Origin of the sequence: Lysinibacillus sp. NPDC093688 (assembly GCF_050280145.1) — a bacterium.
Classification (GTDB): Bacteria; Bacillota; Bacilli; order Bacillales_A; family Planococcaceae; genus Lysinibacillus; species Lysinibacillus xylanilyticus_B.
Window position 1 is genome coordinate 1 of the sequence record NZ_JBNNUX010000037.1, and the last position, 43,658, is coordinate 43,658.

At 35.9% G+C, this 43,658-nt stretch carries 43 protein-coding genes; 12 read left to right on the plus strand and 31 right to left on the minus strand.

Annotated features, from left to right (window positions below; genetic code table 11):
* Positions 1 to 131: 131 nt before the first annotated feature.
* The 4 genes from ACQKN2_RS20735 to ACQKN2_RS20750 form a co-directional block, all read right to left on the minus strand.
* On the minus strand, positions 132 to 578 hold the full coding sequence (locus ACQKN2_RS20735; RefSeq protein WP_427416630.1) for a YfmQ family protein: 447 nt from the start codon (positions 576 to 578) through the stop codon (positions 132 to 134).
* Positions 579 to 1,101: 523 nt separating this feature from the next.
* Positions 1,102 to 2,532, minus strand: a complete 1,431-nt coding sequence (locus ACQKN2_RS20740) for a PLP-dependent aminotransferase family protein (RefSeq protein ID WP_427416631.1) — start codon at positions 2,530 to 2,532, stop codon at positions 1,102 to 1,104.
* 295 nt (positions 2,533 to 2,827) lie between these two features.
* Positions 2,828 to 3,271 (minus strand): hypothetical protein, encoded by a 444-nt coding sequence (locus ACQKN2_RS20745; RefSeq protein WP_427416632.1) that lies wholly within the window; start codon positions 3,269 to 3,271, stop codon positions 2,828 to 2,830.
* Between the two features lie 393 nt (positions 3,272 to 3,664).
* Positions 3,665 to 3,829 (minus strand): hypothetical protein, encoded by a 165-nt coding sequence (locus ACQKN2_RS20750; protein ID WP_323646905.1) that lies wholly within the window; start codon positions 3,827 to 3,829, stop codon positions 3,665 to 3,667.
* A 152-nt stretch (positions 3,830 to 3,981) separates the two neighbouring features.
* On the opposite strand from ACQKN2_RS20750, the gene ACQKN2_RS20755 reads away from it, so the two are divergent.
* Positions 3,982 to 4,326 carry a helix-turn-helix transcriptional regulator gene (locus ACQKN2_RS20755; protein WP_323646907.1) on the plus strand — a complete coding sequence of 115 codons (345 nt, stop codon included), beginning with the start codon at positions 3,982 to 3,984 and terminating at the stop codon, positions 4,324 to 4,326.
* 713 nt (positions 4,327 to 5,039) lie between these two features.
* Here ACQKN2_RS20755 and ACQKN2_RS20760 read toward each other — a convergent pair.
* From ACQKN2_RS20760 to ACQKN2_RS20780, 5 genes are all read right to left on the minus strand, one after another.
* Positions 5,040 to 7,436, minus strand: a complete 2,397-nt coding sequence (locus ACQKN2_RS20760; protein ID WP_427416633.1) for an EAL domain-containing protein — start codon at positions 7,434 to 7,436, stop codon at positions 5,040 to 5,042.
* Between the two features lie 12 nt (positions 7,437 to 7,448).
* Entirely contained in the window at positions 7,449 to 8,627 is a 1,179-nt protein-coding gene (locus ACQKN2_RS20765) for a beta-ketoacyl synthase N-terminal-like domain-containing protein (protein ID WP_427416634.1), read from the minus strand.
* Positions 8,628 to 9,180: 553 nt separating this feature from the next.
* On the minus strand, positions 9,181 to 9,972 hold the full coding sequence (locus ACQKN2_RS20770) for a putative hydro-lyase (protein ID WP_427416667.1): 792 nt from the start codon (positions 9,970 to 9,972) through the stop codon (positions 9,181 to 9,183).
* 65 nt (positions 9,973 to 10,037) lie between these two features.
* Complete coding sequence (locus tag ACQKN2_RS20775; RefSeq protein ID WP_427416668.1) at positions 10,038 to 11,255, minus strand: NRAMP family divalent metal transporter; 1,218 nt, start codon at positions 11,253 to 11,255, stop codon at positions 10,038 to 10,040.
* 40 nt (positions 11,256 to 11,295) lie between these two features.
* Complete coding sequence (locus ACQKN2_RS20780; RefSeq protein ID WP_427416635.1) at positions 11,296 to 12,060, minus strand: LamB/YcsF family protein; 765 nt, start codon at positions 12,058 to 12,060, stop codon at positions 11,296 to 11,298.
* A gap of 276 nt (positions 12,061 to 12,336) precedes the next feature.
* Between ACQKN2_RS20780 and pxpB the strand changes: the two genes are divergently transcribed.
* Both pxpB and ACQKN2_RS20790 read left to right on the plus strand, forming a co-directional pair.
* Entirely contained in the window at positions 12,337 to 13,077 is a 741-nt protein-coding gene (gene pxpB, locus ACQKN2_RS20785) for a 5-oxoprolinase subunit PxpB (protein WP_427416636.1), read from the plus strand.
* Positions 13,068 to 14,057 carry a biotin-dependent carboxyltransferase family protein gene (locus tag ACQKN2_RS20790; RefSeq protein ID WP_427416637.1) on the plus strand — a complete coding sequence of 330 codons (990 nt, stop codon included), beginning with the start codon at positions 13,068 to 13,070 and terminating at the stop codon, positions 14,055 to 14,057. Before pxpB ends, ACQKN2_RS20790 begins: the two co-directional genes overlap by 10 nt.
* A gap of 459 nt (positions 14,058 to 14,516) precedes the next feature.
* Here the strand turns inward: ACQKN2_RS20790 and ACQKN2_RS20795 are convergent, their stop codons facing one another.
* From ACQKN2_RS20795 to ACQKN2_RS20820, 6 genes are all read right to left on the minus strand, one after another.
* On the minus strand, positions 14,517 to 15,275 hold the full coding sequence (locus ACQKN2_RS20795) for an IclR family transcriptional regulator (RefSeq protein WP_427416638.1): 759 nt from the start codon (positions 15,273 to 15,275) through the stop codon (positions 14,517 to 14,519).
* Positions 15,276 to 15,512: 237 nt separating this feature from the next.
* Positions 15,513 to 16,766, minus strand: a complete 1,254-nt coding sequence (locus ACQKN2_RS20800) for an MFS transporter (protein ID WP_427416639.1) — start codon at positions 16,764 to 16,766, stop codon at positions 15,513 to 15,515.
* A 242-nt stretch (positions 16,767 to 17,008) separates the two neighbouring features.
* Positions 17,009 to 17,221 carry a His/Gly/Thr/Pro-type tRNA ligase C-terminal domain-containing protein gene (locus tag ACQKN2_RS20805; protein WP_427416640.1) on the minus strand — a complete coding sequence of 71 codons (213 nt, stop codon included), beginning with the start codon at positions 17,219 to 17,221 and terminating at the stop codon, positions 17,009 to 17,011.
* A gap of 108 nt (positions 17,222 to 17,329) precedes the next feature.
* Positions 17,330 to 17,479, minus strand: coding sequence for a hypothetical protein (locus ACQKN2_RS20810; RefSeq protein WP_427416641.1), 150 nt, complete (start codon positions 17,477 to 17,479; stop codon positions 17,330 to 17,332).
* A gap of 403 nt (positions 17,480 to 17,882) precedes the next feature.
* Positions 17,883 to 18,284, minus strand: coding sequence for an alpha/beta fold hydrolase (locus ACQKN2_RS20815; protein ID WP_427416642.1), 402 nt, complete (start codon positions 18,282 to 18,284; stop codon positions 17,883 to 17,885).
* A 238-nt stretch (positions 18,285 to 18,522) separates the two neighbouring features.
* Positions 18,523 to 18,840, minus strand: a complete 318-nt coding sequence (locus ACQKN2_RS20820) for an alpha/beta fold hydrolase (RefSeq protein WP_427416643.1) — start codon at positions 18,838 to 18,840, stop codon at positions 18,523 to 18,525.
* 218 nt (positions 18,841 to 19,058) lie between these two features.
* On the opposite strand from ACQKN2_RS20820, the gene ACQKN2_RS20825 reads away from it, so the two are divergent.
* Entirely contained in the window at positions 19,059 to 21,158 is a 2,100-nt protein-coding gene (locus tag ACQKN2_RS20825) for a hypothetical protein (protein WP_427416644.1), read from the plus strand.
* A gap of 140 nt (positions 21,159 to 21,298) precedes the next feature.
* On the opposite strand, the gene ACQKN2_RS20830 is transcribed toward ACQKN2_RS20825, so the two are convergent.
* Both ACQKN2_RS20830 and ACQKN2_RS20835 read right to left on the minus strand, forming a co-directional pair.
* Positions 21,299 to 22,534 carry a DNA polymerase IV gene (locus tag ACQKN2_RS20830; RefSeq protein WP_427416645.1) on the minus strand — a complete coding sequence of 412 codons (1,236 nt, stop codon included), beginning with the start codon at positions 22,532 to 22,534 and terminating at the stop codon, positions 21,299 to 21,301.
* Positions 22,535 to 22,625: 91 nt separating this feature from the next.
* Positions 22,626 to 24,023, minus strand: coding sequence for a PLP-dependent aminotransferase family protein (locus tag ACQKN2_RS20835; protein ID WP_427416646.1), 1,398 nt, complete (start codon positions 24,021 to 24,023; stop codon positions 22,626 to 22,628).
* A 133-nt stretch (positions 24,024 to 24,156) separates the two neighbouring features.
* On the opposite strand from ACQKN2_RS20835, the gene ACQKN2_RS20840 reads away from it, so the two are divergent.
* The gene (locus ACQKN2_RS20840) at positions 24,157 to 25,323 is read left to right on the plus strand and encodes a PLP-dependent aminotransferase family protein (RefSeq protein WP_427416647.1); all 1,167 of its coding nucleotides are present in this window, start codon (positions 24,157 to 24,159) and stop codon (positions 25,321 to 25,323) included.
* Between the two features lie 398 nt (positions 25,324 to 25,721).
* On the opposite strand, the gene ACQKN2_RS20845 is transcribed toward ACQKN2_RS20840, so the two are convergent.
* The gene (locus ACQKN2_RS20845; protein WP_427416648.1) at positions 25,722 to 26,276 is read right to left on the minus strand and encodes a helix-turn-helix domain-containing protein; all 555 of its coding nucleotides are present in this window, start codon (positions 26,274 to 26,276) and stop codon (positions 25,722 to 25,724) included.
* Positions 26,277 to 26,390: 114 nt separating this feature from the next.
* On the opposite strand from ACQKN2_RS20845, the gene ACQKN2_RS20850 reads away from it, so the two are divergent.
* Positions 26,391 to 26,978: a LysE family transporter gene (locus ACQKN2_RS20850; protein WP_427416649.1), complete on the plus strand. Its 588-nt coding sequence runs from the start codon at positions 26,391 to 26,393 to the stop codon at positions 26,976 to 26,978.
* A gap of 80 nt (positions 26,979 to 27,058) precedes the next feature.
* Here ACQKN2_RS20850 and ACQKN2_RS20855 read toward each other — a convergent pair whose 3' ends face one another.
* The 5 genes from ACQKN2_RS20855 to bioD form a co-directional block, all read right to left on the minus strand.
* Positions 27,059 to 27,181: a hypothetical protein gene (locus ACQKN2_RS20855; RefSeq protein ID WP_255350007.1), complete on the minus strand. Its 123-nt coding sequence runs from the start codon at positions 27,179 to 27,181 to the stop codon at positions 27,059 to 27,061.
* 358 nt (positions 27,182 to 27,539) lie between these two features.
* Positions 27,540 to 28,535, minus strand: a complete 996-nt coding sequence (gene bioB / locus ACQKN2_RS20860) for a biotin synthase BioB (RefSeq protein WP_323646949.1) — start codon at positions 28,533 to 28,535, stop codon at positions 27,540 to 27,542.
* The gene (locus ACQKN2_RS20865) at positions 28,536 to 29,126 is read right to left on the minus strand and encodes a biotin transporter BioY (RefSeq protein ID WP_427416650.1); all 591 of its coding nucleotides are present in this window, start codon (positions 29,124 to 29,126) and stop codon (positions 28,536 to 28,538) included.
* Positions 29,093 to 30,496, minus strand: a complete 1,404-nt coding sequence (gene bioA, locus ACQKN2_RS20870; RefSeq protein ID WP_427416651.1) for an adenosylmethionine--8-amino-7-oxononanoate transaminase — start codon at positions 30,494 to 30,496, stop codon at positions 29,093 to 29,095. The genes ACQKN2_RS20865 and bioA overlap by 34 nt, the downstream gene beginning before the upstream one ends.
* Entirely contained in the window at positions 30,477 to 31,181 is a 705-nt protein-coding gene (gene bioD, locus ACQKN2_RS20875) for a dethiobiotin synthase (RefSeq protein WP_427416652.1), read from the minus strand. The genes bioA and bioD overlap by 20 nt, the downstream gene beginning before the upstream one ends.
* Positions 31,182 to 31,850: 669 nt before the next feature.
* Between bioD and ACQKN2_RS20880 the strand changes: the two genes are divergently transcribed.
* The 4 genes from ACQKN2_RS20880 (at position 31,851) to ACQKN2_RS20895 (ending at position 34,564) form a co-directional block, all read left to right on the plus strand.
* Complete coding sequence (locus ACQKN2_RS20880; RefSeq protein WP_427416653.1) at positions 31,851 to 32,315, plus strand: hypothetical protein; 465 nt, start codon at positions 31,851 to 31,853, stop codon at positions 32,313 to 32,315.
* Positions 32,316 to 32,434: 119 nt separating this feature from the next.
* A complete protein-coding gene (locus ACQKN2_RS20885) occupies positions 32,435 to 33,133 on the plus strand; it encodes an ABC transporter ATP-binding protein (protein ID WP_427416654.1) in 699 nt (232 codons plus the stop codon).
* Positions 33,126 to 34,238, plus strand: coding sequence for an ABC transporter permease (locus ACQKN2_RS20890; protein ID WP_427416655.1), 1,113 nt, complete (start codon positions 33,126 to 33,128; stop codon positions 34,236 to 34,238). Before ACQKN2_RS20885 ends, ACQKN2_RS20890 begins: the two co-directional genes overlap by 8 nt.
* 152 nt (positions 34,239 to 34,390) lie before the next feature.
* Positions 34,391 to 34,564 carry a hypothetical protein gene (locus ACQKN2_RS20895; RefSeq protein WP_427416656.1) on the plus strand — a complete coding sequence of 58 codons (174 nt, stop codon included), beginning with the start codon at positions 34,391 to 34,393 and terminating at the stop codon, positions 34,562 to 34,564.
* A 493-nt stretch (positions 34,565 to 35,057) separates the two neighbouring features.
* Here ACQKN2_RS20895 and ACQKN2_RS20900 read toward each other — a convergent pair whose 3' ends face one another.
* The 6 genes from ACQKN2_RS20900 to ACQKN2_RS20925 form a co-directional block, all read right to left on the minus strand.
* Positions 35,058 to 35,735 carry a class I SAM-dependent methyltransferase gene (locus ACQKN2_RS20900; protein WP_427416657.1) on the minus strand — a complete coding sequence of 226 codons (678 nt, stop codon included), beginning with the start codon at positions 35,733 to 35,735 and terminating at the stop codon, positions 35,058 to 35,060.
* 343 nt (positions 35,736 to 36,078) lie between these two features.
* Positions 36,079 to 36,417, minus strand: coding sequence for an immunoglobulin-like domain-containing protein (locus ACQKN2_RS20905; RefSeq protein WP_427416658.1), 339 nt, complete (start codon positions 36,415 to 36,417; stop codon positions 36,079 to 36,081).
* 334 nt (positions 36,418 to 36,751) lie between these two features.
* Positions 36,752 to 37,792 (minus strand): beta-carotene 15,15'-monooxygenase, encoded by a 1,041-nt coding sequence (locus tag ACQKN2_RS20910; protein ID WP_427416659.1) that lies wholly within the window; start codon positions 37,790 to 37,792, stop codon positions 36,752 to 36,754.
* Between the two features lies 1 nt (position 37,793).
* Positions 37,794 to 38,276 (minus strand): MarR family winged helix-turn-helix transcriptional regulator, encoded by a 483-nt coding sequence (locus tag ACQKN2_RS20915; RefSeq protein WP_427416660.1) that lies wholly within the window; start codon positions 38,274 to 38,276, stop codon positions 37,794 to 37,796.
* A gap of 252 nt (positions 38,277 to 38,528) precedes the next feature.
* Positions 38,529 to 38,927 (minus strand): hypothetical protein, encoded by a 399-nt coding sequence (locus ACQKN2_RS20920; protein WP_427416661.1) that lies wholly within the window; start codon positions 38,925 to 38,927, stop codon positions 38,529 to 38,531.
* A gap of 128 nt (positions 38,928 to 39,055) precedes the next feature.
* Positions 39,056 to 39,943, minus strand: coding sequence for an AraC family transcriptional regulator (locus ACQKN2_RS20925; RefSeq protein ID WP_427416662.1), 888 nt, complete (start codon positions 39,941 to 39,943; stop codon positions 39,056 to 39,058).
* A 110-nt stretch (positions 39,944 to 40,053) separates the two neighbouring features.
* Here ACQKN2_RS20925 and ACQKN2_RS20930 point away from each other — a divergent pair, with 110 nt between their 5' ends.
* Positions 40,054 to 40,971: an EamA family transporter gene (locus tag ACQKN2_RS20930; RefSeq protein WP_427416663.1), complete on the plus strand. Its 918-nt coding sequence runs from the start codon at positions 40,054 to 40,056 to the stop codon at positions 40,969 to 40,971.
* A gap of 516 nt (positions 40,972 to 41,487) precedes the next feature.
* Here the strand turns inward: ACQKN2_RS20930 and ACQKN2_RS20935 are convergent.
* Together ACQKN2_RS20935 and ACQKN2_RS20940 are read right to left on the minus strand one after the other, a co-directional pair.
* Positions 41,488 to 42,246: an alpha/beta fold hydrolase gene (locus ACQKN2_RS20935; RefSeq protein WP_427416664.1), complete on the minus strand. Its 759-nt coding sequence runs from the start codon at positions 42,244 to 42,246 to the stop codon at positions 41,488 to 41,490.
* A gap of 147 nt (positions 42,247 to 42,393) precedes the next feature.
* A complete protein-coding gene (locus tag ACQKN2_RS20940) occupies positions 42,394 to 42,819 on the minus strand; it encodes a hypothetical protein (protein WP_427416665.1) in 426 nt (141 codons plus the stop codon).
* Positions 42,820 to 43,287: 468 nt separating this feature from the next.
* Between ACQKN2_RS20940 and ACQKN2_RS20945 the strand changes: the two genes are divergently transcribed.
* A partial coding sequence (locus tag ACQKN2_RS20945; protein WP_427416666.1) for a serine hydrolase domain-containing protein occupies positions 43,288 to 43,658 on the plus strand: 371 nt, incomplete at its 3' end.

The following is a 43,658-nucleotide window of genomic DNA, read 5'->3' on the forward strand; positions in this document are numbered from 1 at the left end:
ACTATTTACCACCGCTCGTTTTTTTCTTCATTATAAACAAAAATACCCTATAAGATGACCTTTTTGAAAGTGTCTATCTTATAGGGTACATTTTACAGTGACCGAATCCCTAATTTTTTGAAAACCTTTTTTCAATGGTTTGCATTTGTAGTTAAAATGGTGAAATTTTGTAGATATTCAGAGCTAATACTATATGAAACAACCTTCTCCTTGTATTTCTTAACTACATCAACGTGATTGTCGTAACTAAAAACAAAGAAATTAACATCTTTTTTGCCTCTTTTTACGTTGATGATAAATGGAGTAACATTAGTCTCTGGCTGTAAAAATAATTTTTCATTGCCTGGAAATATATAGTGTTTTTTTAAAAAGGAAGCTTTATTAAAATAGTCTGTAAATCTATTTTTTTCTTCCTCTTCTAAATTCTTTCCGTTAAATGTTACCGTAACATCCTTTGAATCAAGTTTTTTATGAAGTTCAAATTTACTTACTCCCCATGCCACAGCTATACTGGGAGGGCTCATTAACAATTTAATAATAGATCCAATCACTAGCGTAATAATCAAACCCGTTGTCATATCATACCAACTCTTTCAGAAATTTTATCATTTTAATAGCAATTACTATATTATTACCTTCATTGCACAGTGTTTCATAAAAAATAATTAGTAATTAGGCTATATCGATGTTTTATCATCTACCACTCAATGATAAGGGATTTATATTTTTTATAACCATCCAATTCGATGCTTTTTTGACCATCCATTTATTTTAGGGATAAAAATATCAGGTGTGTTGATTTGCCATTTTTATACACTCGAAGAGGCTGATTTCCGCTACGGGCTACTCGCTTTCCTGCGGGCGAGCGTCGAGCCGCTTCCTCCGCTGCTCTCCGTGCAGGGTCTCGTCTGTCTCGCTTTCCCGCTGGAGTCGAGTAGCCCTACACTACAATCAGTTAAAATGGAAATATATTAGCAAAATGGTAACAAAAAAACCCTTTTATCGCTCAATAATAAACCTATTTTTTCCAAATCAACACACCTTTAAATATATAAATATTTAAAACCATCCAATCTAACACATTTTTAGTCATCCAATTGTCTATAAACTATTAAGGGCTTCTGCAAACCTTTTGATTCCTTCATCGATTGAGTCTTCATCTTCCTTTGCGAAAGTAAAACGAACAAAACCATCTTTGGATCCCAGTGTAGAACCAGGAACATAAATGACGCCTCTTTTAATGGATTCTTCAAGCAATTGGGTTTCATTATAATTTTTAAGTATTTTACACCATATATGAATACCACCTTGAGGAATAGAATATTCCACCAGATCTTTTAAATAAGTATCGAGGCTTTTTATAATTTTATCTCTTCTTCTTTCTAATTCCTTAATCAAACTTTTTATATGAATATGAAAATTTTCTGATTCTAAAAAATCATTCGCTACCCATTGTGTATAGCTAGAATGACCGAAGTCGATTTGTTGTTTCGCATCGGATAATCTTTCAATCACCGATGTTGGGCCAATAATCCACCCTATTCTTAATCCTGAGGCAACAATTTTGGACAAAGAACTAATGTATAATACGTTGCCATTCCTATCCATTGATTTAAGGGTAGAGATTTTATCTCCTGAAAAAGCTGTTAAACTATAGGGATCATCTTCTACTACTGGAATTCCAAGCTTTGAGGATATGTCTAAAATCGCTTCTTTTTTCTTTTTGTTCAATAAGTAGCCCGTTGGATTTTGAAAATATGGATTTAAAAAAATCATTTTAATTCGGTGTTTTTTATATAATGACTCCAAATCTTCCGGGTTAATTCCATCCTTATCAACAGGTAGATAATGTATTTTTATACCTATCGATTTGAAAATTGGAAGATTATAATTGTAGGAAGGATCTTCTATTGCTATTGCATCTCCAGGCTTTAACAAACATTGCACAATTAAATGTAATGCTTGCTGCGCTCCTGATGTTATAAGTATTGAAGAAGGATTAGTGTCGATTCCCCGACTTTTTTTCACATGTTTTGTGATGGTATTTCTAAGGATTTCATTCCCCTGTGGATGATCGTATCCTAGGCTTCCAATAAAAGAACGTGTTGAAGTTATCTCGCTTAAAAAGCTTTTTGGAAAAAGTTCTTCTGACAATTCACCGGAAGCTAAATTTATTAATTTATGTTCAACAGCTTCTTTTCTTATTTTTTGCGTTACAGGTTGACTAGGTAAAAAAGAACCCGCCTCAATATACCTATTCCAGCTAGGAATCCGTTTTTTTGTTATACCCCATATATCTTTACTAATGGTAGTACCACTTCCTCTATTTCTTTCAATTAGTCCTATCGATTCTAATTCGTCATATGCATGAACGACAGTACTTCTGTTTAAATTTAGAGCACTAGCTAAATATCTCTCTGATGGCAATGGTTTATCAGGTGGAAATGTACCATCTGCAATTCCCTTTTCAATATATTCTGCGAGTTGTTTATAGATAGCTTTTTTCGCTTTTCTATCAGGTTTCCAATCCATATATACTCACCTCATTATTTCCTTCAAACTTGCTGAGCACCCGTTAGTATAATAGAAATGAGCTATATCCTTCATTTTAATTAAACTATTCGATCCTTTTTAAAATTTCATCTACAGTTTCTTGTTCTATGATTAAAATTTCATTATTTTCCTTTACTGTGTATATTAGTGTTCCGTCATCATAATAATTTGAGGTTAAATCTTCTTTTATTATCGTATCTGAAGGTGCTACCTTCTTAACCTTGCCATATACTTCATCTTTTGTATATTCATTATCATAAAGTGTGTGAGAGTACTAAATATAACCATCAATAATTTCGTATGGTACATAGGACTTTTCTTCACTTTGTTGTACAGTATTATCTTGTTTAGCTACAGAACAACCACTTAAAAGCAATGAAACTTGAATCTGGCGCAACATACTTTGCAATTTTTCACTTAATATATTTGTTGCGCCTATTAATTGACCAATTTCATCTTTCGATTGAACGGTTAACGCATCATCACTTAAATCACGCTCGGTAATTCGTCGAACCGGTCGAGAAATTGAAGTAGCACTATATAAAGCAATACCAATCGCAATTAAGCTCACTGTAATGATTGAAATGAAATTGACTGTGTTTAAGGTGTGGTTATCTGTAATTATGTTAAGTCCAGTTTGACGAACTGTTTCTTCTCGGTTGCTTGCAAGTCCTTCAAATCCTAACTGAATATTTCTCGCTTCATCAGCTACACTCATTAAATTTGCAATGGCTAAATCTTTACGATAATTACTAATAAAACATTAGTAAATCCAAATAAAATTTTTGCACGTCTCGTTTTAATTTGCACGAAACGTCTCTTTTCATATGTATTTTTTATAGTCAACATAGCATTTTAAATGCAAGGGACTTATATAAAACTATTATTAAACTAATACCCATAATTTCAAATATTTCTTAATTAATAGAGGGTTTTAAAATTATGCAGTAGTCAATATTATATATATCATCATCTAATACTTTGAGACTCTGTACCGTCCAAAAAGTTTCCATCTGAATTGTATATTTTTTCTGGAGAAAATAGTGGAAATAGCCCTTATTGGCAATCTAATAAATTGATATATAACTCGTAGTGGCATTACACTTATACATTATCTAGCACTCTTCTGGGTAGTTTGATCGAGATGTGCATGCTTTTTAATAGCATTTTCAGCTACAGCGGCCATTCTCACCAATGTAAGGAAATATTGCTGATTTTCTGTTGATAACTGTTTTATAATTCCAATTAGTTCATTAGTAATAGTTTCATTTTTCATAAATATCCCCTTATTATGTCTCATTTGTGATGTTTATAACCACATATTATCATAATCGAAATTATTGTCTACCGTTTTTTTCATTTGTGATAATTGAATATACAGTTTCTTTGTGATAAATTATAATTACATATAAATGAGGTGAATGTATTTTGTATAACCGAATAAAAGTAATCAGAAGTGCCTTAAAAATGAACCAAAAAGAATTTGCTCAGCACTTAGGATTAGGTCAATCAACTCTTGCTATGATTGAAGTAGGTAAACGTACATTTAGCGATAAACATATTAAAGTAATTTGTGTGACTTTTAACGTTAATGAAGAGTGGTTGCGAACAGGGGAAGGTGAAATGTTCAAATCTTCTCTCTATGAAAATGAACTAATTGAAATTTTTAATAACCTCAATCCCGAAACACAACAATATTTACTTGTTATGGCAAAAGAATTACTTTATACTCAACAAAAATTATTATCAAAGAATGAAGATGATAACTTATGAGCCAGCTTCAATTAGAAAGCTTTACAGAGATTGCTCCAATGTAAGAAAAAGAAACAGATATGTTATTCAAGGTGTGGCTTACTGACCCACCTTTTTTTCTATCCTTATTGAAGCTACACCTAATATGTTTAAACATGGCAAGAAAGAGATCTAGTTCGTATGGGTAAATAATGTTCTTGAGAATGTCCGTACAATGGTACGTCCGTCATAAGGCACGCTACTGAGCGCAAAGTCTTAAATTTGACCGAAAAAAATTATTAAAACTGAATCATCATATCGATACTTTTGGATTAATACTCTTAGGCGTATGGTTTAGTAAATTCCAAGAGCTACAAATCACTTACGACTTAAAAGAACAAAAGAACACTGTTATAATCATTTTCTATCCTTTTATAACTTATTCTTTTAAAAAGCAAAAGCGCTTCAAACCCTTGATAATAAAGGATTTGAAGCGCTTTTCAGTTGGTTCAAACTTGTTCTTTCTGAACCTTGATTCGTCCCAAGAGGGAATGAATCCCCCCTCTAAAACGTTGATACTAAAGGGTTTATCGAGGTTAATGTGTAGAATTGTGTAGAATAACTATAGTTATTTTGAAACATAATTGATTATTTAAACTCCTGGTCTAATTTAAGAGCCAATTCTCTTGAAAGCCCTAATGCCTTCAAAGTAATCATTGTAAAAAAATACTTGATTTTAGTTCATAGCAAGAGAATCAGTCACTAGCTGTAATGTATTTTTCTTTGAAATCAGTTACAGGGAGTGGACGACTTATAAAATATCCTTGAGCGTAATCACAGCCAATCTCAGACAAGAAATGATATTCTTCATCTCCTTCCACTCCTTCAGCTATAACTTTCAAGTCAAGTTGTTTTGCTATTGCTATAATAGTTTTTACAAGAGCTTTGTTTTCAACTTCTCGATTCATCCCAATGACAAAAGATTTATCAATTTTCAAAGAATCAAGAGGATATTTATTCAGGTAACTAAGCGATGAATATCCAGTTCCAAAATCGTCCATTGATAATCTTATACCAAGTTTCTTTAATTCATATAACTTTTCTATCATCGACTCCGCATACATCGCAATACTCTCAGTAATCTCTAATACAATGTGGGTCGCATCAATTGAAGTGTTCTCTATCGTGTTTTTCAAGCTTTCTACAAACGTTGGCTCGAATAACTGCCTCACAGATACATTAATACTAATTACTAATGGCTTGCACGCTTCTTTTTGGAAAAGGACATTTTGTTTAATTGCAGTATCCAATACCCACTGACCTATTGGAATAATCATTCCTGTCTCTTCCGCGATTGGTATAAATTCATCCGGTGTAACTTGTCCCAATATTTCGTTATTCCACCTAATCAGAGATTCCATCCCTATGATTTTATTTGTTTTCACATCCATAATGGGCTGATAATAAAGTTCAAATTCCTCATTATCTAGTGCGGATCGTAATTCTTTTTCAATCATCATCTTCCTATAGAAATGTTGCTGCATTTCTGATGTGAATAATTGATAGTTATTTTTCCCTCTTTCTTTTACATAATACATTGCAGTATCGGCATGTTTTATTAATGCGTTAACACAATACCCATCATTTGGAAATACACTGATTCCAATGCTTGGTGTAATAAAATGATCACAACCATCTACCAAAAAACCACTTTTAAATTGTTCCAATAATTCTTTTGCAAAAGCCTCACTATTTTCTGCATTATACTGTGGAAGTAAAATAGTGAATTCGTCACCACCAAGACGATAAATATTTGCGCATTTATGTTTTTGCTTTAGTAACATGTTAATACGTCTTGATACTTCTATTAATAAGAGATCCCCGACATCATGTCCGAGCGTATCATTTATGTATTTAAAGCGATCTAAGTCAAGAAACATAATTGCATTCTGACTTGACTCCATTTTTGCTTTTTCCAGAAGGTTCGTTAAATCCTCATTGAACATTCTTCTATTCGGCAATCCTGTTAAGGCATCATGGTTTGCTTGAAATTTGATTTCATCTTCATATTGCTTTCGCTCCGTAATATCTGTTGAAACAGCAAGTATGGCTGAGCTATCATTTATTTGAATTGGTACTTTGACAGTCTGTACCCATATCTCTTCTCCTGATGCGCCTGTAATAGATTCTTCTCTAATGAATACCTTTTGCGATAATTTGTTTATATCCGTAAGATGATCAACAGTTTGTTTCTCTACTAATGAATCTTTAAATACGTCATCATCAGCTTTCTCTAACTTATCTTGAATGTTCATGCCCATTAACTGAGCATATGATTGATTCATAAGTGTATAACGCCCATTTTCATCGTAAGCATAAATAAAGTTTGGGTTTAAATTAATGACTTGGAATAGAAACTTCTTTTGTTCAAATAGCTTTTTATTCATATTATTTACTATATCAAGATGCATTCTGCTCGAAAGAATTAATAAAGAAATAGCAAAGACCAAAATTGCAATCGAACTTGGGAACAATCCTGACGATGGAAACATATTAAAAAAGCCTATTGTATATCCAATTAACGTGAAAATAACAAAATATACTAGAAATGAACGTTCACTCTTGTTTTGTACATCTAAACTAATAAAAAAACAAATAATCATATTAACTACAAAAAAGAGAACATTGGAATTAAAAATCCACGATAGCTCTCCGTTAACAGGATAGTAAAATATATTAGAACCCATTTGTACAAGTTCTAATCCGTTTATCCCTCTATCACTCCATCCGATTATGTATACAAGTAGGGCCATTCCATATGATAGGAGAACAGTGGTACGATTAACAAGAAAACGCCACTTGTTTTTAAAATCATCTTGAAGTATTTCTTGAACAATTGCATACCCTATATAGAGAATTGTTGGTGTTACCATGATAGAGCCAAATCGAAAAATCCTGAAAAACAGCATAATTGTCTCTTCTTTAAACAGTTGCTGTGCATACAAAAATGAAACATCTATTTGCCAAAATGAGGCCATAAGAAGAAACAAAAAAATAATTTTTGATAATTTACTTTTTTTGAATAATACTAATATTGTAATTCCAACAGAAATTGGAATACATGCCAAGAGAATTAAAAATAAAAAAAACATAAAATGAGCCCCCTATGTACGTGTCAGTAATAGACAAGCATTATTTCCGCTACCTCCATGAGTAGTGATACATACAGACTCTACAGCTTGCTGCCTCGTTTCATAAACAATAGGGACGTCTTCAAATCCTTCCCCTGATGTTTTAATCGTAGGAGGGATAAAACCATATTCCATTGATAGCAGGGATGAAATGATTTGCATTGCTCCCATTGCCCCAAATGCATGTCCTATCATTCCTTTAATTGAAGTAATAGGCACTCCAGAACCAAATGTTTCCTTCAAGATAAATCGTTCGATTTGATCATTTAATTCTATACCAAGCGCCTGACTGTTTACATAGCTTGGTATTGTATTTCCAAGGGTTTCTTGAAAAACTTCAAGCATATGTCTACCAGTTATATCAGAGCTTAATAATTTTTGCCCTTCATTTCTTGAAACGACACGTTCAATCTTCCCATATATCTTCTGTTTTCGTGCTTGTGCTGATTGTTTACGCTCAAGAACGAGTACACCAGCACCCTCGGATAAAACAAAACCTCGATGCTCCGATGAAAATGGGACACCAGCTTTTTCGATTGAGGTTTCCGTTGAGAGTACTCTTATTTTTTTAAATCCATTGATTGTCCATTGGCCTAAAGGAGCATCTGTTCCCCCTACTATACAAGCATCTACACTACCTGATTCAAGTAGTTGTTTCCCAATCATTACTGCATCTATACTGGCTGTGCATCCAGTTGTAACGGTGAATGCAGTCCCACACGTACCAATCGCTTCAGCAACAGAACCCGAGAGTGTGTGCGTATCAACAATTGAAACCCCATGAATCGGAAATTTCTTGAAATCAAAACCATCTATAGCGTATTTTTCGATTTCAAGAATTGCTCCAGCAGATGTTCCCATAACTACAGCAACTCGGTGCGGCTTGAAATAATCTAAGTTCGACATTTCAGATGCATCCATCGCAGCCGCAATAGCCATTCTAACAGAACGCGGGTATCGACGGTAATTTACTCCACTTATATCTAGAAAGTCATCTTCAATCAAACCCGCAACAATACTAGAATGAGGCTGATTATCATTTTTTAAAATGCTCTGAGTACAAATACCTTTATTTAATACATTAAAAAAACTAAATTCATCTACAACACCAGGTGCTTTAATTCCATATCCTGTAATTACTATATCGTCCAATTATTTCACCTACAAATTTCAACTTTACACCATTATATACAACAAAATCAGACTTAGTCTACATTGACAAATCTTCCGTTTTATGAAATTTATTCGAATGGTTAATTTGAAACATGCTTCATCAGAATATTATTTTAATTTAAGTAAGATTATTGTTTTCCTACTAATATTTTGATTACATTCGTATTTTTTTATAGAACTAAAACTTTAAAAATAGGATATACTAAAATTTCCAGTGAACCTTATTCGAAAATTTATATTACGAGAAGGATTAAATTAATGCATAAATTTATTATATTAAATTACATAACTTAAACGACCACCTACACGTATTTCTTTACCCTCAAAATCCATGAATTGAACGACACCGTGGCGCTTTTTCGTTTGTTTTTGCGGTGTCCCAAGTAAGTCCTTTTTTTATGAAAAAAAATCAAAGCTAGTAAAATTTTACTCGTCGTAAATTTTACCAGCTTTTTTAGATTTCAGAAATTGGTTTTGTCCCAACCTTTTGACGCTTCCTTATGAAGAAAATAAATAGATGTCTTCGAACACCTTAAAGTATGCTCAAGCTTGTTTCCTTTATATCAGTGATTAGCATATGACCCGGCGCATGGGTAATTATAATAGAAGGTTTACTTTCCATAGCTACTGCCTGAGGGGTTACGCCACAAGCCCAAAATACAGGTATTTCCCCTGGCTTAATGGACACGGCATCACCGAAATCTGGTTTTGAAATATCCGTAATACCTATTTGTTCTGGACTACCAATATGAATTGGTGCACCGTGTACATTTGGAAAACGCGAAGTAATTTGGATTGCACGAATCGCATCCTCTGGTATCATAGGGCGCATACTGACAACAGTTGGTCCTTTAAACACACCTGCTTTTTCACACGCGATATTTGTTTTATACATTGGCACATTACAGTTTTCTTGAATATGTCTTATTGGAATACCTGCTTCAAGAAGAGGTGTTTCAAATGTAAAGCTACACCCTATTAAAAAACCTACCATATCCTCTTCCCAATAATTTGTAATATCTAATACTTCTTCAGTTAAAATACCATCCCGATAAATACGATATTTCGGAATATCCTTGCGAATATCTGTATTTTTAGCAATTTTTGAAGGTATAAATGATCCAGGTTCTGTCACATCTAATAATGGGCATGGCTTTGGATTTCGTTGACAAAATAGTAGAAAGTCAAAGGCATGCTCCTTCTTCAAAATCACTAAATTTGCTTGTGTGAACCCAATCGACATGCCAGAAGTTGGTCCAGAAATTTCTTGATTGCGAATAAGTTTACGGATTTCATTCGGCTCTAAAGCACTATATGTTGTCATCATCAATTCACTCCTTATAAAATAACCATCCATGAAAAGATGCTCATGGATGATTGGTTGTTAGATTAACTAAAAATTTTTGGAAGTTGTTCAATTAATGTAATAATGCTGAGATATCCCATAAGAACAACTACAATTGCTCCAGTTACAGTTAACCAACGTGGATGCTTATATGTACCAACGATTTCTTTTTTGTGTGCAGCAACTAATATAATGCCAAGTGATAATGGTAAAACCAGTGCGTTTAATGCACCTACCAAAATTAACACATTAACTGGCTTTCCAACCAAGGCAAAAGTTGTTGTTGAAATGACGATAAATGCTATAATCACCCAATTATGATATTTCTCAATGTTAGGGTGGAATGAACGAATAAATGAAACGGATGTATAAGCTGCACCTACAACAGAAGTAATCGCTGCAGCCCACATAATCAGACCAAACATGCGATAACCAATATTACCCGCAGCTAGTTGGAAAACAGATGCAGGTGGATTGGCAGGATCAATGACTAAACCTTTTGAAACAACACCAAGAACCGCTAAAAATAAAGCAATACGCATTACGCCAGTAATCAAAATCCCTGTCACAGAGCTTTTTGTTACTTCTGGCAAGGATTCTTGTCCTTTGATGCCAGCGTCCAAAAGGCGGTGACCACCAGCAAAAGTAATGTAACCTCCAACTGATCCACCAACCAAAGTTACAATCGCAAACCAGCTAATTTCTTTAGGCCAAACGGTGTTCACAATCGCTTCTCCTACAGGTGGTGAAGTTTTAAAAGCAACGAATAGCATGAGTACAATCATGACACCGCCAGCAATTTGCGCAACCTTGTCCATTGCCTTTCCTGCTTCTTTATATATAAATATAAAAATAGCAAAAAGTGCACTTAAAATGGCACCCATAATTGGATCTACGCCAAGCATTGCATTTAGCCCTAATCCAGCTCCAGCAACGTTACCAATATTGAATGCTAAACCACCTATAACAATCATAATTGCAAGGAGAACACCTAATCCAGGTAATACCTTATTGGCAATTTCTTGCCCTCGCAAGCCAGAAACAGCAATGATTCGCCAAACGTTTACCTGTGCGACAATATCTAGAATTAATGAAATTAAAATTACAAATCCAAAGCTAGCCGCTAATTGCTGTGTAAATACTGTCGTTTGTGTTAAAAAACCTGGTCCAATCGATGAGGTAGCCATTAAAAAGGCTGCTCCTATTAACACACTTTTACTTGCTGTTTTCTTAACAAATTGACCTTTTTTCTCTTGCTCGATTCCTGCTTCACTAACTTCCGTTTTTTTTGTTACCATTGGATCACCCCTCCTTGATTGCACGTACTGATATTTGATGTTCTGCTAATCTTGAATGAATATATTGTGCAAATTCTACAGCATGTTCCCCGTCCCCATGAATACAAATAGTATTTGCCTGTAATGGGATCTCGATTTGCTGTTGTGACAGCACAATTCCCTTTTTCACCATTCTCACAACCTGATTCACAGCTTGTTCCTTATCGGTAATCAATGCATCAGGTTGTTTACGAGATGTTAAAGAACCATCCTTTTGATAGGTACGATCTGCAAACACTTCATGGGCTGTTTGAAGCCCTACTTTTTCTCCGGCTTTTGTTAATTCACTACCTGAGAGACCGAATAACACAAGTGAAGGAGAAATATCATAAATGGCTTGTGCGATTGCCTCAGCAATCGCTGGATTTTTAGCAGCCATATTATAAAGTGCTCCATGTGGCTTAACATGCTGCATTGTTTCATTGTAAGTCGTTAGAAAACCTTGCAATGCTCCAACTTGATAAATAACCATATCATAGGCTTCCTGTGGTGTGATGTTCATCTCACGTCGTCCAAAACCATTTAAATCCGGTAATCCTGGATGTGCCCCGATTTTTACACCATTTGCAATGGCTAGCTTAACTGTCTCTCGCATGACTGTTGGATCTCCGGCATGGAATCCACAAGCAATATTAGCAGAGGTTACATATTTTAAGATTTCTTCTTGCTCTCCAAGTCGATAACGACCAAAACTTTCCCCTAAATCACAGTTTACATCAACTCGAAACATCTTCTTCCCCCGTTTTCTTCCCACTAAAGTAGTTTTAATGAATACGTTTACAACTATTTTGTACCGATATTCGGAACTTAAGTTTTGAAATTTAAAAAAATCTTAACATATTTTATTGTTACTGAAAAGTATGAATTTGAAATTTTGAGAAAGAATATTTTTTTTGAAATTTTCATTTAAATTAAACTTGTTTTCGTTTATTGTTTAAATATAATATTAATAATCCGTTATTTAAAACTTACATACCGAATTTCGAAACTTCAGGAGATGGTTTTTATGATGAATTTAAAAGAGAATGTACAGATAAGACCTTTGAATGATTCTGCACTAGTCATTCATGTAGGTGAAGGAATAAGTGAGGCAATTCACAACAAAGTTAAAAATATATTGAACTTATTAGAGAGAAATCCATTTGAAGGATTCATCGAGGTTGTGCCTGCCTATAATAATGTGACGGTTTATTACAATCCGATTGAAGTATACTTTTCAAATATAGGAAAAGGAGGCGAAATGCCTTACGATAAGGTGAAAGAAACAATTCTTTCTTTAATGAACCAATCTCACATAGTTGAAACAACGAAGGAACGTGTCGTAAAAATCCCTGTAGTATATGGTGGTGAAATGGGACCAGATCTAGAATTTGTAGCCTCTTATCATGGTATAACACCTAATGAAGTCATTAAAATCCACTCTTCTGTGGAATATCTTGTTTACATGATAGGCTTTGCTCCAGGTTTTCCGTTTATGGGAGGAATGGACAGACAAATTGCAACACCTCGTAAAGAAACTCCACGGTTATCGATTACTCCGGGATCTGTTGGAATTGCGGGAAATCAAACAGGGATTTACCCATTAGAAACTCCAGGTGGATGGCAAATCATCGGACGAACACCTTCTCGTTTGTTTCTACCTGAACAATCTCCTCCAACCTTATTACAACCGGGTGATCGAATTCAGTTTGTACCAATTTCGTTGGAAGAATATAAGAGCGATTGGGAGATGGAAACATGGGCATAAAGGTATTACAGCCAGGTATGCTGGCAACCATTCAAGACCTAGGAAGATATGGGCTACAAAAGTTTGGTGTTATCGTCGGAGGAGCAATGGATTCAATTTCCTTACGAATTGCGAATTTACTTGTTGGAAATTCCGAAGGAGAAGGCGCTCTTGAGGTGACACTTTATGGAACAACCCTTTTATTTGAAACTGATGAACTGATCGCAATTACAGGTGGCAATTTACAACCTACAATAGACGGTAAAGAAGCACCAATGTGGCGACCACTTTTTATTCAAAAAGGATCTATTTTAAAATTTAATACCGCGATTAGTGGTTGCCGAGCCTACGTATCGTTTAGTGGCGGAATCCAAGTGCCCAAAGTGATGAGCAGTAAAAGCACCTACATACGTGCTGGAATCGGAGGTTTTCATGGAAGAAAATTGCTGAAGAATGATGTCTTTGAATTAGATAGACGATCAGAGTTAGGGGAAGAACTTTTTAAACAATTAAAAAAAGAACCAACGTACCTTTCTTGGTCAGCTGATTACACATCCTTTGTTACATTAAAAAAAACACAAACAATCCGCTTCATAAGAGGCTCTGAATATGAGCATTTCGATGAGGAGAGTTTAAAAAAACTCCTTTCAACGCCTTACACCATCACAACACACTCAGATCGAATGGGCTATCGATTAGATGGAGAGGCTATTCAATTAAAAGAGCCATTTGAATTATTATCCGAAGGGGTTACATTTGGAACGATTCAAGTGCCCTCCAATGGGCAACCTATTATTTTAATGGCAGATCGTCAAACAACTGGTGGATATCCTAAAATAGCTCAAGTGATTTCTGCCGATTTACCATCATTAGCACAAATGCAAGCAAATGGTCGAGTCTATTTTAAAGAGGTCACTCTTGAAGAAGCTCAATTGGCATTAATAGATCAAGAAAGAAAACGAAATGAATTAGCTTTTGGGCTCCGTTTAAAAAGGTTATAGCATATTTAGATAAAAATATTTCCTAAAAATTAGGCTCTTCACCAAACCGTGGGGTTGATTTTCGTTCCGGCTGGGCGCTTTGTTGCTGACGCTTCGCTTTCGCACAGAGCAAAGCTTCCTGGGGGCGTCCGATGAGCCGCTTGGGCCAACAGTATGTTGGTCACGAAGGCGTCATCACAGGACGTGATGCTTTTAGCCTTCGTTCCCCTATGTGCTCGCTCCAGGGTCTCGGGCCAACACGATGTTGGTCACGGAGGCGTTATCACAGGATGTGATGGTTTTAGCCTTCGTTCCCCTATCGCTGATCCCCGAGGAGTCGCCCAGCCTCCACTACAATCAACTAAAATACAGTGCATATATTTTAAAAAATGTCATCCACAACTTTTGGTGATGATCCATAAATTATCAACTCTAACGCAAAATGGGTAATCTCAAATGACTTTTGAGACTACCCATTTTTTAAAGCTGTTCATACCCCAATTTTTTAGAAATCTCTGCGGTAGCCTTCTTAAGTTTATCGACGAAGATTTCAACGTTTTCTCCTCGATAATTGGTTTCTAGTCCCGCAATACTCATTGCTGCAACGACTTCTCCTTTATGATCGTAAATCGGTGCTGCAACAGCAGATGTATAATTTTCTAATTCTGAATGGCTGATTGTATAACCAAGTTCTCTAGCCTGCACAATCGATTCAAAAAGCCTTTCCTTTTCTGTAATCGTCCCCATTGCAAATGATGTAAGTTCTACCGATTCGAGATATTCCTTTATGTCTGCATCCGGTAAAAAGGATAATACAGCACGAGGGCATGCCCCTGCATAAAGAGGACTTTTTCTACCAATTGCTGTGTAGAGTCGAACTTTTTGCTTCGTATCTATTTTCTCGATATAAACAGCATCGTCACCATCACGAACGATTAAATTAATCGCTTCTTTTACATCATTATGTACTTCATTCATAATTGGTTCTGCAATTTTTCGCACATCTAGGCGCGTTGATACTAGATGTCCAAATTTAAGGAAGAGAATACCTAACCTATATTTTGAATCAGTTCCCTTTTCTAAAAATTCCATTTCCTCAAAAGATTTCAACATGCGGAAAGCAGAGGTTTTAGGAATTCCTGATAACTCAATTACTTCTTGAAATGACAGTTCAGTATGATCGATAAATAGATTTAAAATATCCATTGAACGGATAACCGTTTTATTATTATTTGTCAATTTAAGTTTTCTCCCCCTTCTATACTAGATTTAATCTAATCATAATTTTTCTTTTCTTAAATAATAATTATACCTAACATCTTACTGTTTTTATACCTTGTAAATCAGGTTGATAAAGGAATAAAAAAACAGGAGCAGAGAATGGTTGCTTTGCTTCCATGCTCTTTACCCCTGCTTGTTATTTTTATTGTGATTCCCTCGATTACTATACTAGTTAAAAAATGCGGATATTCTTTTTTATCCTACGCTCTGACGTTTTTCCTTAAATAAAATCACTCCAATTAAACCAACGATGGAGAAGATAACTGGCGTGATGAAACCATAGTAATATCCATCAAATAGATTTCCTGAAGTTGATTGAAAATGATCCAATATATAGCCAAAAATGATGGGTAGCAATACAGCACTTAGAAAGCCGCCCGTATTAGCAATCCCTGAAACAATTCCTGATTCTTCTAGTTTAAAAGATTGACGTACAGCTGCAAAGGTTAATGCACTTGCCCCATATCCAAAGCCAATGATAAAGAAAATAATAATTAGAAAGAAAAAGGAAGGATGCCCATTACATAAAAGGAAAGAAAACCACCCTAATAAAACAATGATATGAACAACAATATACGGTCTTTTAATTGTTTCAAACCGACTTGAAATCCAACTAGCTAGAGGTGCTCCAATAAGTGCCCCGATAAGACCGATCATAATCAGCTGGCTGGCATCTGAACGAGTCATGTCATACATATTCATCCCATATGGTACTGCCCACGAACTGATAAACCCTACATAACCGCCGACTACCCCAAAATGGCAAAAGAATAAAGCCCACGCTTGCGGATTTGAAAATATTCTTCGTAGTAAAACTGATGTTTTTTCACGTTGCACTTCTGCTGTATCAACTACTTGCTCATCCCCCAAAATTTGTTTTGTTTTTTTTACAAGTACAAAATAAAGGAGAATGCCACATAAACATAGTAGTAGTCCTACTGAGAAAAATGTTACCCTCCAACCAAATAAAAGTATCCACGTGGAGAAAGGTACTGTCGCCAATAAGAAACCAAGACTTCCTGTCATGCCCGCCAGGCCAATTAATCGAACAAATTCCTTTGTATGAAACCATTGGGCCAAAATTAGTACCATGTTAACCCATATGGTCGCATCCCCTACCCCAGTTAGTATTCTGGCAAAAAACAGGACGAATTCATGTGTACCCAGACTATAAATAATTGTACCTAAACCTGTAAGAGTAGCACCAATAATTAGAAAAAAATTTGGCCCAAATCGATCAGCTAAAATCCCCATCGGAATTTGCAAACTCGTGTATACAAAAAATTGTATACTCGTCAATAATCCAATCGTTGATGCTGTTACATTAAAATCTCGCATCAATTGATCTGTAATCAGTCCTGGGGCGGTTCGTTGACTCGCCATTAACAAATAAGTAAATAATACAGAAACAAATACAACCCATCTATATCTGCTATTTTGTTTGTCCAATGATTTCTACTCCTATTAGCTTTTACTCTATATATATGAATTACAGGTAACGTTAAAAACCTGTTTTTCAAAGTTGTTTTAAGATTTGAATTTGGTTGGAATTGCTTTTAGTTCTCAATGTTCAATATAAAGCTTAAATTCTTTAATTTTGAACACTATTATTGCTCGGTAGTCTTAGCGCTGGCCCTCTATCAAATAGAAAGCCTGGCATTTCATTATTTATCAAACACAAAATTAAATAGCTATTGTTCTCCACTATTCATATCTTTCATTTTATAACGATTCGCAGATACTTCATTCTCGCCAAGTACAATTGTTTTTTGGATATCCTCTAGATTGGCTTTATCCATTGCTTCTCGGACTTTTTTGCCACTTTGCTCAACCTCTACTCGATTGCCATCGATGTCAAAATCATTTAGCGAAGAATGGATATCTGATGACGAGTTTTTTGTCACCGAATCTGAAATTTAGGAGAATAATAAACTCTATCATCAATTGAAAAAAAGAACTTCGAATAAGAAAAACATAGGGAGATTAATAATCTTCCTATGTTTTCATTCATATTATTTATCTGTTTGATTTTGCTTTTTTTTCAAATACTCCGCACGTATTTTTTCAAGTTGCTGCTTTTTATCAAATTTGGCAGGCTTGTGTTTTTCATGATACTTTGTCACAGCCGCCTGACCTTTGGTATCCAATTGATATTTCCCCACTTTGTTCACCTACTTTTCTTGTCTTTAAAGAGAATCTATTCAACAAATATAATATACCTTATTTTACTGAAGTAAACCTTTTACTTTATTAGTATACTGCCTAACCTTGCATATATCAGTAAAAACTTAATAAAATAATTCATAGCCAAATGGTATTCATTATACTTATCTTTACGATCTTAAATTTGCTGATTCATTTTAAAGTCATCAATCAAGTCGCTAATTTTAACTAAAACAAAAAACCTCTTCCAGTTATTTGTAATAAATAACTGGAAGAGAGTTTAATTTTTGAAATAAAAATAGTACTTTAATCATTGATTTAGTTCTTAACAAACTACGTTAGACATTTTATCACTAGTGTTATTTTTCGCTAGTATAATTTCGTAACATTCTGTGGAATATCCTAATTGATAATCTTCCCTTCTGGTAACTTGCCATCTTTAATCCACTCTTCTACACAACGGTTATAGAACTCAGGATTCGCTAATGAGACACCGTGACCGATGTTAGATAGCACAACACCTTGACAATTTGGGTTGCTATTCACAAGATGGGTCGCAGATTTTTTCATGTTGCCCTTCTCTTTTTCACCGACAGTTACTAAAATGTTACATTGAGCTTTCGAAAAATCAGGTGGGATGGCAAAAGACATGTTTTCTTGCAATATTTTAATAAGCGTATCTAATTTCATCTTTGAACTATCTTGATAATATTGCTCAAAATATTCTTGATCTACATATAACGTTTTAGCTTGAAGCTTTGCGAATGATTTATTTTTTATTAAGGGAAAAGTTAATTTTATCAATGGTCTAATCCATTTTTCTGCAACTGGGGAAGGTGTCACTAAAGCACTGTTGATGATGGCAAAATCTATTAATTGCTTCTTTCAATTATGCCTCGGCATAATTGCGTCCGGAATCGGCTTTGTGCTTGCACAAAGGACTCCTTACCGATTCCGTGACATCGCCGCAGGCTTTAACTTCTTTCAGCAGGTATTTGGACACCCACTGAAAAGCAGCTTAACTCCGCATTCATCTCACCAACTATAGAAGTGGGAGACTTTCGCTGAAAGAAGTTAAACTAATCATTTGAATAGCAATCTGTGCCCCTAATGAAAAACCGACTACTATGACACGTTTATTTTCTGCTTTTTCTTCTATTAAAGATAGAAGCTTTTTTGCACTATCTTCAATTGAAAAATCAGAGGTATTATTAGCCTCGTTATCTATTAATTCTGGTACAACGCAATGATAATCGGAAAAACATTGGACTTGTTTATCCCACATCCATCCTCCAACACCACCCCCATGAATCAACAGTATGAGTGGCTTATGTAGATCACCGTACTCCTTATAATGCATTACCACACCTTCTTTCTTTGTTCTTGTATTTCTCGGGAAATAATAAGATTATTCTTACATTTTATACACTGTATTTATTTTACTATTTATAGTGTCATATTTATAGTTTCTGCTGCATATATAATAATTGAAAAACTTTTTGCATTTTTTAATGAAGCATTGTGACTCTTGGGATTGAGGAAGAAAAACAAAAAATAATAAACATGGAGGTAATAAAGATGGATCAAAACAAAACGAACGAACCAAAAGAATTAGTAAAAGCCATTACCCCTTCCAGTTTAGGAGAATTTCCCCTCTCACCAATTAGTGGTTTATATGCATGGGGTGAAGAGCAAATCGGTGAGGAACTTCGCCTTGATGTAGATGGACACTACCCGCAAATGGTAGCAAGCGGAACTGTTATTTCAAACCAGTCTTCTACTATTCATTGGATTGCCAAGTTAACAGCTAATGGACCAAATACTTGGACAGGCAATATTCGAAATAAATTCCTAGACGAACTACAATCATTTCCGTATACAAATGTAAAAATACAAGTAACACGCGGTTCATTTCCTGAACAGCATACTGCCGAAGTCGCGTTTCTGATCGGAGGGGAGATAGACAGAACTAGCACTTTCCAGTTTCAATCTACTTATTTCCACCCTGTGGAATTTGAATACGACGCTGAAGAAGGTACAACGCCAGTCACAACCTATCAAACTCACGCTCATCCAGACATGCCAACATCTTTGCCGGATGAAACTCTATCAATCGCAGAGGTTTTTAAACGCACTGGGTTTGATGTAAAAATATCAGAAGGTAATAACATTGTTTCCAAAGACTATGCAGGGACAGATAAAAAGTGGAACACTCAAGAGATGCACGATGCCATGCAAGTATATTGGTCAAACTTTGATAATAAGCCCCAATGGTCGATGTGGACATTCTTTGCAAATTCGGAAGCTGAAGAAGGCCATGGCCTGGGCGGTATTATGTTTGATAGCATAGGTCCGAATCATCGTCAAGGGACAGCCATTTTTAATAATTCATTTATTTCAGATCCACCTAAAGGTGACCCCTCCCCAGAAGCTTGGGTACAGCGATATCGTTTTTGGTGTACTTGCCATGAGATGGGACATGCTTTCAATCTCTTGCACTCTTGGCAAAAACACCTAGGTCATCCTTGGGAACCGTTAGAGCGCCCTCTTACTCCAGAACCAAAGGCTCTAAGCTTTATGAATTATCCTTTCAAATTTGATGGCAACCAACAAGAGTTCTTTAAAAACTTTGAGTATCGTTTTAGTGATCAAGAGCTTTTGTTTTTGCGACACGCTCCTGAGCGCTTCGTACAAATGGGTAATGCTGACTGGGCTGTAGATCATGGTTTTGAGCAACCGATCATTTCTATTCACCCTTCTTTTAATCTTGAATTGAGGGTTAACCGTAAAACATCTATATTCCAATGGTTAGAACCTGCAGTTATTGAAATCAAATTAACGAATACTTCGAATCAACCTCAGTCAATCAATAAACATATATTGTCCGATTTATACGGAATGACTGTAATGGTTAAAAAAGATGGAAAACAAGGACGTCGATTACTACCTCATGTTCAATATTTATGGAACCTAGAGAACAAGGTATTGATGCCTGGTGAATCACTGTACGAAACCATTTTCGCTTCCGTAGGGAAAAATGGCTGGTTAATTGATGACCCAGGATTCTATAACATTCAAGTAGCTATGCAAATAAACGGCCATAACATCGTATCTAACAGCTTAAGGCTACGAGTTTTACCACCTACCGGATACGATCAGGAATTCCTTGCTCAAGACTTTTTCTCTGAAGAAGTCGGCCGTGTTCTTGCATTCGATGGCAGTCGTTATCTTGACAAAGGAAACGATATCCTTCGTGAGATAACTGAAAAACTTCCTGACCATGCTGTTGCTCTTCATGCGCATATCGCTCTTGCTAAACCATTGGCGTTCGATTATCAATTCCTTGACTTCACAGGAGACTCAGATACAGGAGGTAAAATCAAAATAATACCTGCCCAACCAGATGAGGCACGTAAACAGTTTACTTCTGCGTTAACAGAGCACAAACAGGTAGCTGCTAAAACACTTTCCAATATAGACTATCATGAATATATGGGAACATTCAGTGAATTCCTAAGTAACCAAGAAGAAAACAAGGAAGCCGCACAGGTACAGAATGTCCTTTATCAAACGCTGTCTGAACGGAATGTTCTAGATAGTGTATTACAAAAAATCAAAAATCGCCGTGAAAACTATGAACAAAAGGAAAATGAACATTTTACGAACTCGAACATATAATATTTCCACCTAAATAAGCAGCTTTCAACCTAAATACAAATAGAAAACCGTTATTTCGAAAAAAAGATTGATCGAAATGACGGTTTTCTGCTTTATTTAAAAGTTTGTTTATTTCTTATTGAACAAAAATTCGTTTCTTTCTACTTATGTTCGTCCCAAAAGTCCTTACTAAAACTCGTATTTGCCTGATATTTCCCAACTGGTTTGGCAATATCTGACCCCCGTAAAATCGTTCCTTTTCCAAACTTTTGCTCGATTTGATCAACCAGTTTAATGATTGGTTCATCTTTTACATGCTCTTCAAAATTAAATAACGTTAGTTGCTGTGTCGTTTCTTTAATATCACTGACATTCGATACGGTAACACCCAGTAATCGTACAGGTTCTTCGTCCCAATGCTTATTAAATAAATACCACGCATGCTCAACGATATCTTCTTTTGTATGAATCGCGTTATTGATGGATTTACTTCGTGTACATGTTTCCCAGTCAGCTGATCGAATCATGATACTTACAGTTACCCCAGCAAGTTTCTTCGCCTTTAATCTTTCCGCTACCTTTTCAGAAAGTGTTGCGATGACTTTATATAGTTCATCTCTATCAGTCGTATCATGAGAAAGTGTTGTTGAATTCCCTACACTTTTCGTATCGTATATCGCTTCTGGATCAACTGGTCTGTCATCTTCGCCATTTGCCTTTTGCTTCATACGCAGACCATTAATGCCAAAGTTTTGCTTTAATAAATATTCATCAGTTACAGCAAGTTCTCCAATTGTTTTGATACCTAATTTACCTAATTTCTCCGCTGTACTTTTACCTACACCATGCATCTCAATTACATTCAACGGCCACAATACTGCGGGAACATCACGCTTACGGAGTATTGTAATCCCCATTGGCTTTTTCATATCACTTGCCATTTTTGCTAAAAATTTATTCGGTGCAATGCCGATTGAACAAGGAAGTTGCAATTCGTTCCAGATTCTATCTTGCATATTTTGTACGTGTTGCAATACATGCTGACCTTCAACTATAGGAAGTTGCAAATATCCTTCATCGATTGAAACTGGTTGGAGGATGTCGCTATATTCCTTTAACAAATTAAAAAAAGACTTGGACGCAGCTCTATATCGTTCAAAATTAGGAGGTAGAACAATTAGCTCTGGGCACTTTCGACGCGCCTCTCCGACATTCATAGTCGTATAAACACCACTTGCTCTTGCTTCGTAGCTACAAGTAATAATAATACCTCTACGTTCTTTTGGATTACCTGCGATTGCTACTGGCTTCCCTTTTAATGAAGCATCGTAAATTTGTTCAACAGAGGCATAAAAGCAATTAAGGTCAATATGTAAAATGATTCTTCCTTTATTCATACACTATCTCCTCATTTACTTTGGCTTCCCCTTTACTTGCTATCGTATCGCCACTTTTCTTTACATACTTTTATTATAAGCTTTCCTTACGTTAATCAACAAATGTATAATCACCATCACTTTCAAGTAAATCCCTCAAAATAATGAGAGCTTGTTCAAGCTGATTTTCAGGTGCAGTGATGGCCAAACGAACTGCATTAACCAGCTTCGCATTTCCTACGGCAAAACGTTCAGCTGCATACACTTGTACACCGGCTTTCGCTGCTAGCAATTCAAACTGAACGCTGGTGAATTTTTCGGGAAGTATAAGCCATCTAAAAATACATTCTTCTTCTCCTAAAATGTTATATTCCCCTAAATATTGATCGACAAGGGCATTTTGTTGCTTGGCATACAACCGGTGCTTCTCTAAAATGGTTTGCGCAACGCCATCATGAATCATCCTTGCTGTAAGCTCCACCATCATTAAAGACACTGAAATATTTATGTTATACAATGTTTCCATTATTTTTTTTCGCAGTGCTGGCGGTGTAACGATATAGGATAGTCGTAAGCCCGGTGAGATGGTTTTTGATACACTGGCAATATAAATGACCTTTTCTGGTGCATAAGAGGCTATTGGTGCAAGTGGTTTCTCTTTAAGAAAACTATAGATCGCATCCTCAATAACAATTAAGTCTTTCTGCCTCGCAACTTCCGCTATCATTTTTCTTGTTTCCATCGACATTGTATGGGTAGTTGGATTATGAAAATCAGGAATAACATAAAGACCTTTTATATGCTCATTTTTACAAGCGTATAATAGCCCCTCTCTTGTCATTTCCCCGTTTCTTTGTTGGATTGCTACTAGCTGGATACCAAGCATATTTGCTGCTGTTTTTATACCTGCATAAGTAATGGGATCAGTACCAATTCGATCTCCTGGCTGAAACAATGCCGCTAACGTGCCAACAATGGCATTTTGTCCCCCCGCTCCAAGCAATACAGGTTGATCCGTCTGAAAGTTGACCTTTTCCAAAAGCTTCATGGCAGCTTCCGTTTGCCACGCATTTCCTTCTGGTCGTCCGTACTGAAATAATTTGCTAAAATTAGGGTCATTCATCATCTTTTTCATATAACGTGTAATATCCTCATTCGCATGATTTTCTGGTAGCACAGAGCCCATTTCGATCATCTGAGAAGAATTACTTGTCGGTAATAAAATTTTATTGGTCGCTGCATCTGATGAAACGAATGTTCCACTTCCGATAGAAGCGTAAATAAGCCCCTTCTGCCCGCAAAGTTTAAATGCTCTTGTTATCGTGCTTAAATTAACATCTAAAAAATCAGCTAGCTCACGCTGAGGAGGTAGCTTCGTGCCTGGCGATAATTTTCCATCCTTTATATCTTGTTCCAGCTGTTCAGCTATTGCTATATATAATGGAGCCGAACTTTTGCTAATATTCGGCTTCCAACTCATCGGATATTCTTCGAACGAATTAACTGGCATATTCTAAGCTAAGCTCCTTCTCTCTCAATTTTTGCATACAATATTTAATTGTCTTGCATACAATGATAATATTGTATGCATATGATGACAATGATATAATTTTTAAAAAATCAGAAAAAAGGGACGATAAATTATGGAATTTTCAGAAAAGATACTCAATACCCCATCCTCATTCATCCGAAATATTTTGAAAGTAACTGAATCAGAGGATGTCATCTCGTTTGCAGGGGGGCTTCCAAACCCAATCTCTTTCCCAGTTGAAGCGTTAAAGGCATCTGCGAACAAAGCTATTTCGGAAAACGGTAGTCGTCTATTCCAATACTCAGGTACACAAGGTTATGCGCCTTTACGTGAGTACATTGCTGCAAAATATCGACGAGTACACGGACTAGATGTCCATGCTGACGATGTATTTATTACTACTGGATCACAGCAGGCTCTTGAACTAATTGGGAAAGTGCTTATTAACAAAGGCGATGGTATCGTCATCGAGGAGCCTGGTTACTTAGGTGCTATTCAAGCCTTCACATTAAGTGAGCCAACCTTCTATGGTGTAACACTCGAAAATGATGGATTAAACTTAGAAGAATTAGAGAATGCACTACAACAACCAAATGTAAAATTCGTGTATACAGTGCCAAATTTCCAAAACCCAACAGGTCTTACGTATTCTAAAGAAAAACGTCAGCAAATTTGCGAAATTATGTCAAAATATGAAGATGTAGCGTTAATTGAGGATGATCCGTATGGAGAATTACGCTTCCAAGGTGAACCGCTACCATACATCGGTGCTGGTAAATTAGAAAATAGTATTTTGCTAGGTTCTTTCTCTAAAACAGTCACTCCAGGAATGCGTCTTGGCTTTATCATCACAAAAAACAAAGAATTATTGCAGCATATCGAAACTGCGAAGCAAGCAACTGACCTACACACAAATATTTTCTCTCAATATGTCATTTATGATTATCTAGCAAACAATGACTATATGGAGCACGTTCAGAAAATTATAGCGTTATATAAAAATCAAGCAGATGCTATGTTAAATGCAATGGAGGAGTTTTTCCCAGCACATGTGGACTACACACGACCAGAGGGTGGAATGTTCATTTGGGCTACAATGAACAATGGAACTTCGTCAGTAGATGTCTTCGAAAAAGCGATGGAGCAAAATGTTGCCTTCGTACCTGGCGATCCATTCTACACATCTAAAACGGGTGTAAATACAATGCGCCTAAATTATACAAATGCAACACCAGAAGTCATCCGAGAAGGTATTAAACGTTTAGGTAGCATTTTATAAAGTGAAACTTTAATCAGTGGGGATTTTCTTCATCCCCACTGATTATTAGTCTTCACCAATCGGGCTTTTACGGGCAGTTCAACTTCCATATAACGCCTTCTCTTTGAGGTTTATACCTGACACTTCAGTTTCGGTGCAAATAAATTACTGCCCGTTAATGCGGGATAAAGTGAAACTTAATCAGTGGTGGGTTCTCTATCCACCACTGATTTTAGTTTTCACCAATCGGGCTTTTACGGGCAGTTCAACTTCGAACTAATGCCTTCGCCGAGTTTTGAGATGATAGTCTTTGTACCTGACGCCTCGAGATGAATTACTGCCCGTTAATGCGGGATAGGAGACAAAAAGCCGTATGAGCACTTTTATGATGTGCTTATACGGCTTTCCCATTTATTAATTTAGTTTGGATAATAGATAGTCATACTTAATCGTGTTAACGTATCACCAGGATTCATGTAGATGTGTGGACGATCTGCTTTAAATCTAATGGAGTCACCACTCTTTACGTGAAATTCGTCTTCATTGACTCTAATCACTAGTTCACCACCAAAAACAGTGATAAACTCCTCTGTGCCATCTTTATGAGCCTCAGCGCTTAATGTCCCTTCCCTTTCAATTTCCACCGTGTATATTTCAAAACGGCTATCCTCTTGAAAAGGAAAATATGGATACACTCTATACCGTCCATCATCCTCAGATAACATTTGAACATCTTCTCTAACAATAATCTCGGTATCAGGCTGAGGATTATTAATTAAAGTAGTAAAAGAAACCTTTAATCCATTCGCTATTTTCCAAATTGTAGTAAGAGTTGGACTGGACTCTCCCCTTTCAATTTGTCCTATCATCGTTTTACTTACTCCGCACAATTGAGAAACTTTCTCCAAACTTAATTTTTCTTTCTCTCGAATCATTCTTAAATTTCTTGCAAAAATAAGATGAATTTCTTCCATTAAATATCCCCACTCCAAATGTACAATATAACGACCATTTTGTATAATAAAAAGACGGACGTTATATTGTTTATTTCAGACATTATAACAAACAAATTCAAAGGGGGTCCACAAATGCCTTTAGTTTCCTTTTTAGTATTTGTAATAATTACCAGCTTTACCCCAGGTCCTAACAATATCATGGCAATAGCATTTGCAAACAAACATGGATTAGCAAGAACGCTTCAATTTTGTTTAGGTGTTGGGGTTGGCTTTTTAACGATTACTGGCTTAAGTTGTTTATTTAATAGGGTCCTTACAAATATTATTCCAATGATCGAATTTCCTTTGACCATTCTTGGTGTAGGCTATATGTTATATTTGGCTTTTAAAATACTAACGAGCAAAGAGAATAATAGTGATAAAGAAGAGGAAAACAAACGAAACTTATTTATAGTAGGCGTCTTCTTACAATTCGTGAACCCTAAAGGTATTTTGTTTGGCATTACAGTAGTAGCCACCTATATTCTTCCCTATTATTCTTCCTATGTTAGCTACTTGCTTTTTTCTTTATTTTTAGGGATGGTCGGTATAATGAGTACATTCAGTTGGGCCCTTTTTGGCTCAGCTTTTCAAAAAATTTTACTACAGTATCGTCAATCTTTTAATATCGTGATGGCTCTTTTACTAGTATACAGTGCGATTTCAATTCTCGTTCATTAACAAGATAATCAGCATAACGAAAAAGCACCCCTCTTCGTGCGCTATAGCGTCGAAAAGGGGTACTTCGTTCAAATCTGAAATTATTTTGTATATGTTAAAACTGCATTTTTCTTAAATTTAGCTAAAGCTTGTGTTGCCTCATCTTTGTTTGTATACTCAAAAATTCGAACGTCCTTTTTATCAAATACTGTAATAACCCACATAATAAAATCTCCCTTCCAATTTGTTTTTGTAATATAACACCACCGAAAACTGTGATACTTTTTTTAAACTGTTTTATAACAATTTCTTGCTTGATTCTTATTTTACGCCAATTTTTTTAAAAATAAAGTATTATGTGAAGCCCTTCACAAACTGTTCAATTTCAAAACGCTTTCATTGAACAATTTGTGAAAACCGTATTTTTCAAGGCATAAAAACAATCTTCATACCGCTTCGACGCATTCCCTTTACATTCAATACAAAAAGCCGTATGTACGCCTTTTCCACGACGCACATACGACTTTCCAATTTCGATGATAATTAAGTAGTAGTAGATTTTATTTCATAAGGTTTTATTATTTAGCAGAATGCTGCTTCTTGCTTCTCTGATAATTCAATTTCAAAGCCTAAATCCTCAAGCATACGATAATCACTGTTTGCTTCCTGTCCTTCAGTTGTTAAGTAATCCCCAACAAAGATACTGTTTGCTGCATATAAGCCTATTGGCTGAAGTGACCCAAGATTGACTTCTCGACCACCAGAAATGCGAATTTCCTTTGTTGGATTCATATAACGGAATAACGCTAAAACTTTTAAGCAATAACGTGGATTTAATTCTTTTGTCCCTTCTAGTTTCGTGCCATCAATCGCATTTAAGAAGTTGACCGGAATGGAATCCGCGTCTAATTGATGAAGGGCACGCGCAATATTCACGACATCCTCTTTTGTTTCCTTCATACCAATAATGGCACCTGAGCAAGGTGAAATTCCATGCTTTTTCGCGATTTCAACCGTATTCACACGATCTTCATACGTATGGGACGTAGTAATATAGGAGTGATGTCGTTCAGATGTATTTAAGTTATGGTTGTAACGATCCACCCCCGCTTCTTTTAATTGCTGTGCCTGTTCTTCTTTTAATAAGCCAAGACAAGCACATACTTTTAAGCCGTACTTCTCTTTAATTTCCGTAACAGCCTCACTAACTACATTGACATCTTTTCGAGTTGGCCCACGACCACTTGCCACGATACAATAAGTACCGATTTTATTGTCAAATGCACGTTTAGCCCCAGCTAAAATTTCCTCTTTCGTAATGAATGGATATTTTTCAATCGGCGCTGTAGATTTCGATGACTGAGAACAATAGCCACAATCCTCTGGGCAATAACCGCTCTTAGCATTCATAATCATATTTAATTTTACTTTTTTCCCATAGTAGTGCTTCCGAATAGCAAAGGCACCGTCCATCACCTTCAATAGCTCATCATCTTCACTATGTAAAATGGCAAGAGCCTCCTCATTGCTTAGGATTTTTCCTGCAATAACTTCCTCTGCTAACTGTAACCAATTCATCTAGACATTCTCCCTCTCCACTTGATAAATTTTAAAAGCTCTTGCTGAATGAAATACTTTGTAAAGACGCTCGGCCAAAAATGCAGAAGCTATCGCTAAGCAAAAATCAGCCACAATGCTGTTTAAAAAGCCAACTACGAAAATATGTGACCAGCTCGTTTTCATATGTAACCAGAAATTCAAAGATACATATAAATACGGAACCGCCACCCCATAAATAATAATAAGCCCGACAATATTTGCACCGATAAAATGCTTTTTCGTTGGCGTATCCACTCTTTCAATCATGAAACCAATGACTAAGGCGGCCAGTGCAAAGCCAATCAGGAAGCCAAATGTCGGTTGCAATACATAGGTGATACCCCCACCTTGAGTAAAAACTGGCAAACCAACTAAACCAACCCCTATATAGACAAGCTGACTTTGTAATCCATTGCGACTACCGAGTAAGCTACCTGCTAAAAAAACAAAAACAATTTGTAATGTAAAGGGCACTACTGGCAGCGGTATTTTAATAAATGCCCCGATTGCAGTTAAAGCGGCAAACATCGCTATCATCACAAGTGACAGTGTTGATTGTCGTTTGAACAACTTACTCCCTCCCGCTCCTCAAAAAATTGCATGATCGTCTCTTTGGTTGTATCAATCATAAAATCCATTTCATTATCAGATATAATGTATGGAGGCATGAAATATACTATATTGCCAAGAGGACGAATGAGTAAGCCTTTTGCTAAGGCACGTTTAGATAGTTGATAACCAATACGTTCCTCACTCGGAAGCGGCTCCTTCGTTTCACGATTGGCGACTAATTCAATAGCGCCAACCAGTCCTACCTGTCGATATTCACCGGCAAACGGCAATTCTTCAAATGCCTTCATTGCTAGCTTTCGCATACGTTCACCTTTGTTTTGAATCATGTCGATAACACGTTCCTCTTCAAACATTGTCAAAACTTCTAGGGCTACACGACAAGCAAGTGTATTTCCGGAATAGCTATGGGAGTGTAAAAAAGCTTTCATTGTACCGTAATCATCATAAAAAGCGTTGTATACATCATCAGTTGTTAAAACTGCGGATAGTGGCAAATAACCACCCGTTAAACCTTTTGATAAGCACATAAAATCTGGCGCAATACCCGCTTGCTCACAAGCAAATAATGTACCTGTACGTCCAAAACCTACAGCAATCTCATCTGCGATAAAATGAACATCGTATTTTGTACAAAGCTCTCGTAATCGCTTCAAATAGATTGGCGGATACATTTTCATGCCTGCAGCCGCTTGAATGAGAGGCTCAATAATAATAGCTGTAATTTCTTCATGATGCTGACTAAGCTCGTCTTCAACAAATTGTATACATTGCGCTTGACAGCTTTCAGGATTCTCCCTAAAAGGACATCGGAAGCAATCTGGTCCTTGTGCACGTACTGTATCCAATAACAGTGGTTGATACACTTCGTTATATAGCCCTACCCCACCAACAGATAAAGCACCGAGTGTTTCACCATGATAAGCATCCGTTAAAGCTAAAAAGCGTTTTTTCGTTGTTTTTCCCGTCTGCATATGATATTGAAAACTCATTTTGAGTGCCACTTCTATCGCTGACGAACCGTTGTCTGCAAAAAATACTTTATTCAAACCGTCTGGCGTTAAGGCGACTAATTTTTCTGCCACCTTAATGGCAGGTTCATGTGAAAAATTCGCAAAGATCGTATGCTCTAATGTAAACGCTTGATCGCTTAATGCTTGACTTATTCGTGGATTTGCATGTCCAAACAAATTTACCCACCAGGAAGATACGGCGTCTAAATAACGATTATTATGTTCATCGTACAGCCATACACCTTGTCCTTTTTTAATAACAATAGGCGGATGTTGCTCATAGTCCTTCATTTGTGAGCATGGATGCCAAACATGCTGTAAATCTCTCGTCTGCAATTCAGTTAATGATTGTTTCATATTTGACCAACCTCTCAAACAAAGATGTGTGTGAAATAGAGTAGTCAACAATCTGCGAAATATCCCCAAGCTTCGGAATCGTCGCATATGGCAACTCTTGATGTTGTAGAATCATTTTCACATTATCTTGTTCCATCCGACTACCTGTATCTCCATTAAATACAAGGCCAAGAACCTCAACATTACGAGCATGTAATGCCTCAAGTGTTAGCAATGTATGGTTAATCGTTCCAAGTGTTGTTCGTGTGACAAGAACGACTGGAAGCTTACTTCGAACGATTACATCAAGCAGCGTATGTTCTCCATATGTATCAATTGGGACAAAAAGCCCCCCTGCTCCTTCACAAATCACGACATCGTATGCTTGCTGTAACAACTGAATTTGCTGTAATAAATACGCCACATTAATTTGCTGTCCCTCTAGTTGTGCAGCAAAATGTGGTGATGCAGCCTCCTTAAACGAATAGCCATTTAAATTTTCTTGCTTTAGGCTTTGTAATGAATACTTTTCATACATTGCTGTATCGTAGTAATAGCAGTGCCCATTCTCACATACTTCTCCAGTTTGCACAGGCTTATAAGGCGTGACTTGTAGATCATACTTTTGTAATTCACGCATCAGCAATGTAGTGACAACTGTTTTACCGACATCTGTATCTGTCCCAACAACCCAAAAATGTTGCATCGTTAACCTCCCCCTCTTTAAGTTAACCATTTACATTTTTTAAGTTAACACATTTATTTTTATTTTGTAAATGCTATTTCCATATTTCTTCAAAAACAACCCATTTCTTTGCGGAAAATAGGAAAATTTGCGATAACTCAATAATTTTTTTCTTCAACAAAAAGCACTATATTCTTACCTCAAGGCAAAAACTGGTATTTTTATCCATTAAAATACTCATTATCGTAACGTGGGGGTGAATTCCATTCCGGCTGGGCCCTTTCTGAGGGAGTCCGATGATCCGCTTGGGGTAACAAGTGTTTTTTGTGCGAAAGCGAAGCGGCAGCAACAACAGGATGTTGGTCACTAAGCGTTTCACAGGACGTGATCTCTTGGCTTCGTTCTCATACTCGCTTGCGCTATGCACCATCTGTGACACTGGACTACTGATTTTTTTTCAAAGATTTTCGCACTAATATGAAAGTAAATCTATTCTAGTTGCACTACGCTAAAAATAAAAATGAGAATGTAAATTTCTATTCATATTTCCAACTATTCTAGCTTGTATTGTAGCTAGATTTCTAATAATTTTCGGGGTATTTTTTTGCTTCATTACTTTTCCAAATATTATCAAAAATTTAAAGGATTTTACTCTTTGTTCGTAGTATTTAACTAAACGGGGGTGGCTGTATGTTTGGTATTTTTAAAGAATCAGAGAAAGTTATAGATACTTATGAGCATGTTAGTTTTATTTTAAAATCCTTGCTCACATACGAGCTAAAAGACTTACCTATTCGCTATGAATTTTGGTATCGAATAGCTATTCGTCAAGAAGAATTGCGAACATTAAATACCGAACATCGAGCAAAGATCACAATGACTACAGCAGTAGGACGCTTTCATCAAACACAATACGAGGGAACGAAACAAAAGTTAGCAAAGCTTGAACGTCTCGCAGATATGTATAAATCGTTTTGTATTGAGGACGAACGGGAGGCATTAAATCATCGACTTCTTTTTCATAAAGAAGCAATTTCCGAGCTATATGAGCATATCCAAAATAAAGAACTATATATGTATTGTGATGCTGTACAGCAACAATTTTGGGATGCAGTGAGTGAAGACCTATTAAATGCAGTTGCTCACCTAGATTAAATAGGTGAGCAATTGTAAGGGTCAACTAGCATCTCATATGTTATTTTCCAAAAAAGTAATATGTAAAAACTTGAAACATTTTCCTCTTCCATTCGTAAATAAATTAGGAGAGGAAGTGAATGATAATAGATATTAATATACATAAAGGTGGCTATGTAGAAGACGAAGCCATTATTTCAAACATTCAATTTCAAGTAAATAGCGGTGAGCTCGTTGGATTAATTGGTTCCAATGGGGCTGGCAAAAGCACAACCTTGCAGGCAATGATGGGTGTCTTACCAATTGTGGATGGTCAGGTGACGATAGGAACTTACGGCTACGTACCTGAAAGACCAATTTTGTATGAGTATTTTACATTGTGGGAGCATATAGATTTTTATTTGCGTGTAGCTGGTAAAGAAGATTCTTTAACAAATCGTGCAAAAGAATTACTGGAAATTTTTCAATTGGGCCATAAGCTACACGATTATCCAACAACGTTTTCCAAAGGTATGCAACAAAAAGTAATGCTTATTTTAGCATTTCTTGACAAACACTCTACCTATATTTTAGATGAACCATTTATGGGGCTGGATCCACAGGCAATGCGTAAGCTTTTAACGATTTTAGAAGAATTAAAAGCGCAAGGTGCCTCCATTTTAATGAGTACACATGCACTTGATACGGCAGAAAAAATATGTGATCGTTTTATCTTGATTGATCATGGTCGAATTTTACAGCAAGGCACACTCGCATCGTTACGCTTAGCGGTGAAACAGGACAAAGCATCTCTTCTTGATATTTTCGACACACTGCTTGAGGAAAATCTCTATGACTAATTTAGTGCAGCAACGAAGAAAATTAGAGCGCTCCCATAATTTTAAGTTACTAGCAAGCGTTATCGATTGGACAGTCGCATTATACGTTGTTGTGCCAGCAATAGTCATTGGCTTTTTCCTTTACAAAGACTTTATCTTAACGATAAGTACATCTTGGTTCGTACAGATTCCGATCGTCTTTTTAATTGTACTATTATTGATTATTACACGTATTGAAACTATTCGTACTTATTCGCAGCGAGCCGATCGTCTTTTTTTAATTCAAAACCGAAAACAAATGATACGCTTAAAACAATCTGGTCTTTATTGGACATTAAGTAAGCACCTAATTTTACTTAGTTCTGGACTTGCTCTATTAGCGCCCATCTTAATAATCGTTCATCATGTAACGGTATTGGAATTACTTTCTTTACTACTGCTATTATTTACGACTAATTTTATGAAGGTACTTTTACAATTAAAGCTTCGTAAATGGCAGCAACTAGTAAGTAACATTTTTTTGTGTATTCTCGGTACAATTTGCTTTTTGTATGTACCTGTTATTATTACTTCACTTGTTTATCTAATTTTTCTTGTTTATTGTACAAGCTATTATAATAAACATTATGTCTATAGCACTAATTTTTTTGATCAACAAGTGGAGCTTGATCAAACAGCATTTTATAAATGGCAAAGTCTTTTATTCCAGATTGCTCCTGAGCTTCGAAGTGAGCTAGTACAGACAATAAAAAAGCCTCGCCTACTATGGAAAAATTCAAAGCGTATGTTTCGACGTTCCGACTATTTTATAGAGGAGCTAGTATGCAAAACGATGCTCCGCCAAAAACAATATCGCTCTGGCTATCTTCGTTTTTTATTGAGTGGTATTGGGCTCATTATTATTGTGCCAGCATGGGCGAAAATGATCATGCTTGGAATTCTTTATTTTACTTTACGGTCATTGATGCAATCGGTAATCCAGCACATTTTAGAGCACAAAATTTGGTCAATCTTTCAAGTATCCAATGAACAAATTCATGCAGCTAGCAGGCGATTACTTAAGGGATTTGTAGATTTGCCGTTATTGTGTATCCTTATTATTTTTACTATTAGTCTTGTAAATTAAGGCTCAAAACTTTAATAGGATTGTTGATATACCAACGTTTACAAAGGTTTTTTGGTTCAAATTAACTTTAATCTAATAAAGCATTTAACAAATTTAAAGCATCAGCATCTGGCTGGTGCTTTTTTTCTGGCATTACTCAAGGAATTCTTCATATGTTAGAGGATAAGAGCATACAAAAATTACCACGTGAGGAACTTGAAAGAAATACTATCCTACTTGGTGAAGATCGTAGGGTTCCTAAATTTGTGATGGATTATTATATTGCGGAAGAAAATGGAATCATTGAGGAAATAGAGCAGGAAGAAAAACAAAAAAAGATATTATGAAGAATTTAAAGATGACTCAACCGACACATGAAAAATGAAGTTATCCATCATTCAACAAGAAATCGGTAATAGAGAAGCGTTTAAAAAATGATTGAGGAATAGGATGAAGTTGCTGAAAGTCGTTCTCCAGAAGGTCTTCATTATTATGAGATTGAAGGTTAAAAAAGTACAGAGAGTTCTGTACTTTTAATGTTATAAGCTGTTTTCTTTATTCCGCAATCTGGTCGTTAGCTGAATAAATTGGTTATGTAATTTCCGTTGAAAAACAAGATTAAGTCTCCAATTGCCCCAATACAAAAAAATATAAAATAATAACTTGCAATTGTCACCTTTTTGTTAAATAGTTCCTTGAGTGCTTGAATAAACAACTCGTCAAACTTAAACCAACTTAATATCCAACTAGTTAAAAGAAAACTTATAATCATCATTTCCTTGTTCTGCCCCCTGTTATTTGAGCCTTTTAGTAAATACATCTTTTCTGTTTATTGATTTCTTAAATCTTTTGCACAACAACAGCTTTTGAAAACGGAAATGTATAAAAAAATTGCTTTATTTCAACGCGATTGGAAACTGAATTCAATATTTGAATGTATTCAGCAGTTTTACTGAAATCAGAAATAACTAATCGACCATTTGGGCTTAAAACTCGCCACATTTCAAGAATCGCCTTCCTTCTTCCTTCTTCACTTTTAATGTTATGGACTACGAAGTTTGAAACAACAACATCGAAACTTCCGTCCGAAAATGGAAGTTCCCGAGCGTCAGCATCCACGATGTCGATTTCTGCCACACTTTCAGCAACCATATTAGCTTGTAGTTTAGCTTTTCCATTCCCTCCCAAATCCCATTTTGACCAAATATCAGTAGCTGTCACCTTACAACCCCTTTGAGATGCGGAAATAGCTAAAAGTCCACGACCTGTTCCCACATCAAGAAGTTCATCACCTGATTTAGCTTGTGCAAGGCTCAAGATCACCTCTCTGTGTGCGATTTTGATTGTTGTTGAATATGTAAACATCCATAGGCCCGTCACAATACAAATTAAACCATAGCTCAATACAAACCCATTGACTGAACCAAACACACCCAATAACGTAAATAGCAGCCCAATAATAATTAAAAAGGCAACCCAAAATGGAGCGTCAACCCCATATCGCATAGTAATTTTCATTTATCTTGACCTCCTTTCCTACCCTGCATACGAAAAGCACTACATAGTGTTTTCAATAAAATGACCCGTTTGTTGCATACTGATTTTTAACATTTCCACATTATAACATTAATACTTTTTATTTGAAATGAAATTCTTGTATAAGCCTTTATTGATTGTATGTAACTGTTCTCCATATTAGTTCAGTGACGATTTCATGATTCTATAAGTAGTTTATGTTCATTAGATTTATTAGATTTTCTAAAAGTATTGATTATATTAGTTTTTAATCGCATAAATTGCTTATGTTATGAACGTTTTTCCCGTTATCACAGGGTGTGATGTACATACTAATTTTGTGTGGTTATTCAACTGTAAACTCCGCTGTCAAATGATACTTATCATAGTCCCCAGCGCTTCTAAAATTCAGTATTTCTTTCACTATACGGTATTCACCGTTATCTAGACTTCCATAGAGCCAATCCCAATCAACTTTCCATTCCTTAACACCCGAAGAATCCAAGCTATAGCCAATATCCTTAAAAGCGGGGTTCCCATCTAAGGCAAATGGAACTTGGTACCATTTCCCCTTGATTTTCTTTTCCAACAAAAAATGTTCACCATAGATGATTTGCTTGTCGGAGTTATTCTCAAATGTCACCGTCAATCCAGTAGAAGAGACCGTTCCTTCCTTTACAATCATCGTTACTCCATCAAGATTGTTGACAGTTTCATATATTGTAGGTTCCTAGTCAGTTGTCGGTTCTTTTGTTTGACCTTCTGGTTCTTGGGAACAACCGACTAATGCAAAACAACTAATTACCGCCAATACTATAAAAATTCTTTTCAAATTGTCTCCCCCTTTAATATTTAGACATTGATTTTAGAATAAAGTTTCAAAAACCTTGTCTCACTAAACTGCTTCGTTAGCTGAATAGAACAACCTTTGAGAAAACAGCCTTTAACAATTATTATCCCCTATTTATTGATTGCAAATTAAACAGGTGCCAGCTTAGTTTGCTAGCACCTGTTGTTTATTAAGATCTATTATCTTCCATTCCTTGTAGAAGCATTTTTCTAAATTCCTGTACTTGGTCAGCTTTAATGGCTACATTGTTATAACGTTTTTTTAGCCCCAGCATAAAAGTCACTTCCACAGGCTCCTTCATTTTTAAAATAAACTGTGGATATGCCGCTTCAAAATCACGTGCTATAAAATCAATTGTATCTTTGGCTAATTTTCCTTCCAATTGTTCCTTATCCTCAATAAGCTCTTCAATCTGATCGAAGCGAATTTCTGCTCGTTTCATCAATCCTAATGACAAATACAATTTATCAGATGTTACATGAACAGGATTTAAACGAATGGCCTGCATATCGGCTACAAAAAATAAGACAGAGTATACATTTAAAATAAGCAATAGAATAGAAAGAACAAGTGATTTCTCATGTAGCCACCAATGAATCCCTATTGTTTCAATGGCGATTCCATGGATTAGCATAATGATAAAGGCAATATAGCTCGAATTTTTATGCAAGGTTAACCCTGGTCTCTCTTTTCTCTTCCAGCTTGCTAAAGCGTAGTAACACACTAAAAAGTCTGTGCAAAACATTTGGATAATAAGATGCTTCGGTGCATGATTTTCAACTGCTTTTGGAAATGAAAACAAATCTGGTAAAGTAGTAGATCGTACATCCGCCAGAATTCTTGGCATGTAGCGAACAAGAGTTGCGACTAGTAAAATTTCTAATAGAATAAGTGTACCTTCAATGGCAAACCCAGCCCATGTCACCGCAACAAATGGCTGTAGATGTTCTATCGGAATAATAAAACGGGCTGCAATACAACCAGCAGCTGCTAAAAGTACCGCTTGTTTTATAGAAAACTTTCGTTTATAGAGCAGAAATAAAGCAGGCATAATTAAGACAAAATCAATTAATGAGCCCATAACAACGCCATTTGTTTCAGGTGGTAAAATGGATGCGCCGAGCCCAGTGTTATAAATCGTATAATTGCTGGCAAGTACGATTAACAAAAATGCTAGCCATATATTTTGCTTATTCTTTAATGCAATCATGTTAAATCTCTCCCTTATCATTTATTTCATGTATAATGCCTTCCTTTAATACAATTTGGTTTAACTTCTGAACAACCTCTTTTAATTGCACGATCTCACTTAACTCAAGCTTCGAATAATATCTCGAGATAATAAATCGTTTTATTTCTTCTTCTCTTTCAAAATACGAAATGCCTGAAGTATCAAGACTCACAAATATTTCACGTCTATTTTCCGGATTAATGCTCCGAGATACATAGTGCTGTTCTTCAAGCTTACTAACTAGCTGTCCGACGGCACTAGAAGTTATATTCATATAACTTGCAATTTGTCCAATCGTCACTTGCCTATTTTTGTTAATAAAATCTAATAAAATTATTTGTTTAGGAGATAGTTCATCGCTCATTAAATTTTGATGTAACTTTATGAAATGACTATCCATCGAATAAATAGCTTCATTTATTTCCTCCACAAGCTTATAAATAAGTTCTTCATCCTTCGCCATAACTCATTCAATCCTTTAAGTAAAGTTAATAGTAAAGTTACCTTTACTATTAACTTTACTTTATTTTATATGGTTATTATTGTCAACCACTTCAGCGATAAAGTGCGGGAGCTAATCTTTTAATTTTCAATATTTTTTCACATTTCTTAACAAAATAGCGGCAAATACTTATTTCAGCGTGTCAAAAATCAAATTACGACATTAAGAATGGCAAAATAAAAGACCTCCTTATTAAAAAGTCTTTAGTAGTCCTTATTTTTCTACAATATCTAATTGTTTGTAATAGTTCTCTACAATTGGATAAATATCTGGATTTGAATCGTAATAGGTATTGTCTATCTCACTTAGCGTAAATATAAACTCTTTTTCGCCATCAAAAAGAGCAATACCGTATCGCCAACCTACACGCTTTTCTTGATTATCTTGTGGAATAAATTCTATATCTTTAATCAAATTTAGCAATTCACCAATTTGTTCTTGCTTTGTGATCGTTTTAGAATAACCAGTTGAACCATCTTGAATAATCACTTTATCTACTTTTTCAATTTTTGCATCCCGATAAAATCCTACTAATGTTTGCGTTTTTGCAATAGTACAAGCAGAAAGTAAAAATAGAATGACGAATAAAATCTGGAACATCCATTTTTTCATTGAGCCACCTCCAATTTTATTCTATTCATCATTATTAAATTACAAATAAGTAGACATCCCCATTTCATTAGATAAGGATGAAGCGATTCATTGCAAGCGCGGGTATTCGATTCTTTTCCGCTTCAATGCTATCCTTTATCAAAAAACTGTTTACGATAAACATGTGGGGAGTATCCTGTATATGTCTTAAATTTTTCAATATAGTAACTTACTGTACTAAAGCCTGTAGTTGTAGCAATTGTAGTGATGGATTGCTCACTATCACGTAATAGCTCCATACTTTTGCGAAGACGATAGTGTAGTAAATATGTGAATGGTGTGATGCCGACCATTTTTTTGAAAAAGCGACTACATTCTGCACGGCTTAAAAAAACGTGTGCAGCTAGATTTTCTAAAGATATCTTTTCCTGATAATGAGCATGTAAATAATCAAGCATTTCCTTCGCTCGTTCATGCTGGACAATAATTGCTGGATCCAGTATTTCTTCTGTTAGCATTGATTGTGACAAAATAGTTTCCCAAATGACTAAAAGCTCTCTCCATACCTTTAGCTCATAAAAAACGGCTTGCTCTTGTAGTAATTTTGCTACGATGTCTACTTTTTGCGCCAATTGGCCAGAAAGCTTTACATAGGGCAGTCTATTGTTCGTTATATACGGTAGTACATATTTAGTGGCAAAAATACTGTCCTTATGTCCGCCTAATAGCAACGGGTTCACGTTAATACATAAGATTGTAGCCCGCTCTACTTGAAAAGGCTTAGCTTCATGTAAACTTGATGCATTGACAAATAGTCCCTCCTCTTCCTCAAGTAAAAAAACATCTGCTCCTACACGATATTCCACACGACCACTCTTCACATAGACAAATTGAATTTCCTTATGCCAATGTAACGGTAAAAAATCCAAACTATCTAATCGCAAAACCGTCTCATATAGCGCAACTGGAAATTCCTTCGTTCCATGTAACGTTAGTTCTTGTAAATCCTTCGCAATTTTAATATGTGTTAACGTCACTACTTAGACCTCCTCAATATATTGATATTTTCCCCTCTATAAATCGATATTTCTTCTGCTTAATATTCTATATTATTGTTTTATATTGATAGTTTAGGAGATGTTTGAAGATGAATCAATCAGCACAGAAAAATCGTACGCTTGGTTTTATGCTTGTCATTCTGGGAGCAAGTTTTTGGGGTATTGGTGGTACCGTCGCTCAAAAGCTTTTTCAGCAGGAAAATATAGAGGTTGGCTGGCTCGTTTCCAGTCGTCTTCTTTTAGCTGGCCTATTGCTCATTACTGCCTATAAAATTACACATCGTAAAGAGTCTATTTTTGTGATGTGGCGGACAAAGCAAAATGCCTTTAGACAAATTTTATTTAGTTTAGTAGGAATGCTGGCGGTTCAATATACTTATATGATGTCGATTGCTATAGGTAACTCTGCAGTTGCGACTTTATTGCAATATTTAGCACCACTTTTTATCATGGCTTATTATTTAATAACGAAGCACAGTCAATTGACAAGGCAGGATGGAATCGCTGTAACGTTGACACTTGTTGGTACTTTTTTATTACTAACAAATGGCTCGTTGTCTACACTTTCTGTTCCAGCGACAGCCGTATTTTGGGGGATTTTATCTGGTCTTTCGGCTGCTTTTTATACGTTATATGCCGTCCCACTCTTACAGCAGTTTCACTCATTGTTAGTTGTAGGCTGGTCAATGCTTATTGGTGGGATTGTGATGAGCTTTTTCCATCAACCTTGGCAAATTGACATGTCAAACTGGGCATTGTCGACAATCGCATATTTTCTGTTTATCGTTATTTTCGGGACAATGCTAGCATTTTGGTTTTATATTGCCAGTTTGCATTATTTATCGCCTAAAGAGACTAGTTTACTTGGTAGTCTGGAGCCCCTAACAGCTGTTATAACAAGTGTGTTTTGGCTTAAAATTGCCTTTGGAGGTTTTCAATTTATTGGGACAATACTTATTCTCTGCATGATTTTATATCTTACAGTTTTCCAGAGAAAGCAATCATAGGAAGGTTTAAATAAGTTTGGATTTATTAGTCGCAATTTCTTACCCTAGACCCAACAGACTACGAATCCATATATAAAATTTACATATTCTGAATTTTTTCTTTAGCAGAAGAATTTTTAGCTTGCATCCAGGAATATACCGAGATTTCAGCATAAACCGAGACTTTAATCATTGCTGTTTTTCACCATAAATGCAGGAAAAATAAAAAAGTGCGATCTTTTGGTTATATAAGGTTATAAGAATAGAGGATAATTAGTCTATTAGGCTAGGGTAGTAAACATTGTTACATAGACCATAAAAAAGAGACAGCAATCGCTGTCTCTTACTAAACGAACGCCCCCGTTAAATGAATAAGGGTATATGGAATTATTAGATTCCATCACTTAATAAGGCTCAGGAACACCGTTATATTGCAACATTAAAGGTACAATTCCCTCATCTGCTCACTTTAACGAAGTTGGTATTATCCCTCCTCAATTCTTTTCAAATCCGCCATAAATTTCGACCGTATATCGCTCACTTTCCCATCCCCTTTAACATTAATAAAATCTCTTCTATCACAATATCAGGCTCATCATGATGTATATAATGTCCACTACGACTAGCAATCTGGAACTTACTTGACGTTGACAGCCCTTGGAATTTTGCTTGTAGACTTTGTTCAATTTCTAATATTTCTTGAGAGGGCCATCCATCTTCAACATTATCGGGTAAACCTCTTGTAATAATTGAGAGAGGGATGTCACTTTGTCTTGAATGATCAACAATTTGCTTATAACTCTGTATTTTATCAATATTCTCACTATTCAATTTAGGATTCTCGAAATATTCCCTATTTCCTGCAAGTAGATTTTCTGGTAGAGCCTTTTCATAGGCAAGTTCTTTATATTCTGGTGCAGCGTCAACCAAAACCAAACCACAGATATCCAGCGGATAAAGACTGGTATACAATCTGGCGACCAACCCACCAAAGGAATGGCCTACTAATATATAAGGCTTCTCCACGTCAAGCGCTTGCAACAATTCGGAGAGCTCCTCGACAAGATCACAGCAAGTCCGCGGGATTGCTACGTCTTGACTCCTGTCAATACCCGCCCTGTCATAGGACAAGGTTGACGTTTCATCCGATATTCGGTCTTGGACCTTTTTCCATGTTTCATGGCTATCGCCTAACCCTGCAATAAAGATTACGCTTGGTGTATTTTTACGTTGATATTTATTGAACAGTATACGCCTATTATAGAAATCGATTATCTTTTTATGTTGTATAGTCACTTTTAATCACCCAATTAAATTATAAGCTTTACATTATTATTTCCACAATAAAAAAGAGCCGTTTATGCAGCTCAGCAATCTTTTGCTAAAGCACCTCGTTAGTTTAATAAGAACAGCGACGCTTATTAAACAATCGCGCATTATTGCTTAGTTTTTGTTGGCTAGCTCATACAAATCTATAATTTCTTTGTGTGCTATTCCATCGTCTTGTCCTTCCCAATGAATCACCGCGTATATTTTATCTATATCTTTAAACGTTATGGCCTTTCCATCCTTCGTTATTGGTGGTGGTCCTTCGATAGCTCCAGTATCAATCTCGTTTTTAAAATCTTCAGATCTTGAGACTGCTTTACTTTGCAGGGTTATATCTTTCTTGTTTATAACGGCGTTCATTTCAAAGACAAAATAATTAGTAGTGTAATCATTCCCTCGTGCTTTAAAACGAAGCTTACCATTTCCCGAATTAAGAATCCCTGAAGTCAGATCTACTTGGTAACCATCTAACTCCCAATGAGGACTTTCTCCCGATAATCTTAAATGATAAAAGTCATTTGTGGCATTTCGATGATTCAAGTAGATAACAATGGCTAATAATACTCAAATAATGAATATCAGTACTGGATAAACGATTTTATGAACCAAAAGCTTTCTCACCCCTCTGCTACTTTACCTCTGTTAAACAATCTGGCCCTATAGTTCAATAAGAAAAAAAGAGCTGCCTATGCAACTAAATAATCTTTAAGTAAAGCACCCGTTAGCCATCCATGTCGTGTAAAATTAACACTACACCACAGTAAATGAAAGATGGTTAAGTTCTTTCATGGGAGTTTAATAAGAACTGCGACGCTTCTTCCACAATCGCGCCCGATTGTGGAAGATCGTTTTTCTTATTGAACTAACGCATCTGATCGTTAAGTGTAACTCTTCACGATTACTTGATATTATATAGATGAATAGAAAGATAAATTATAATTTAGTTTAGTAGTTGTAAATGTAGGTTATTTATATTATTCTCTTATAATTTTTCAAAAAGGAGAGTTTATGAAAAAGATTGTTTTTGTATTAACGATATTTATATTATTCTCAGGATTCACAACACAAAGTTATGCTCTGTCAGATTCGAAATCTGCGGCAATACAAGCGTTGCTAGATGATGCCTCTCGTATATCAGGTGTGCCGGGAATGTCAATCTCAATACTTGCTGATGATGAAGTGTTCTACTTTTCTTCAGGGTATGCTGACCATGAAAAGGGGTTGTCTGCAAGTGAAAATACACTCTATGAGTTAGCCTCGGTCAGTAAAGCTTTTACCGGTATGGGTATTATGCTGTTGGAAGAGCAAGGGCTGCTCTCAATGACTGACCCTGTCCAAAAATATTTACCTTGGTTTACGTTAAAGTATCAAGGGAAACC

Coding starts and splice junctions, on each gene's coding strand:
- ACQKN2_RS20735 (WP_427416630.1), bottom strand. CDS start 578: ATGACAACGGGTTTGATTATTACGCTAGTGATTGGATCTATTATTAAA.
- ACQKN2_RS20740 (WP_427416631.1), bottom strand. CDS start 2,532: ATGGATTGGAAACCTGATAGAAAAGCGAAAAAAGCTATCTATAAACAA.
- ACQKN2_RS20745 (WP_427416632.1), bottom strand. CDS start 3,271: ATGAGTGTAGCTGATGAAGCGAGAAATATTCAGTTAGGATTTGAAGGA.
- ACQKN2_RS20750 (WP_323646905.1), bottom strand. CDS start 3,829: ATGAAAAATGAAACTATTACTAATGAACTAATTGGAATTATAAAACAG.
- ACQKN2_RS20760 (WP_427416633.1), bottom strand. CDS start 7,436: ATGTTTTTTTTATTTTTAATTCTCTTGGCATGTATTCCAATTTCTGTT.
- ACQKN2_RS20770 (WP_427416667.1), bottom strand. CDS start 9,972: ATGACAACATATAGTGCTTTAGAGCCGAATGAAATCCGTAAACTTATT.
- ACQKN2_RS20780 (WP_427416635.1), bottom strand. CDS start 12,060: ATGTTTCGAGTTGATGTAAACTGTGATTTAGGGGAAAGTTTTGGTCGT.
- pxpB (WP_427416636.1), top strand. CDS start 12,337: ATGATGAATTTAAAAGAGAATGTACAGATAAGACCTTTGAATGATTCT.
- ACQKN2_RS20790 (WP_427416637.1), top strand. CDS start 13,068: ATGGGCATAAAGGTATTACAGCCAGGTATGCTGGCAACCATTCAAGAC.
- ACQKN2_RS20820 (WP_427416643.1), bottom strand. CDS start 18,840: ATGCATTATAAGGAGTACGGTGATCTACATAAGCCACTCATACTGTTG.
- ACQKN2_RS20825 (WP_427416644.1), top strand. CDS start 19,059: ATGGATCAAAACAAAACGAACGAACCAAAAGAATTAGTAAAAGCCATT.
- ACQKN2_RS20830 (WP_427416645.1), bottom strand. CDS start 22,534: ATGAATAAAGGAAGAATCATTTTACATATTGACCTTAATTGCTTTTAT.
- ACQKN2_RS20835 (WP_427416646.1), bottom strand. CDS start 24,023: ATGCCAGTTAATTCGTTCGAAGAATATCCGATGAGTTGGAAGCCGAAT.
- ACQKN2_RS20840 (WP_427416647.1), top strand. CDS start 24,157: ATGGAATTTTCAGAAAAGATACTCAATACCCCATCCTCATTCATCCGA.
- ACQKN2_RS20845 (WP_427416648.1), bottom strand. CDS start 26,276: ATGGAAGAAATTCATCTTATTTTTGCAAGAAATTTAAGAATGATTCGA.
- ACQKN2_RS20850 (WP_427416649.1), top strand. CDS start 26,391: ATGCCTTTAGTTTCCTTTTTAGTATTTGTAATAATTACCAGCTTTACC.
- ACQKN2_RS20855 (WP_255350007.1), bottom strand. CDS start 27,181: ATGTGGGTTATTACAGTATTTGATAAAAAGGACGTTCGAATTTTTGAG.
- bioB (WP_323646949.1), bottom strand. CDS start 28,535: ATGAATTGGTTACAGTTAGCAGAGGAAGTTATTGCAGGAAAAATCCTA.
- bioA (WP_427416651.1), bottom strand. CDS start 30,496: ATGAAACAATCATTAACTGAATTGCAGACGAGAGATTTACAGCATGTT.
- bioD (WP_427416652.1), bottom strand. CDS start 31,181: ATGCAACATTTTTGGGTTGTTGGGACAGATACAGATGTCGGTAAAACA.
- ACQKN2_RS20880 (WP_427416653.1), top strand. CDS start 31,851: ATGTTTGGTATTTTTAAAGAATCAGAGAAAGTTATAGATACTTATGAG.
- ACQKN2_RS20885 (WP_427416654.1), top strand. CDS start 32,435: ATGATAATAGATATTAATATACATAAAGGTGGCTATGTAGAAGACGAA.
- ACQKN2_RS20890 (WP_427416655.1), top strand. CDS start 33,126: ATGACTAATTTAGTGCAGCAACGAAGAAAATTAGAGCGCTCCCATAAT.
- ACQKN2_RS20895 (WP_427416656.1), top strand. CDS start 34,391: ATGTTAGAGGATAAGAGCATACAAAAATTACCACGTGAGGAACTTGAA.
- ACQKN2_RS20900 (WP_427416657.1), bottom strand. CDS start 35,735: ATGAAAATTACTATGCGATATGGGGTTGACGCTCCATTTTGGGTTGCC.
- ACQKN2_RS20905 (WP_427416658.1), bottom strand. CDS start 36,417: ATGATTGTAAAGGAAGGAACGGTCTCTTCTACTGGATTGACGGTGACA.
- ACQKN2_RS20910 (WP_427416659.1), bottom strand. CDS start 37,792: ATGATTGCATTAAAGAATAAGCAAAATATATGGCTAGCATTTTTGTTA.
- ACQKN2_RS20915 (WP_427416660.1), bottom strand. CDS start 38,276: ATGGCGAAGGATGAAGAACTTATTTATAAGCTTGTGGAGGAAATAAAT.
- ACQKN2_RS20920 (WP_427416661.1), bottom strand. CDS start 38,927: ATGAAAAAATGGATGTTCCAGATTTTATTCGTCATTCTATTTTTACTT.
- ACQKN2_RS20930 (WP_427416663.1), top strand. CDS start 40,054: ATGAATCAATCAGCACAGAAAAATCGTACGCTTGGTTTTATGCTTGTC.